Here is a 40,510-nt window from a genome sequence, read left to right on the forward strand (position 1 = left end):
ACCGCTGCGCAATGAAGGTGGGGACGATTCATCCTCGAGTCGAGCTCGGCACCAGCCAGATGGCAGCCGCATCCGTCTCGATGAGTTCCACGGGCCCGACTGCGACCACGCGCAGTCGGAAGTGGCCGGCCTCGGCCACCTCGACGACACTGTCGGGAACGATTCCGGCCTGCTGGAAGCGGATCAGACGCTGCGGGTCGGCGTCGGAGATGCGTAGGACCCGGTAGAACCCCGGCTCGGCTGCATCCAGGCGGACCGCGTGGGCCGGCCGCTCCCGCTGCCCTGCGGGAGTGGGGATGGGGTCGCCGTGGGGATCGTGCGTGGGGTGGCCCAGCATCTGATCGATCCGCTCGATCAGCTCGTCGGAGGCGGCGTGCTCGAGTCGTTCGGCTTCCGCGTGGACCTCGTCCCAGGAGTAGCCTAGGCTCGCGGCGAGGAAGCTTTCCAGCAGCCGGTGCCGGCGGACCATCGCGATCGCGTGCTCGCATCCCTTCCCGGTGAGGGTCACGGGCTTGTAGGGCTGGTACTCGACCAGGCCCTGGGCTGCCAGGCGCTTGACCGTCTCGGTGACGTTGGGCGCGGTGGTGCCCATGCGTGCGGCCAGGCTCTTCGTGCTCAGCGGCGCGTCTCCCCACTCCGTGGCGGACCAGATCGCCTTGAGGTAGTCCTGGGCCACCGGAGTGATCTCGTCGAGGCTCATGGCCTGCACGATAGCGGGACCTCCTTCACCCCTGCCCGGTCAACGTCAGCCACAGCAGCACGGCGTTCAGGGCCACGATCAGAGCCACGACCACCCATGCCACCGTCTGCAGGGGCGTGGAGTTCGCGTGTCGGCCCATCACGGCCCGGGCACCGGTCAGTCGGACCAGGGGGATCATGGCAAAGGGGATGCCGATACTGAGCAGCACCTGGGAGAGGACGAGCGCCCAGGTGGGGTCCACCCCGGAGGCGATGACCAGCAGCGCGGGGATCAGCGTGAGCACCCGCCGCAGCATCTGAGGGATGCGCCAGCGCAGCAGCCCGCCCATGATCTCCGACCCCGCATAGGAGCCCACCGCGGTGGAGGCCAGCCCGGAGGCCAACAGGCCGACGCCGAAGAGCACGCCCACCGCCGGCCCCAGTGCGGTCGTGATCGCCGCGTGGGCGCCTTCGATGCTGTCCGTCCCGGAGACCCCGGAGAGATTGGCCGCCGCCAGCAGCAGCATCGCGATGTTCACCGACCCTGCCACCAGAAGCGACAGCCCCACATCCCACCGGGTGGCCCGCAGCAGCCTGCCAAGGGTGCCCGGATGAGCGTGGGCCCCCTGATGGCGGTCACGCGCCAGAGCTGAGTGCACATAGATCGCGTGGGGCATCACCGTGGCCCCCAACATGCCGGCCGCCAGGAGCACCGTCTGGGTTCCCTCGAACCGGGGGACCATGCCCGCCACGGCCTCACCCCAGGAGATGGGCCCGTAGAACAGTCCCGAGACGAACCCGAGGGTGATCACGGCCAGCAGGCCCACGACGACGAACTCGAAGGGCTGCTGCCCGCGCCGGGACTGCACACCCAACAGGATCATCGAGACCACCCCGACGATCACCCCGCCGGCCAGCAGGGGGATACCGAAGAGGATGTGCAGGGCAATGGCCCCTCCGATCACCTCGGCCAGATCCGTGGCGGCGGCCACGATCTCCGCCTGCACCCAGTACGCCAAACGCCGCCCGCGCGGCAACCGGTGCCCCAGCAGCTCCGGAAGCGAGCGGCCGGTGACGAGCCCGAGCTTCGCCGAGAGGTACTGCACGAGCATGGCCATCAGGTTCGCTGCGACCAGCACCCAGACCAGCAGGTACCCGTACTGGGCCCCCGCCGTCAGGTTCGCAGCCACATTGCCGGGGTCCACATAGGCCACCGCCGCCACGAAGGCCGGCCCCAGCAGCCGCATTCCCCGACGACCGGGGCGATCCACCCTCTCCACGGCGACCTTGCCATCCGCCGGCCGATCCACACCGGCGGTCATCCGAGGCTCCAATGGCGATGCATGCATGAGATTTAACATACCTGAACTCTGAGGAGACAGGTGGTCTGACCACACCCCGGCACCCCGGCAGTCTCAGATGCACCGACGGCCGTAGCCGAACACTCCTGCTTTCACGAACCTAATCGTGTGCACCTGAATTCTTTTGTGTGCCCTAACTGGAGTACCCCTCATGGAAATCTCCCGCCGTTCAGTAGCCACCGGCCTCGCCTGGGCCGTGCCGGCCGTGGCCGCATCGACGGCCGCGCCCGCCATGGCCGCCTCCTCCTGCGCGGGGTACACCGCAGGCAAGCCCCTCCCAGCCTCGGCGTTCACCCTGACCTACCTGCGCATCACCAACGAGACGCTCGGCAGGCTGTCCAACAAGCAGGTGGCCCTCGATTTCGACTTCCGCCTCAGCGACGAGGCCGCGGCCTGCGGGGTGCGCACCGGATCCGTCTCCTCCACCAGCAACGGCGGCACCTCCCGGATCGCCTTGAACAACGGGAAGACCTACAACGCGACCAACGGCCTCGCCGTCCCGGCCAACGGATCCGTAGGACGCACCGACGGTACCTGCCGGCTCGGCCTGGACCGCACTGAGGCCTGCGGCACCACGGGGCAGTCCCCCTACAGCGTCGCCGGGTCCACGGGCGCCAGCTCGACCGCCGTCACGGCCATCTCCCTCTACCGGTCCATCACGGTCTCCGGCTACGGCACCACCGTCGTCTACCTCAACGCCACGGGTGTGGGCACCAACCTGTCCGTGAGCGCCGCACCGCTGATCTGACCCCCGCACGACGGACCGCCATGCCGCCTCTGAAGGATCAGGACCTCGCCCTCACACCAGGACAACGCCCCCACCATCCCCTGAGGGACAGGGGGTCGCTTCTGGCATACCCAGCTTGACAGCCGAACAGTTCATCACTGCCCTCATCCTTCACGAAATCCGAGACAGCCTCTCAGGGCGCCGGGTCGGCCTGTCCCGTAACCGGATGGGCCCGCTCCCGGGCCGCCGGAGGAGATTCGGAAGCGATGCACGCCACCGACTGCGACCCGCTACCAAGGCCTCAGCTCGCGTCCGAAGTTCACCCCCGCCACAGGTCAAGCGTGTGCCAGTCTTCCGGAACACCCATCGATTGGACTGAGAGGGCATGCGATGTGGGGAAGGTGCGGAACAGCTCGGCCAGGCGCGGCGCCCAGGACCGCTCCGCCTCGATGGGCCGCAGCATGTAGGCGATGATCGCCAAGGCGTTGTAGGTGCCGAAGTCCCCTTTGGGGGCGGCGGGTTCCCGCAGATGGTCGAGGAGGGGCACCATGCCTGCCGCCGGCCGGGACGGGGCGTTCTGGAGCTTGCGGTTGAAGAGCCGAGCATGATGCGCGGCCACGTTGCGCACGTAGTTCAAGCTGGCCAGCCAACTGCCCATCATCTTCTTCTGGGGGATCCCAAAGGCCGTGGCGACTTCCTCGGCATCCTTCTGAAGCATGCCCTGGTAGAGGTTCGACAGGTGTCCCAGCTCCAGCAGCTCGGTCAACGCCCAGACCGGCATGTGGTCGTCGTACTTCTGCCGGAAGTGGGCGACGAACTGTTCGTCCGAGCCGTCCCGGCGTTGCTTGACCCGCTCCAGCCACAACACCTGCTTGCTGGGGCGTGGGTCACGACTGTCAGTGTTCGCCCGCGTGAACGAGTCGTCGAAGCAGGTGGGGTTCTCGTGCGCGAACGGTGAGGTCCGCCCCAACACGTAGCCGATGCGCATACGCACTGCTACCTCGATGCGCTCCACACCCTCCATGACCAGCATGCGCAGTTGCCGATCGAAGTCGATGATCTCCTCGGCATGATGCAGGGCTGTGCCCGGTTGGTACCTATTCAGCACCCGGATCTTGGTGTGCCCTTGGTCATCGACCTGCTTCTCGGACTCCAGGAACGGGTACAGGTAGCCGGTTACTCGGTAGTAGCCCACGGACTCGAGCAGTCGGAGAGCCCGCGTCAGGTCATCGACCTCCAGACCGCGCTGGACTAGCTGTTGTGGGTCATGAGGTTCTTGCCACGGGGTACGGGCTGAGATGAGACGAGCGGGTCCCTGCCGCAGGATGGAAGTTCCTCAACAACCCACCTGCCAGAAGAGACCCGCTCATGACTCACGCTAACGCACCCCTGACCCCGACCGGCCGTCTCAGGATGGTCCACCGCCACCTGCACGACGGGATCCCGCAGGCACACGTGGCAGCCGAGTTCCGGGTGAGCCGGCCCACGGTGGCCACCTGGGTCGCCCGCTACCGCGCCGAGGGCGAGGCAGGACTGCAGGACCGCTCGAGCCGGCCCCACCACTGCCCCGCCCAGCTCGACATCGCGATCCTGGCCGAAATCGAGGCCCTGCGCCGGGACCAGAAGTGGTCCGCCCGCCGCATCCATCACCACCTCGTCTCCGAAGGCCACCAGCTGTGCCTCCGAACGGTGGGGAGGTGGCTGCACCGGCTGGGCATCTCCCGGTTGCCAGACCTCGCGCCCACGGGTGAGGACCTGCGCCAACGACCACAGAAGATCACCGCCCGCGGCCCGGGGCACATGGTGCACCTGGACGTGAAGAAAATCGGGCGCATCCCTGACGGGGGAGGCTGGCGTGCTCACGGCCGGGACTGCGAGAACGCGCGAGCGGCCAAGCGCGGGCCTGGCCGCCGGGTCGGCTACACCTACCTGCACTCGGCGGTGGACGGGTTCACCCGGCTGGCCTACACCGAAGCCTTGCCCGATGAGCGGGCAGCTACGACCGTGAGCTTCTTCTGCCGGGCGAGGGCGTTCTTCGCCGCGCACGGCATCACCGTGGACCGGGTGATCACGGACAACGGGGCCAATTATCGGGCCGCGGAGTTCACCATGAAGGTCGTCTCGCTTGGGGGCCGGCATCACAGGATCCGGCCCTACACCCCGCGCCACAACGGGAAGGTGGAGAGGTACAACCGGCTGATGGTCGATGAGGTCATCTACGCCCGCCCCTACACCTCAGAGCAAGCTCGGCGTGAGGCCCTGGCGGTGTGGGTGAACCACTACAACTACCATCGGCCTCATACCTCCTGCGGAGACGCTCCTCCGGCCTCACTGGCACCGACCCGAGTCAACAACGTCATGCCCTCCTACAACTAGCCGCTCTACCTGCGCCTCGAGAGGCAACCACTTCTTCGTGTACTCCACGCGTCTCTCCCACACAAAGAAAATCAGCCCGCGCCTTGCGGCAACGGGCTGATCATGATGCTTGAGACTCTAGCACGGGCAAGAGCCTAGGTCCTAGATGTGCTACCCGGGCACGTGTTGCGTTCGAGCGCACGCGAAGCCCTAGCGTCGCGGACATGAACCCAGAGCTGGAGCAAGCCCTGCGCCTGGCTACGGACCCTCCCGGTGGCGTCTCGCTGGAAGCATTGGAAGATCTCGTTCGGGATGATCCGACGACCTGGTGGGACATCTCGGAGGCCGCCACTCACCTCAACGTCACCGCCCACACGCTGCGCTACTACGGACGCATCGGCATGGTGAGCGTCCCCCGAGACGATGCCGGGCACCGCCGCTATGACTCGCCGGCCATCCGCCGCCTGGTCTTCATCACCCGCATGCGCACGGCAGGAATGCCCATCGCCGATCTCCAGCACTACCTGGCCCTAGGGCGTGTCTGATAATGCTTCGAGGGTTTGGCTAAGGCCCTGGATCCATTCTCAGACACGCCCTAGGTCGCGGGCGAGTACCGCCGGGTAGCTCGGGCCCTCGAGGAGTGTCATGAGGATGCGGGAGCGGGTCGGGTCGGCCATCGCCCGGCCCAGCCGGTTCATCACGTCCAGCCGCGAAGCAATAGTCAGCATGCGCTGAGCATACAGAACCTGCTGACCTCTCGTGTGTGGCTCCCGCTGCTGATATCTGCACATCTGCATAGGTGTATGGTCGTGGCATGAGTGTGACGCCGTTGGATTCGTGTCAGGTCACCGCCGTCCATCCGGAGAAGGTGGCGCTGACCCGGGAGAGGATCCCCGACGAGCGCGAGGCCGGCAGGTTGGCCGGGCTGTTCAAGCTCCTGGGGGACCCGCGCCGTGCCCGGGTGCTGTATGCGTTGCTGGAGGCCGGCGAGCTGTGCGTGTGTGACCTGGCGGCGTCGGTCGATGTCGCGGAGGCGTCGGTGTCCCAGGTGCTGCGGGTGCTGCGTTCCGCTGGGGTGGTCGAGAACCGCCGGGAGGGGCGGATGGTGTACTACCGCCTCGCTGACGGGCATGTGCGGATGCTGCTGGACGTCTCCCGTGAGCACGCCCGCCACGAGGGGCAGGGCTGATGGGGGCGGGACACAGCCATGCCCCGGCGACCGGGCATGCCGGTGGCCGCTACCGTCGGCGGCTGGCGGGGGCGTTCGCCCTGACGGCGGGCTTCTTCCTGATCGAGCTGGTCGCGGGGCTGGTGTCGGGGTCGTTGGCGCTGCTGTCGGATGCCGGGCACATGGCTGCCGATGTGGTGGTGCTGGGTGCGGCGCTGCTGGCGACGCGCATCGCGAGCCGGCCGGACTCCACGGGGCGACGCACCTATGGCTCCTACCGGGCCGAGGTGTTCGCCTCGGCGTTGGCGGTGCTGGCGATGCTCGCGGTCGGGGTGTACGTGGTGGTCGAGGCCATCAGCCGGCTGGGCGACGCGCCGGAGGTGGCCTCCGGCGCCATGCTCGCGGTCGGCTTCGCCGGCCTGGTGATCAACATCATCTCCATGCTGCTGCTGCGCAGCGGGGCCAAGGACAGCCTGAACGTCAAGGGCGCCTACTACGAGGTGATCGCCGACGCCGCCGGGTCGGTGGGTGTCATGGTCGCCGGCGTGCTGATCATTCTCACCGGCCAGCCGATCTGGGACGTCGTGGTCGCGGCGCTCATCGCGGTCTTCGTCATCATCCGGGCGGTGGTTCTGGGCAGGCAGGTGATCGCGGTGCTGGGCCAGCACGCCCCGGAGGGGGTGGACCCGGAGGACGTCGCCGGTGACCTGGACGCGGTCGAGGGGGTGGAGGAGGTCCACGACCTGCACCTGTGGACCCTGACGTCGGGGATGAACGTGGCCACGGCCCACCTGGTCGCTGACCAGGGCGCGGACCACGGCGCCGTGCTTGCCGGCGCGCGCCGGGTGCTGCGCGACCGTTACGGTATCGCCCATGCCACCTTGCAGGTGGAGGGCGCCGGCAGCGACGGCTGTCACGACCTGAGCTGGTAGCACTCGGCACGGAAGCCCGCTCGCGAGAGCCGCACATGCTTGAGCAACGTCTTAGGAGCGCGCGATGGCCGCGAAGCACGGCAAGGGCCCCGGGCCGGACGAGGGCCAGCGGCCGGCCCGGCGCGGGGTGGTGCTCACCCTGCTGGGGATCGGTCTGGTCGCCGCGGCTTACGTGGTGACGATCGTGGTCATGGTGGTGCGGTGACGCGGCCCAAACGGACCGCGGCCTCATGGCGGCGCCGCAAGGCGGTCATCGCGTCGTCCAGTGCTGTCCTCGTCGGGTCGAGCACGTAGAGGTCGTGAAGACGTCCAGATATAGGCCTGGGACGGGAGTTCTTGCATCGACTGAACTCCCCGGTGGTTGCAGGCCCGATACGCAGGGGTGCCAGTAAGTAGGGCTGATCGGCGCCCATTTTCTTGTCTCGCGCCCCGGGGCGAGGCGGTCCCCTATCGGTGTCCCTGTGTGCGGGGCAGGTTCACGCCGCGCAGCAGGAGAGCTTGGCGATGTCGGTGGTGAAGGCCTGCGCGGTGAGCTTGAGGCCTTCGGCCATGGTCAGGTAGGGGCTCCAGAGGTTGGCGACCTGGCTGGTGGTCATGCCGGCCTCGAGCATGTAGACCCCGGCGGCGGCGAGGTCGCCGGCGTCCTGGGCCAGGGCGGTAATGCCGATGATGCGGCCGGTGTCGGCGTCGGTGACCATCTTGATGAACCCGCGGGTGTCGCGGTTGACGATCGCGCGTGGGACGTGCGCGAGTGACAGGACACGGCTGTCGTAGCGGATCCCGGCAGCGGAGGCCTGCCGTTCGGTCATCCCGACGGCGGCCAGGGCGGGGCTGGTGAACACGACCCGGAGCAGGTGGCGGTAGTCGACCTCGAGGCCGGCGCCGGTGAGGGCGTTGTCGGCGACGAGGGCGCCGTGGGCCGCGGCGACGTACACGAACTGACGGTGGGCGGTGACGTCACCGGCAGCCCAGACGCGCGGGTTGGTGCTGCGCAGATGGCTGTCGACGACCACCTCGCCGTGGTCGCCGGTGCGCACGTCGACGGTGTCGAGACCGAGCGTGGCGGTGACCGGGCGGCGCCCGGTGGCGACGAGTACCTCGGCCGCCCGGAGTTCCTGTGAGCCGTCAGTGGTGGTGGCAGTGACCGTGACCTCGCCGGTGGCCGGGTCGCGGCGGACCGCGCTGGGCACCGCGCCGCGGATGATCTGGATGCCTTCGTCCGTGAAGATCTCATCCAGGGCGGTGGACGCCTCGGGTTCTTCCTGGGACGCCAGCCGTGAGCGGACCAGCATGGTGACCCGGACGCCGAGCCGAGCGAAGAGCTGGGCCTGCTCCATCGCGACGTAGCCGCCGCCGATGACCAGCAGCGACTCCGGGACGTGGTCCAGTTCCATCGCGGTGGTCGAGGTCAGGTAACCGGCCTCCTGCAGGCCGGGGACCGGCGGCGCCCAGGGCCTGGAGCCGGTGGCGATGAGGTAGTGCGCGGCCCGGACCGTCTCCACCGTGCCGTCAGGGCCGGTGACGCGCAGTGCCGGCTCGCTGGGTGTGCCGACGAACGTGGCGTCCCCGGGGTGGAGATCCCATCCGTACTCGGTGGCCAGGTCCAGGTACTTCTCGCCACGCAGTGACCCGACGAGCCGATCCTTGCCGGCGATCAAGGCGGGCATGTCGACCGGCCGGACTTCGGGGAGCGGCAGCCCGGGGAACCGGGAGGCGTCGAGTGTGACGTGGCGGGCCTCGGCGGTCGCGAGCAAGGCCTTGGAGGGCACGCACCCGGTGTTCACGCAGGTACCGCCGACGGTGCCACGCTCGATCATCACCACCCGTCTGCCGAGGTTGGTGGCGCGGATCGCGGCCGCGAACGCCGCCCCACCGGACCCGATCATTGCCAGGTCATACGACCTGCTGTTAGCCGTTGCCGTCATGAACTCCTCCTTCATCGCCCTCAGGATCGACCTTCCAGTGCACTGGAAGGTCAAGGGGGAGAATGAGTGGCATGCGGATCGGTGAGGTGGCTCGGGCGTCGGGCACGACGAGCAAGACCCTGCGGTACTACGAGGAGGTCGGGCTGCTACCCGCCGCGGACCGCACCCCGGCGGGCTACCGGGACTACGGCGCCGAGGTGCTCGACCGGCTGGACTTCATCCGCCGGGGGCAAGCGGCCGGGCTGACCCTGGCCCAGATCGGTCAGGTGCTGGACATCCGCGACCGGGGGCAGGCCCCCTGCCGGCACGTCACCGACCTGCTCGACACCCGCCTTGATGTGATCGACCGGCAACTCGCCGAGCTCGCGCAGCTACGCACCACGATCGCCGACCTGCGCGAGGACGCCGCCGCCGGCGACCCGGCCATGTGCTCCCCCGAGGATGTCTGCCGCTACCTGTGACACCGAAGTCACGGGCCCGTGGCAGCGCATGGCGGCCCACTCTGTTGCGTTGGGGTGTTAGACCTTTCGCAACGGTTCTGTTGCGCGGGGTGCACCCTATCGCGACGCCTATTCCTCCGGCCTGCCGTCGGCCGCTGTCCCGGTGAAGGATCGGCTTGCGGAACGTGAGCCTCACTCGCAGCGCCCTCTGGCCCGCGTGCTTGGAGGCCGCCACTGAGCTCCGACAGAACCCCGCCATATAGCGGCGCAAGCCACACCCGTCTGGACATGGACAGAGCATGCTGCCAAGTCGTTCGGCGGGCATGGGGTTGCTCTCTCTTCTCCGCTAGGGCGTGTCTGAGAATGGATCCGGGGTCTTAGCCCAACCCTCGAAGCATTATCAGACACGCCCTAGGCCGATCAGGACGAGCGGGAACAAGATGGGGACTGCCGCACGAATAGGTGACACCTGATCTGGCTTGCCCGCAGGGCGGCCTGGAAGGATGTTGCTGTGCCTGCTCCCTATCCCCAAGAGTTCCGTGACGACGTCGTGCGCGTGGCCCGCAGCCGCGAAGAGGGTGTGACGCTCGCGCAGATCGCCAAGGACTTTGGCACCCATGAGATGACCCTGTCGAAGTGGATGCGCCAGGCCGACGTCGAGGACGGCGCGAAGCCTGGGACAACCAAAGCCGAGTCGGCCGAGAACCGTGAGCTGAAGAAGCGGATCCGCCTGCTCGAGCAGGAGAACGAGGTCCTACGACGGGCGGCGGCCTACCTGTCCCAGGCGAACCTGCCGGGAAAAGGCTCCACCCGCTCGTGAAGGAGCTCGCCGCCGTCGGGATCCCCGTCGCGGTGACGTGCCGGGTGCTCAAGCTCTCCCGCCAACCCTACTACCGCTGGCTGGCGGACCCTGTCACCGACGCCGAGCTGGCCGAGGCGTACCGGGCGAACGCGTTGTTCGACGCCCATCAGGACGATCCGGAGTTCGGCTACCGCTTCCTGGTCGATGAGGCCAAGGAAGCCGGCGAGGTGATGTGTGAGCGCAGCGCGTGGCGGATCTGCCGGGACAACGGCTGGTGGTCGGTGTTCGGGAAGAAGCGCGGCAAGAACGGGAAGAAGCCGGGCCCGCCGGTGCACGATGACCTGGTGGAGCGGGACTTCACTGCTGGCGGTTCAAACCAGCTGTGGTTGACCGACGTCACCGAGCACAGGACCGCCGAGGGCAAGCTCTACATGTGCGCGATCAAAGACGTCTTCTCCGGGCGGATCGTCGGCTACTCCATCGACTCGCGAATGAAAGCCCGGCTGGCCGTCCAGGCACTGCAGAACGCCGTTGCTCGGCGCGGGGATGTGGCCGGTTGCATCGTTCATTCGGACCGCGGGTCGCAATTTCGATCCCGGAAATTCGTCCATGCCCTCAACCGGCACGGCTTGGTCGGCTCGATGGGCAAAGTGGGTGCGGCCGGGGACAACGCCGCCATGGAGAGCTTCTTCGCCCTGCTGCAGAAGAACGTCCTCGACAGGCGGTCCTGGACGACCCGGGATGAGCTACGGATCGCGATCGTCACCTGGACCGAGCGCACCTATCACCGGCGCCGTCGACAAGCCCGTCTCGGGCGGTTGACCCCCATCGAGTACGAGACCATGATGAAGCCCGCCGTGACCCTCCCGGCATAAGACCCCACCTGTCACCTATCGGTGCGGCAGTCCCGATCACGCAGGACTGGCTGCAGGTAGGTGTCGCGGTCTGAACCGAGAGGGGTGCGCCCGGTCGGGGCCGTTTGGATCGCTGCCGCTACGTCAGAGTCCGAAGGCTCCGCCGCTGACGAGGATCACGATGCCGAGGCCGATGAGAACGATGGGGAAGAGGACGTGCTCCCAGCGTTCGAGCACTTCGGCGATCGGGGGGCGGGTGGCGACGAACTTTGCCAGGGCCACCAGGACCGCGACGAGCGCGAGGAAGACGATGCAGTAGGCGACTACTGCGAGAGGTTTCACGCTGAGGAAGACAGGGGTGTAGACGCCGATGTTGTCGCCGCCGTTGGCAAGGGTGACGCCTGCGACTGTCCACACGCCGACCTTCTTGCCGGCAACCTTGGCCTCGTCGTCATCGTCGTCATCGTCTCCGCGCCAGGCCTGCCATGCGGCCCAGAGGCCGAGGCCCAGAGGGATGAGACCGAAGTACGGGATGGCTGCCGAGGGCAGGAATGCTCCGGCGCCGATGGTCACCAGGACCGCGGCACCGAGGATGCCGGCGAATCCGAGGTACTGGCCGGCCAGAATGCGGGCGGTAGTGCCGCGCTGGCCTGCCCCTCGCGCGAAGAAGAGGGAGAGCACGATGATGTCGTCGATGTTGGTCGCTGCGAACAGGCCCATCGCCTGCAAGACCGAGGTGAGGATCATGCGCCCTCCCCAGCTGCGTCGCATCCGGGAAGCGAGCAGGCGGGATCGATGCACGGGGCGTCTTCGTCCACTGCCAGGGTGGCATCGACCAGTGCCGTCAGCGCCTGCGCCAGGTGCGAATCGGCGATCTCATATCGTGTCCGACGACCCTCGGGCTCGGAGACGACGATCCCGCAATCGCGCAGGCATGCCAGGTGGTTGGACACGTTCGGGCGTGTCAGGTCCAGATCTCGGGCCAGTTCCGCCGGGTAAGCGGGATGGTCGAGCAGGGTCAAGATGATCCGGGATCGAGTGGGGTCGGCCAGTGCACGACCCAGGCGGTTCATCACGTCGAGACGCGAAGCAATAGTCATCATGGACTGAACTATACAGCGCGAACTGAACACTCGGTCACAGGCGTCAGCCCAGATCGCATGCCCGTAAGGGGATCCTTCACCGGGACAGCGGCCGACGGCAGGCCGGAGGAATAGGCGTCGCGATAGGGTGCACCCCGCGCAACAGAACCGTTGCGAAAGGTCTAACACCCCAACGCAACAGAGTGGGCCGCCATGCGCTGCCACGGGCCCGTGACTTCGGTGTCACAGGTAGCGGCAGACATCCTCGGGGAGCACATGGCCGGGTCGCCGGCGGCGGCGTCCTCGCGCAGGTCGGCGATCGTGGTGCGTAGCTGCGCGAGCTCGGCGAGTTGCCGGTCGATCACATCAAGGCGGGTGTCGAGCAGGTCGGTGACGTGCCGGCAGGGGGCCTGCCCCCGGTCGCGGATGTCCAGCACCTGACCGATCTGGGCCAGGGTCAGCCCGGCCGCTTGCCCCCGGCGGATGAAGTCCAGCCGGTCGAGCACCTCGGCGCCGTAGTCCCGGTAGCCCGCCGGGGTGCGGTCCGCGGCGGGTAGCAGCCCGACCTCCTCGTAGTACCGCAGGGTCTTGCTCGTCGTGCCCGACGCCCGAGCCACCTCACCGATCCGCATGCCACTCATTCTCCCCCTTGACCTTCCAGTGCACTGGAAGGTCGATCCTGAGGGCGATGAAGGAGGAGTTCATGACGGCAACGGCTAACAGCAGGTCGTATGACCTGGCAATGATCGGGTCCGGTGGGGCGGCGTTCGCGGCCGCGATCCGCGCCACCAACCTCGGCAGACGGGTGGTGATGATCGAGCGTGGCACCGTCGGCGGTACCTGCGTGAACACCGGGTGCGTGCCCTCCAAGGCCTTGCTCGCGACCGCCGAGGCCCGCCACGTCACACTCGACGCCTCCCGGTTCCCCGGGCTGCCGCTCCCCGAAGTCCGGCCGGTCGACATGCCCGCCTTGATCGCCGGCAAGGATCGGCTCGTCGGGTCACTGCGTGGCGAGAAGTACCTGGACCTGGCCACCGAGTACGGATGGGATCTCCACCCCGGGGACGCCACGTTCGTCGGCACACCCAGCGAGCCGGCACTGCGCGTCACCGGCCCTGACGGCACGGTGGAGACGGTCCGGGCCGCGCACTACCTCATCGCCACCGGCTCCAGGCCCTGGGCGCCGCCGGTCCCCGGCCTGCAGGAGGCCGGTTACCTGACCTCGACCACCGCGATGGAACTGGACCACGTCCCGGAGTCGCTGCTGGTCATCGGCGGCGGCTACGTCGCGATGGAGCAGGCCCAGCTCTTCGCTCGGCTCGGCGTCCGGGTCACCATGCTGGTCCGCTCACGGCTGGCGTCCCAGGAAGAACCCGAGGCGTCCACCGCCCTGGATGAGATCTTCACGGACGAAGGCATCCAGATCATCCGCGGCGCGGTGCCCAGCGCGGTCCGCCGCGACCCGGCCACCGGCGAGGTCACGGTCACTGCCACCACCACTGACGGCTCACAGGAACTCCGGGCGGCCGAGGTACTCGTCGCCACCGGGCGCCGCCCGGTCACCGCCACGCTCGGTCTCGACACCGTCGACGTGCGCACCGGCGACCACGGCGAGGTGGTCGTCGACAGCCATCTGCGCAGCACCAACCCGCGCGTCTGGGCTGCCGGTGACGTCACCGCCCACCGTCAGTTCGTGTACGTCGCCGCGGCCCACGGCGCCCTCGTCGCCGACAACGCCCTCACCGGCGCCGGCCTCGAGGTCGACTACCGCCACCTGCTCCGGGTCGTGTTCACCAGCCCCGCCCTGGCCGCCGTCGGGATGACCGAACGGCAGGCCTCCGCTGCCGGGATCCGCTACGACAGCCGTGTCCTGTCACTCGCGCACGTCCCACGCGCGATCGTCAACCGCGACACCCGCGGGTTCATCAAGATGGTCACCGACGCCGACACCGGCCGCATCATCGGCATTACCGCCCTGGCCCAGGACGCCGGCGACCTCGCCGCCGCCGGGGTCTACATGCTCGAGGCCGGCATGACCACCAGCCAGGTCGCCAACCTCTGGAGCCCCTACCTGACCATGGCCGAAGGCCTCAAGCTCACCGCGCAGGCCTTCACCACCGACATCGCCAAGCTCTCCTGCTGCGCGGCGTGAACCTGCCCCGCACACAGGGACACCGATAGGGGACCGCCTCGCCCCGGGGCGCGAGACAAGAAAATGGGCGCCGATCAGCCCTACTTACTGGCACCCCTGCGTATCGGGCCTGCAACCACCGGGGAGTTCAGTCGATGCAAGAACTCCCGTCCCAGGCCTATATCTGGACGTCTTCACGACCTCTACGTGCTCGACCCGACGAGGACAGCACTGGACGACGCGATGACCGCCTTGCGGCGCCGCCATGAGGCCGCGGTCCGTTTGGGCCGCGTCACCGCACCACCATGACCACGATCGTCACCACGTAAGCCGCGGCGACCAGACCGATCCCCAGCAGGGTGAGCACCACCCCGCGCCGGGCCGGCCGCTGGCCCTCGTCCGGCCCGGGGCCCTTGCCGTGCTTCGCGGCCATCGCGCGCTCCTAAGACGTTGCTCAAGCATGTGCGGCTCTCGCGAGCGGGCTTCCGTGCCGAGTGCTACCAGCTCAGGTCGTGACAGCCGTCGCTGCCGGCGCCCTCCACCTGCAAGGTGGCATGGGCGATACCGTAACGGTCGCGCAGCACCCGGCGCGCGCCGGCAAGCACGGCGCCGTGGTCCGCGCCCTGGTCAGCGACCAGGTGGGCCGTGGCCACGTTCATCCCCGACGTCAGGGTCCACAGGTGCAGGTCGTGGACCTCCTCCACCCCCTCGACCGCGTCCAGGTCACCGGCGACGTCCTCCGGGTCCACCCCCTCCGGGGCGTGCTGGCCCAGCACCGCGATCACCTGCCTGCCCAGAACCACCGCCCGGATGATGACGAAGACCGCGATGAGCGCCGCGACCACGACGTCCCAGATCGGCTGGCCGGTGAGAATGATCAGCACGCCGGCGACCATGACACCCACCGACCCGGCGGCGTCGGCGATCACCTCGTAGTAGGCGCCCTTGACGTTCAGGCTGTCCTTGGCCCCGCTGCGCAGCAGCAGCATGGAGATGATGTTGATCACCAGGCCGGCGAAGCCGACCGCGAGCATGGCGCCGGAGGCCACCTCCGGCGCGTCGCCCAGCCGGCTGATGGCCTCGACCACCACGTACACCCCGACCGCGAGCATCGCCAGCACCGCCAACGCCGAGGCGAACACCTCGGCCCGGTAGGAGCCATAGGTGCGTCGCCCCGTGGAGTCCGGCCGGCTCGCGATGCGCGTCGCCAGCAGCGCCGCACCCAGCACCACCACATCGGCAGCCATGTGCCCGGCATCCGACAGCAGCGCCAACGACCCCGACACCAGCCCCGCGACCAGCTCGATCAGGAAGAAGCCCGCCGTCAGGGCGAACGCCCCCGCCAGCCGCCGACGGTAGCGGCCACCGGCATGCCCGGTCGCCGGGGCATGGCTGTGTCCCGCCCCCATCAGCCCTGCCCCTCGTGGCGGGCGTGCTCACGGGAGACGTCCAGCAGCATCCGCACATGCCCGTCAGCGAGGCGGTAGTACACCATCCGCCCCTCCCGGCGGTTCTCGACCACCCCAGCGGAACGCAGCACCCGCAGTACCTGGGACACCGACGCCTCCGCGACATCGACCGACGCCGCCAGGTCACACACGCACAGCTCGCCGGCCTCCAGCAACGCATACAGCACCCGGGCACGGCGCGGGTCCCCCAGGAGCTTGAACAGCCCGGCCAACCTGCCGGCCTCGCGCTCGTCGGGGATCCTCTCCCGGGTCAGCGCCACCTTCTCCGGATGGACGGCGGTGACCTGACACGAATCCAACGGCGTCACACTCATGCCACGACCATACACCTATGCAGATATCAGCAGCGGGAGCCACCCACGAGAGGTCAGCAGGTTCTGTATGGTCAGCGCATGCTGACTATTGCTTCGCGGCTGGACGTGATGAACCGGCTGGGCCGGGCGATGGCCGACCCGACCCGCTCCCGCATCCTCATGACACTCCTCGAGGGCCCGAGCTACCCGGCGGTACTCGCCCGCGACCTAGGGCGTGTCTGAGAATGGATCCAGGGGGCCAGCTGACACCCTGGAAGGCATGTCCCGCTTCCAGATGCTCTCCGATGCCCAATGGGAGTTGATCGCCCCGATGCTCCCGACCCGGACCGGCAGGGCCGGCAGGCCGTTCTCGGACGCCCGCACGATGGTGGAGGCGATCATCTACCGATATCGGTGCGGGATTGCATGGAGGGATCTGCCCGAGGTCTACGGGCCTTGGCAGACCGTGTGGACCTGGCACCGGCGCTTAGCTGAAGAGGGCACCTGGGATGCGGTGCTGGCGAGGCTGACCGCCGCCGCGGACGCCGAAGGCCTGATCGATTGGTCGGTCTCGGTGGACTCCACGATCGCCCGCGCGCATCAGCACGCGACGAACATCACCCGCCTCACAGGGGGATGGGTCGAACTACAGGAATCTGCATGAGGAGCCGGCCGATCACGGCATCGGGCGCTCCCGGTGTAAGCGGCCATGAAAAGCTGCCCATAGGTGGCCAGGGAATGACCCGCTGACGGCCATGAGGACTGCCCAGTGATGGCCACGGGAACTGCCCGGTGCTGGCCATCTGGTTTGCCCGCGTTGCTCGTTGCCCGCCGCGTCGTGAGCCGGCGGGGGCCTCCTCCCCGGGTTGGATATCGGTGTCGAATCGAATCCAGCGAGGAAGAGGCCCTGAATGAAGGATGCCGCAGAAACCATGAAAATACTCAGTGCCTATGACCTGACCAAGTCATTGCGGGGCGCCGCCGAGCTGGCCGGTTGCTCCCATCACACCGTGGCCCGGCTGGTGCGGGCCCGCGACGCCGGCCAGACCCCTGGATCCGGAGCCAGCCGCCCGAAGGTCACCGATGTCTGGCTGCCCAAGATCGAGGAATGGGTCGAGGCCTCCACGGGCAGGATCCGCGCCGATGTCGTGCACGCCAAGCTCACCGCAATGGGCTACACCGGCTCTGAGCGCTCCACCCGGCGGGCGGTGGCCGAGGTGAAGGCCGCCTGGCGGGCCGGGAAGCGCCGGGTGCACCGGCCCTGGATCACCGAGCCGGGCGCATGGCTGCAGTACGACTTCGGCGATGGGCCGGCGATCGACGGGGCCAAGACGGTGCTGTTCGTGGCCTGGCTGGCCTGGTCCCGCTACCGGATCGTCATCGCCCTGCGTGATAGGACGGCTCCGAGTGTGTTCGCCGCCCTGGACCGGTGCTTCCGGCTGATCGGGGGCGCGCCGACCTATGTGCTGACGGATAACGAGAAGACAGTGACGGTCTCTCATGTGGCCGGGGTGCCGGTGCGTAACCAGGCCACCGTGGCGTTCGCTCGGCATTACGGCGTGGAGGTGCTGACCTGCCAGCCAGCGGATCCGGCCGCCAAGGGCGGGGTGGAGAACGCGGTGAAGCTGGCCAAGGCCGACCTGGTCCCGAAGGACACCAACCTGCGGGACCAGTACGCCTCGTTCGCTGAGCTCGAGGCCGCCTGCGCGGGGTTCATGGCCATGGTGAACTCCCGGGAGCACCGGGTGACCCGGCGCCGCCCGGACCACATGCTCGCCGAGGAGACCAGCGCGTTGCATCGGATCCCCGCCACGGCGCACACCGTGGCCTACGGGGTGGGACGGAAGGTGCCGGAGAACACGCCGATGGTCTCCTTCGAAAACGCCCAGTACTCGGTGCCCGCGCACCTGCTCGGGGCCGAGGTGTTCGTGCGCCATCACGGCACCGGACCGGACTCGATGGTGGTGATCATGCACGCCGGTGCGCAGGGGCCGGTGGAGGTCGCCCGGCACCGGGTGGCCCGGCCCGGGTCCCCGGCCATCGACGACGCGCACTTCCCCGGCCACGAGACGGACAAGGTGCCCGGGGACTACACCCCGGTGCCCCGTTCGGCGGCGGAGGCCGAGTTCCTGGCCATCGGGGCCGGAGCGAGGACCTGGCTGGTGGAGGCCGCCGCGGCCGGCACCAGCCGGATCGGTCAGAAGATGGCCGAGGCCGTCACCCTGGCCAAGCTCGCCGGCACCGACCAGGTCGACCGCGCCCTCGGGGTGGCCGCGGTGCACCAGCGCTTCGCCCACGGCGACCTGGCCTCCCTGCTCACCGCCGCCGGCCACCGCACCGGGATGCACACCGCCACCGAGGAACGGTCCCTGACCCAGGGCACCGCCGGCTGGGCCGGCCTCGGTACCTCCAACACCGAGGGGGCAGCCCGGTGAGCATCCACACCCCGAACACCGCCGCACCGGCGCTGCCGGCCGATTTGGAGGCGCTGTTGCGGCAGCTGAAGATGCCCCACGCCCGCGGTATCGCCGCCGAGGTACTGGCCACCGCCCGGGCCCAACGCTGGGAGCCGGCCGAGGTCCTCAAGGCCCTGCTGGTCGAGGAGACCACCGGTCGGGCCCGATCCATGCTCGCCGCCCGGCGCAAGGCCGCCGGGTTCCCCACCGGCAAGACCTTCACGACCTGGGATCCGGGCGCCTCCTCGATCCCGGCCCCGACCCAGCAGTCCCTGCGCACCCTGGAATGGCTCTCGCGCAGAGAGAACCTCGTGGTCTGCGGGCCCTCCGGCACCGGCAAGACCTTCTTCCTCGAGGCCCTGGGCCAGCAGGCCGTGGAGGAGGGCAAGCGGGTGGCCTGGTTCACCCTGGAGGACCTCGGGGCGATGATCCGGGCCCACCGGCCCGATGACACCATCACCAAAGCCGTCGCCCGAATCCTGCGCGCCGACCTGATCGTCATCGACGACATCGGCCTGCTGCCGGTCGCCGACGATGCCGCCGAGGGCCTCTACCGCATCGTGGACGCCGCCTACGAGAAACGCTCCGTAGCGATCAGCTCGAACCTGCACCCGGCCGGCTTCGACGAGCTGATGCCCAAGACCCTGGCCACCGCCACCGTGGACCGGCTCCTGCACCACGCCCACGTGTGCCAGACCACCGGAGACTCCGTACGGATGACCCAGGCAATGGCCGGGAAGGGAGTCATGCCACTGAACTGATCCCATCACGGTGGCCAGCACCACCACCCAAACGGGCAAACCAGCTGGCCACCAGTGGGCAGTTCTGATGGCCACCAGCGGGAAGAAACACTGGCCGCCTATGGGCAGAACTCAATGGCCCTTGACATCCCGGGGAGGGCTGAGCACGAAGATCCATCAGCTCGTCGATGGGACCGGGCTGCCGCTGGTCAGCCTGATCACCCCCGGCCAAGCCGGGGACTCCCCGATGCTGCTGCCGCTGCTGGGGCGGCTGCGCGTGGCACGGCCGGTAGGGCGGCCCCGGACCCGCCCCGAGGCGGTGCTGGGCGACAAGGCGTACTCCTCCCGGGCGATCCGCACCCACCTGCGTGCCCGCCGGATCAAAGCCGTGATCCCCGAGCCGGCGGATCAGCAGGGCCACCGCAGGCGCCGCGGCTCGGCCGGTGGCCGTCCCGTGGGCCTGGACTCGCAGGCTTACAAGGGCCGGAACGTGATCGAGCGCCAGTACGCGCACCTGAAGCAATGGCGGGGCCTGGCGACCCGGTACGACAAGTACGCGATCGTCTACCGGGCCGCCGTGGTGTTGAACGCTGTGCTCGCGTGGTCCAAACGATTGTCAGACATGCCCTAGCTCTCGTTCCGTCTTCGGGAGAGGCTGGCGAGGTACTCGTTGTAAGAGTCGAGTTCGGCGTCCTCGGCTTTCTGTCGCTGTCTCGAGGTGCGCACGTCGCGGGCTCGCCAGCGGGACAGGCAGACGATGAGCACTACGAACATCGGCAGCTCCGCGTAGGTCCATACCAGCGTGCCGGCGATCGCCTGGTCGATGACGGGGTCATGGCTGCCTGTGGGGGTGGCGTATGCGCTGAACAGCGGTGTGGCGGTACGGAGCAGGATCAGGCCGAAAATGGCGTGGATCTGGATCTCGACGGCGATATCGACGAATCGTGCGGCGAAGGAGGGTTGGCGCGGTAGCGGATCGGAGGACCATAGCGGTGTTGCCGAGACGATGCCGAGGACGAGGATGACGAAGAGCAAGGCGTCCTGGCCGAAGGGGATGCGCATGATGACGCTGATCGCGTCGGTCAGGTAGAGGACCGGGTACAGCAGTATCGCAATGACGATGGCGACCACAGGGTGCAGTGCGGCGCTCCAGAATCGTGAGCGCAGTCCCCCGTGCGCGGCACGGAGCACGAGACGCCCGAGGCCGGTGTGCGGTGTGCTGCGCAGGAGCAGCAGCCCGGGTGACCCTGCGATGAGGAGCGGCGGAACGACGGTCAGCAGGGTGATCTGCTGGAACACCAGCGCTGTGATGGATTCCGTCGCGAGACGGTTCACACCGAACATCGTGATAGCGAAGATCAGGGCGCACCCGATCAGGAACGATGCTGTGCGGGCGATCGCCCAACGGCGCCTGTTTCGCCACATCCAGATCGCTCCTCGCAGATACAGTGCCGCGAACAGCAGAGCGGCGATGCCGACGGGTGAGCCGGTGAGGGGTTCGAACGTGACCCACTGGTCGATCGGCGGCACAGCGAATTTCCCTTCATCGAGGCGATCAAACGTCGGCGACTTCGGCCGCGGTGGTGGTGCCGGAGCGGGGTCAGGTGAGGCCGGAGTAGGAGTGGGGCCTTGGCCCTTGATCGTGGACACGGTGTCGGTTCGGTTATGCCGCTTCCGCAAGCGGCACCGGCTCCCAGGGCAACCAGGTACAAGGGAATCTGCCACCGCTCCAGCCAGCCGATCATGTACTTCCTTTCCGGGCGAGGACCTTGCCTCCATCCTCACGGAGCTGCCCGGTTGTCGCGACGTGGCGGTAGAGGGCCTGTTGGACAAGGAACCTACTGCCTGCCCTTCTCGGTTTCCCAACCTGTGTCCGGCTTTGCCGACAGCTCGGCTCCTCACGCCTCAGGTAGTGCCCGAGCGCCAGCCCTGCTTGGCGGGCGCCGATCACTAGCACGTCGGTCTTGGCCATGGTGTGGTTTCTCCTCGTTGCGGGCGCGTGGGCGGGCCGTAGTGCGGCTGGTGTGTCAGTAACCGGTGAGGGCCGGGAAGAAGGTCCAGAACACCGAGGCGGCCACGGCCACATAGGCGATGGCCACCAGGGTTCCGGCCCAGCCGGCGGAGAACCGCACCACCGCGGCGTGCGCGGGGATCACGCCGTGGGCGAGGTTGCGCACGGTGAGCAGGATGAACAGCGGGATCATCGCCGCCCACACGATCATGCAGTACAGGCACAGGATGTGGATCTCGAACAACGCCTGGGACCACAGCCAGATGGTGAACACCGTGCCGGCGGTGACCCCGGCCTGCAGGCCGGCCCAGTACCAGCGCCCGGGGCTCGCCCCGGAGAGGGTCACCATGGCGGTGGTGATGACCACGGCGAACGCCACGATGCCGATCAACGGGTTGGGGAAGCCGAACAGCTCGGACTGCCAGGTCCCCATCACCTTCCCGCAAGACACCCAGGGGTTGATGTCACAGCTGGTGATGTACCCGGCATCCTCGTACAGCTCCAGGCGTTCGAGCACCAGGATCGCCGAGGCCACCCAGCCGACCACCCCGGTGATCAACAGCACCAGGCCGAACGGACGGTGCCGGGCGACAGTCGGTATCCCCGCTACGTCGGAGGCCTGCCCGGTACCGGCAGGGCGGTCGGTGGTGGTCGTGGGGATCGTCACGGGTGAATTGGTGTCGGTGTCGGGGACACTCATGGGCCCGGTCAGTCCGTCGTGGCGGCGGCGTCGACCTCGGCGCGGAACTGCTCGAGGGTGTTCAGAGTGAGCATCTGTCCGTCCAGGAAGAAGGTCGGGGTGCCCTGCACGCCCAGCGCGGTCCCGTCGGCCACGTCGGCCTCGATGCGGTCGCGGGTGGCCGGGTCAGCCACCGCGGCATCGTAGGCGGCCATGTCCAGGCCGAGATCCTCGGCGTAACCGCGGAACACCGGGCTCCGGTCCTCAGTGGTATAGCTCCACTGCTCCTGGGTGTCGAACATCTGCTGATACATCGCCTCGTACTGTCCCTGCTGGCCGGCGGCTTCCACGGCTACGGCGGCGGTCATCGAGTTGGGATGTCCGGGCAGCGGGAAGTAGCGGTGCACAAAGGTCACCGTGTCGGCGTACTCGGCGCGCAGTTCTTCCACGACCGGGTAGGCGGCCTTGCAGCCCTCGCACTCGAAGTCCAGGAACTCCACCAGCACGGCCTGCTCGTTCGGGGCCTTGGACAGTACCCGGCTGTCTGGGCGCATCACCGGCGTGGCCTCCGAGGGGGCGCTCTGCCCGGTCCCGGAGGAGGCAGTTTGCCCGGAGCCCTGGGGGGCGGCGTCGCGGGGGCCGCTGGCGGCCACCACTCCGACGATCAGCCCGGCCAGCACCACAGCGGCCAGTACGACCCAGACGATGGTCTTGGCCTTGCGGGATGTGGTGCCCGGTGTTGACGGATCAGAGGGGGTCGGATTGCGGGTCGGTGTGCTCACGAAGGGATCCGTTTCGGTCGGTGGCGACGGCACCCTGCCGTCGGGGTGGGAATGAGCTGGGGCTGGGATGCAGGGGTGGGTCAGGGGTGGAGGGTCTCAGTGTGGGGGTGGGTGGCCGGTTCGATTTGGAAGGTGGAGTGTTCGATGGGTACTTGGAAATCCTGGGCCACGCACCGTTGCAGGTCGGTCAGCACAGTGCCCAGGTGCGCGGCGGTCAGGCAGCCGTTGTGCACGGTGACGTGCGCGGAGAGCACGGGGGTGTCGGAGTCGATGCGTGAAGCGTGCAGGTCATGGACCTCCAGCACGTGCGGCAGCTCCGATAGCCGGATGCGGACCGCCTCCAGGTCCAAGCCCTTGGGGGTGGTCTCCATGAGTACGTCGATGGTGTCGCGAAGCAGGATCAGGGCTCTGGGCACGATCAGTGCGGCGATCAACAGGGACACCACCGCATCGGCGCGATTCCAGCCGGTGGTGGCGATCACGATCGCCGAAACGATCACTGCGACCGATCCCAGGGCGTCGTTGAGTACCTCCAGGAACGCGGCCTTCATGTTCAGGTTCTCACCTCGGGAAGAGGCCAGGATCGCCAGACCGATGAGGTTGCCAGCCAAACCGATCACCCCGAACCAGAGCATCGCGGTGGATTCGACCTCGGGGGGTTCGATGAGCCGGCGTACGCCCTCCACGGCTACGAAGCCGCCCACGGCCAGCAGCACCGCGGCCTGCGCGGCCGCGGCGATGATCTCGGCGCGCTTGTACCCCCAGGTGCGCTTGTCCGTGGCCGGGCGCAGCGCCAGGGTCGCGGCGGTCAGGGCGATCAGCAACCCGGCTGAGTCAGTAAACATGTGCCCGGCGTCGGCCAGCAGGGCCAGACTGCCCGAAGCCAGCGCGCCGATGACCTCGGCGACCATGATCGTCGCGGTGATGGAGAAGACCACGGCCAGCCGGCCCCGCCGGCCCGCCGCCGGAAGAGCATGGGAATGATCGTGTCCGCTCATACCGGGGTCTCTTCCACTCGATGAATCATCAGCTTAACGTCACCATCCTGTCCGGCGATACTGAAGGCACGCTCAATGCGCACAGCAGGCGCAATCCGCCCCGCAGCCATCGCCGTCCTTCTCGTTCTGGTCCCCGGCGATCAGCGCGGAGGCGGGGGTGCAGCAGGCATCCCCGCGCCAGGCCTCCACCCCTTCCTTGAGGGCGACGGCGGCGATCACCAGGGCCGCGACTGGGTCGGCCCAGGTCCAGCCCAGGGTGCTGTTGAGGACCAGGCCCACCAGCAGGACCGCCGAGAGGTAGGTGCAGATCAGGGTCTGTTTGGAGTCGGCCACCGCGGAGGCGGACCCGAGTTCGCGGCCAGTGCGCCGCTCGAACCAGGACAGGAACGGCATGATGGCCAAGCTCACGGCGGCCAGCACGATCCCCACCGTGGAATGCTCCGGTTGCCCGGCCCCGAACAGGGTGCGCACGGCGTCGACGGTGATGAAGGCGGCCAAGCCGAAGAAGGAGAAGGCGATCAGGCGCAGCGCCACCTTCTCCCGGCGGTGCGGGTCCGGGGTGGCGAACTGCCAGGCCACCGCGGCGGCGGAGAGGACCTCCACGATGGAGTCCAAGCCGAAGCCGATCAACGCGGAGGACGAGGCCACGGTGCCGGCGGCCAGGGCGATGGCCGCCTCGATCACGTTGTAGGTGATGGTTCCGGCCACGATCCAGCGGATCCGGCGGTGCAGGACCGCACGGCGGTCGTCCGTGAGGGGCTTGGAGCTCAGCGTGAGGGTGCTCATGCGCAGGTGCATCCCGCAGCGGAGCAGCAATCCGGGTCGATGGTCAGCGTCAACTCCAGCAGCTCCCCAAGGGTCTGGCCCAGCCGGGGGTCGGCCAGGGCGTACCAGACGTTGCGGCCCTCGGCGGTAGTGGTCACCAGCCCGCAGCCGCGCAGGCAGGCCAACTGGTTGGACATCACCTGCTTGGACACCCCCAGCTCCCCGGCCAGCGCCGACGGGCGGGCCGGCCCATCACGCAGGGCCAGCAGGATCCGGGTCCGGGTGTCATCAGAGAGGGCATGGCCCAGTCGGGACAACGCCGAGACATGAGTGAGGGTCGTGGTGCTCATGCCTAGAACGGTACAGCATAACGTGTACCCTTGTCGGGGTGCCGCCCGGCAAGCGGCCGGCACCATGGCCCGATCCCAGGAGGTCCGCGCAACTAGGGCGTGTCTGAGAATAGATGCACGAGTCAGCTGAGACCCTGGGGACATGTCCCGGTTCCAGATGCTCTCTGACACCCAATGGGAGTTGATCGCCCCGATGCTCCCGACCCGGACCGGCCGCGCCGGCAGGCCGTTCGCCGACGCCCGCACCATGGTGGAGGCGATCATCTACCGGTACCGGTGCGGAATCGCTTGGAGGGATCTGCCCGAGGTCTACGGGCCCTGGCAGACCGTGTGGACCTGGCATCGGCGCTTGGCCGAAAAAGGCACCTGGGACACGGTGCTGGCCACGCTGACCGCCGCCGCTGACGCCGAAGGCCTGATCGATTGGTCGGTCTCGGTGGACTCCACGATCGCCCGCGCCCACCAGCACGCGACGAACATCACCCGCCACACAGGGGGATGGATCGAACTACAAGAATCCGCGTGAGGAGCCGGCCGATCACGGCATCGGGCGCTCCCGTGGCGGGCTGAGCACGAAGATCCATCAGCTCGTCGATGGGACCGGGCTGCCGCTGGTCAGCCTGATCACCCCCGGCCAGGCAGGGGACTCCCCGATGCTGCTTCCTCTTTTGGAGCAGCTGCGCGTGACCCGGCCAGTAGGGCAGCCCCGGACCCGCCCCGAGGCCGTGCTGGGCGACAAGGCGTACTCCTCCCGGGCGATCCGCACCCACCTACGCGCCCGTGGGATCAAAGCGGTCATCCCCGAACCAGCCGACCAGCAGGGCCACCGCAGACGGCGCGGTGCCCGCGGCGGGCGCCCCATTGGCCTCGACGCGGCCGCCTACAAGGGCCGCAATGTCATCGAGCGCCAGTACGCGCACCTGAAGCAGTGGCGGGGTCTGGCGACCCGGTATGACAAGTACGCGATCGTCTACAGGGCCGCTGTGGTCCTGAATGCTGTGCTCGCGTGGTCGAAGGCATTGTCAGACACGCCCTAGCAGCAGCGCTCGGCGTCTCACAGAGCGGCATCTCACACCGGCTTCGCGCGCGGGTGGCCTTTACGTTGGAGGAGCTGGCCACCATCGCGGAGGTCTTCGACATCACGCTCGCGGAGCTGCTCGGCCCGGTCATCCTCCAGGCACGAAGAAGCCCCCACACCGACATGGTCGGTGCAGGGGCCTCTGCTCGGCTCCCCCGGTTGGATTCGAACCAACAACCCTTCGATTATTCGTCCCCAATACTGCTTAATGAGACTGTGAAGGCCACGCTGGGCCTTGTGTTCTCCCTAACGCGTCCGCGCCGTCCCGCACGCTGATCCCATCACTCACCAGGAAGGCACCCGCCATGTGGCTCTTCATCGGCATCGCAGTCATGGCCGTCATCGGCTTTATCCTCCGACCCCTCAGCTCGCTGCTGGCGATGGCCAAGTTCCTCGCATTCGCCGTCGCCGCGGTCGCAGGCTTCGTCTGGTACATGGGTGGCCCCGCAGACCTCTACGCTGCCCCCACCATCCTCGGCGCACTGGCTTGGATCGGTCTCATGTTCGTTCCTCAACCACGCTTCGGCTAAAAACGCGCCTCCAGGGTTCACGTTGCTCTCACGCCGAAGTTGCCGAACGATTTTCCTGATGGCGCTACCCCGCCTCGGAGATTAGGGTTTACAACATGAGCGACAGCATCGATGTTCACACTGTAAAAAACGGCATCTTGGAATATGAGGTATCCACCTTCGGGCTTGGGGAACCCCCAACCAAGTTCGTACACGTTTCCACTCCGTCCGACGGCTGGTCGCTCGGCGCACTCGAAGATCTCACCGAGGAACTACGTCGCGAGCTGGGGTGGACATCCGGCGCTTTCGAGGAGTACTCAAAAAACGCTGGCGGAGTAGGGGCCGACGGCCTCACCACAATCATGGTCGCATTGCAAGTAGTGCAAACCCTCCCCACAGTCCAGTTCTTGCTTGACAAACTGCAGCGGAGCCAGCCCGGACGCGATGACCGCGACTCTGCTCGCCGCCGCGCAGAGAGTGCGATTCTCTCGAAGTACCCCTCGGAGTCTCGCTCTAGCCTCAAGCTCAGGAAGGAAAGCGAATCAACGACTCACTGGTCCTTCGACTTTGACTCAATGGCCGGGGACACCTACACGGTGCAGGTCTATGGCACTAGCGGGGGAACTGCAGCCGAGTTCGTCACATGGGAGTCAGCTCCCCGCGCGTAGAGATCGTCAACCTTTCCGACTATCAAAGTCCTGCCTCCCTTACGCAGGCTTGCAGTGCAGGAGCACCAGCGTGCTCCTGCACACCCACCCACACCGGAGGGGCTGCCCACATGTGGGCAGCCCCTCCGTTTTTGCCCACGCAGCTTCTGTCACCATCACTGGACCCAACCCGATGGCAGGAGGCTCCCATGTCGCACCCGAGGCACATCTCCCCAGACGTCACGGCTTTCGAGTCCTGGCTCAGCGTCTTTCGACGTCCCCGCACCGTTGCCAACCGCCTCCACTACGCCACCCGCCTCACCACCTGGGCCGCGGCCGCCGGCCAGACCCCGTGGACCCTCGACGCTCCGATGATCACCGCCTGGCTGGGTACCGTCGGCAAGTCCCCCCGCAACCCGCAAGAACGCCCTCGACGCAATCCGCAGCTACTACCGCTGGGCACAGCAAGCCGGCCGCACCACGATGGACCCCACCCTCGATCTGCCCCACATCCAGGTCCCCCGCGGCCTGCCCCGGCCGACCCCTGACCACGTCCTGCGTGCCGCCGTCGCCCGCTGCACCCGCCCCACCGATATCCTCATGCTCCTTCTCGGCTCCCTCAGCGGACTCCGCGTGGGAGAGATGGCAACCCTACGCGCCGAGGACATCAACGACGACCTGATCCGCGTGACCGGCAAGGGCGGGCACATCCGCCACGTCCCCGTCCACCCGCTCCTGGCCGAAGCCCTCCAGCTCGTGCCCTCTACCGGCTGGCTCTTCCCCTCCGACCGCAACCCCACCGGCCACTACCTGCCCGCCTCCATCGCCCAACGCATCAACGACCTGCTCGAGCCCGGATGGTCCGCCCACACCTTGCGCCACCGCTTCGCCACCCACGTCTACTCCGCCTCGCTGGACATCCTTGCCCTGCGCGATCTCCTGGGCCACGCCGACGTCTCAACGACGATGGTCTACACCCGGGTCGCCGCCGCCAAGCTCGCCCGCGACGTCGCCGCGATCAGCACGCTTCCCGCCGTGGCCGACCGCATCCACGCGCTCGCCTCCTAGCCGACGGACACACCACCGCCGCCGACCCGCGCGAATCTCGTCCGACCACACCGTCCGACGAAGGATCATCATGGCGATCAAGACCAAGCTCCCCATCGAGTTCAGCTGCGGCCACACCGAGAACGTGGACCTCGCCCGCGTCCCCGCTGGCCGGCGCAAGGCTTACGCCTTCGGTCTGGGCAAGAACCGCGTCTGTACCTCGTGCTTCCGCAAGAAGAGTGCTGAAGACCTCGAGCTGCAGAACCGGCAGACACTCCTGGACGCCGACCAGTTCGCGCAAGAACACGACCTGCCCGACCTCACCGGCTCGGACAAGCAGGTCAACTGGGCCACCCGCGTGCGCTACCAGGCGCTCTCCGACGTCCTGGACTCCGATGAGACCCCGGACCAGCACCAGCAGACCACCGACGTCCTGGCGGCCGCCCAGACCCTGACCCGCGCCGGATGGTGGCTGGACAACGCCACGGACAAGGACCTCACCGTCGAGGACATCTGCGAGCTGATCCTCACCGCCGACGAGTCCAGCAACGACGTCGAGCGCATCGAGACCGAGAACCCGTTCTGATGCAGGAGGACACCATGACCACCGCCATCACCCTCTACGGCCAGCCGCGCTGCGATCCCTGCCGCCTGGCCCGGAAGGTGCTCGACCGCGCGCAGGTCCCGTACACCTACGTCGACCTCACCGAGCGCCCTGACCTCGTGGACGCTTTCCGCCAGTCCGGCCACCTCCAGACCCCGATCCTGCAAACCCCGACCACGACCACCAGCGGATTCAACCCCGACGCCTACACCCGAGCCGTGGCCGAGGCCCGCGCCCTGGAGTCCGGGACCGCCCCGACCCCAGCCGTCGCTGGACCCATCCTCTAGGCACCGCCCGACGAGCGACACGCAGACAAGGCCCCCACCCGCCCAGGTGGGGGCCTTGCTCATGCTCAGCCCTGCCACACATCCCCACCCCCTGCACGCGAATCCAGGACGACCCCAGACAAGACGCGGCCACCCCGGCCACCGTTCCAGGAGGACATGACCATGAGCACCACCCTGCATCTGACCGGACAGGTCATCCTGACCGACTCGACCGGCACCCGCCTGCCGGCCACCGACCTGGCCACCGCCCTCGACACCGTGACCACCAGCCGGAGCGGCCACACCCCCACCATCGCGGTCACGGACACCTACAACGCCCTGCCGGTGGACCCGGCCACCTTCACTGTCCACGAGGACGGGCAGCTCACGCCCGCCCCGGACACCACGGTCCGGCCCGCCTACACGTTCTCCTACACCGCCTTCACCCTGACCGACCCCACTGGCGTCGCCTCACCCGTGCAGCCCTCGGCCCTGGCCACCATCGGTCAGTCCGCCGCCGACCGTCTCGGCCACGAGGTCACGATCACCTCCGACCTGCCCGGCATCACCGACCAGCACTTCACCCCCACCGCGCCCACACCCCCGCGGCCCCGGTCTCGACCGCCGAGACGTTCGCCACCCGCACCCGCCCCGAGCGCCGCCGCAAGGCCCCGGCCCGCGAAGGCTGGCGCGGCGCACTCAACGAGGCTTTCGGTTGGCACCTGGCCCCGTCCGCCGACGAGCTGCACGCCCGCGAGCTGATCACCACCATCCAGCGCGGACTGCCCGGGCACCGCACCGCCGTCGTCGTGAACATCAAGGGCGGCGCGTCCAAGACCACCGCGACCTACCTGCTCTCGGCCACCCTCGGCCGCGTCCGTGGTGGCACCGTCCTGGCCTGGGACAACAACGAGAACGCAGGCAATCTGGCCGACCGGGCCATGCCGGCCTCCCACCACCACACCGCCCTGGACCTGCTGGCCAACATCGACCAGTTCCGCACCCCCGAGCACGTCGACAAGCTCACCGGCTACGTCCGCGCCCAGGGCGACAACCGCTTCCATGTCCTGGCCTCCCAGGACCACGCGGGCGACCGCGAGGTCATCGACGCCGACGCCTTCCGTCAGATGCACGCCGTCCTGCGTCAGCACTACAACCTGGCCATCGTGGACACCGGCAACGCCTCCACCGCCGCCACCTGGCAGGCAGCCGTGGACGTGGCCGACACCGTCGTCGTGGCCATCACGAACAAGGAGGACGCCGCCCGCCGTGCCTTCGTGACCATCGACGCCCTGCGCAAGGCCGGCCACGCCGACAAGCTCTCCCGCTCCATCGCGCTGATCACCCAGCCCGCCGAAGCCTCCACCGAACGCTTGGACAAGGTCCGCGAGCTGCTGGCCCAGCACGTCGCCGCCGTCATCGTCATCCCCTTCGATCCCGCTCTGGACGAGGGCGACGAGATCGACTGGGACCGCCTGGACAAGAAGACCCGCCGCGCCTACCTCGAGGCCACCGCCGCCCTCATCGAGGGGCTGGCGTGAAGCGCGCAGGACTGGCCCTCGTTGTCCTGTTCCTGCTGATCCTGGGCGCGGCCCTCGTCATGCTCCCGTTTGTGGCCGCGGCGAGCTTCCAAGCCTCCAAGACCACACAGACCGGCGGCGGTATCGCGGAAATCTGCGCCGCTGGTGAGGCCGGCCAAGCCCAGATCCCCGAGGAGTACCGCGAGGACGTGGCCAAGGCCGCCCAGGTCTCCGGCTTCAGCCAGGAGGTGATCGCCTCCCAGATCTTCCAGGAGTCCCGCTGGGACCCCACCGTCACATCCCCCTCCGGGGCGCGTGGACTCGGCCAGTTCAAGGACGACACCTGGCCGACCTTCGGCGAGGGAGGCGACCCCTACAACGGCCACGACTCCATCGCCGCGCAGGGCCGGTTCCTGAAGTGGCTCAAGGACCAGTACCGGCACCTGGCCAAGGGCGACGACGAGCTGCTCGTGCGCATGGTCCTCTCCGGCTACCGGCTGGGCCACAACACCGTCCTGGAGGTCGGCGGTCTGCCCGACGCCCCCGAGGCCACGGCCTACCACACCGAAATCCTGGCCCGCACCGCGATCTACACCACCGAGTGCAAGCCCGTCATGGGCGGCGATGATGTCGTCGTCGCCGGTGACTGGACCCACCCGCTTCCCGGCTCGTACTTCACCAGCCCCTACGGCTGGCGTGACTGCGTGTCCGGCGTCGGCTGCTCCGACGTGATCCGCAACCACAACGGCATCGACTTCGCCAACCCGGACGGTTCCCCCGGCACCGTCGTGGCCGCTACGGCCATGACCGTCACCCAGATCAACCTCGACGCGGACTCGGGCGTCTTCGTACGCGGCAAGCAGCAGGACGACCCCGGCTACATCCTCACGTACCTGCACTGCGCCGAGGGAAGCGTCCGCGTGGCCGTGGGAGATTCCGTCCCGGCAGGCAAGGCCCTGTGCACCGAAGGCGCCACCGGCCTGGCCGAGAAGCACCACCTGCACTTCATGATCAACATGCCCGACTCCCCCGGCGGCATGTTCGAGCAGTCCCGCACCGTAGACCCCCGCCCCATCCTCGAAGCCAACGGGCGTGGCTGCCTGCCCGCCTGGCCGTGACGTCACCGACGCCTGCGCGTCCTAACCCGAAAGGCACCCGATGAACCGCCAAGGTCTCATGGCCCTGATCAGCCTGACCCTGCTGTGCGCGGCTGCCCTGTCCGGCGCTCTGCTGCTCTGGGCCTTCACCCGCCCTGCGGCGACACCCGAGGGCCAAGCCGCCGCAGCTACCACCCCAGCCCCGGCCTCGGCCTCGATGAGCACGAGCACCCCCACGCCCACGCCCACGGCTGGACCCCTGAGCTACGCGCCCGCCAGCACGGCCGAAGAAGTCGCCGTCGAGGCGGCGCGCATCATGACCACCTGGAAGCCGGCCGAGGACCTGGACGAGTCCGCGTCGGCCCCGCGCGCGGCGCACCTGATGACCCCAGCACGGGCCAAGAAGATCATCGTCTCCGATCGCGGGACCTCCACCCCGGAGTGGGTCGCCGCAGCCGAAGGGAACTGGACCAGCGAACCGGACGTGACCATCGTCCCCGACAGCGACCCGGACGCGATCTACGTCAACGTCACCTGGACCTGGCGCGAACCGGGGGGCAAGACCCACGACGGCAACACCCGCCGTCTGTTCGTCTTCCAGATGAGCGACGACAAGGAGAATCCACAGATCAGCGACTACACCTGGCAGAACCTGTTCTGACCGATACGCTGAACCCGCGCGGTCGCAGGCCCATCCCCCCTCCGGGCCTCCCGCGAAGGCCCCTCCAGCCCATCCCGTTTCAGGCTGGAGGGGCCGCTCTTTGTCCAGACGTGCCTCATGGACCCATCGCCTGTGGGGGCCTGCGCGGCCCCCACACCCCCGCGGCAGGGCGGGCGCCCTGCACGGCCACGGGTGAGCACCGGCTCCGCTGGCGCTCCGCCGGTGCTCACCCCAGGGGACCGTGGCCCGGTCCGCCTGGGCGAACGGAGAAGTTGGCACCATGCGTGCCCCGCTCACCTTCGGAGGTGGTCACCAGACCCCCGGTTCCGTTCTCGCGCGAGAGCAGGTAGCCCATGCACGAGACCCGCCCCTTGCGCTGTCCACCGCACACCCCAAGATCAAGACCACGACGACGCGCCCGCGCCCCCCGTCGAGCTGGAGCCAGCATGAGCCGCCCCCACTCCGTCCCTCCGCTTCCCTTCCTGCCCGGGGCCACGGCCCCAGTGTCTGCATGGGACGGCGTCCGCGTCCTCCTGTGGACCCTGCGCGGCTACCGCTACACGGTCCGGAAGAACCCCGACCCGGCAGCGCGCCGGTATGCACGCGCCGTCCTGCCCGTCATCACGGTCCCCCTGCTCGTGCTCCCCGTCGCTGTCGCAGCCGTCCTGCACCCGCCCGGCACCCCCTGTTCTTCCTCGCCACCCTCGCGCAGTACGCGCTCCTTGCCCCGGTCCTGCTGGCCTCGCTCCACCGCCGCTCGTACCGCGCCTACATCAGCACCGACCGTCGCGCCGCCCTGACCGTCCGGACGACCCTTGCCGGCTGGCACGTCGAGTCCTTCTTCACGGCCACCCCCGGTACAGGTGCCGCAGCCCCCCTGTGGCACCACGTCATCCCTGCCCTGCTCGACGCCGCCGACGCCCAGCAGGTCACAGTCACCGCCACCGCCATGAACGCCACCGTGGCCGCGCACTACGTCTCCCGAGTTCCCGACCTCCACCCGAGGCCCACGCAGCGTCCCGGCCCCCGCGTCCACCTGATCCGCCACCCCCAGCCGACCCGCCGCTGAACCTCCACGGCGCAGGCCCCGCGCAGGCCAGCACTCCAAGTGCAGGGGAGACCTGCACCCCAGGGGAGCACCGCGCCTAGCGCGGAGCACCGCGCCTAGCGCGGAGCACCCCTGCAAAAGATCGTTCACACGTCTGGCACCAAGGTGCACTGCCGTCACGCTTCGCGTGACACACCCGCCTCCAGATGGGAGGCGAACATCCTGCATGAACGCTTCACGTTCCTGCACACACTGCGCGCGGCCGCTCCCAGATGGGTCGCCGGCCTCGCGCCGGTACTGCTCGGCCGCGTGCCGCACAGCGGCCTACCGGGCGCGCACGACCAGCACCCCGCCCCACCCGGCCGTGGCCCGGGTGGCCGAGCTGGAGGCCCAGCTCGTGGCCGCCGAGACGCGCATCGGTCAGCTGACCGCCGCCACTCGCCGCAAGACCGACCAGGTGAAGTACCTGGCCAGGCTGCTGGCCGACGAGCGGCGCAGCGCGGACACGGCCATCACGGACCAGGCCGAGCGGACGAAGGCTGTCCGGTCGGCCAACGCCCGGCTGGCCGGCCAGGTGGCCGACCTGCGCCGGTCATGGTCCGTGGCCACCGCGGACACTGACCTGACCCCTGACCAGGTGGCCGCCCTGCGTGGCCAGCTGGCCGCTGTCCGTGGCCAGCTCGAGCAGCTGTCCGGACGGCACCGCCGCCTGTCCGCAGCAGCCGAGGTGGCCGCGACCGAACGTGGCCAGCTCCAGGGCATCGTCCGGCAGTGGGACACGCTCTGCCGCCGCCTGGCCAAGGCCGTGGCCGGTCAGCCGGTCAGCCCGGCGGACAAGCGCATCCTGGCCACGCACGCCCGGTTCCGGTCAGCCCTGGCCGGACCTGACCGGACACGCGGGGGCGGACAGCACCGGACACCCCCGGCCACTGACCGGGGAGGTGTCCGGCCATGACCGTGTCCATCTCGAAGATGTCCATCGACTACTACCTGAAATCCGTGGCCACCGGTGACCGGTCCCTGTCCGCCGACGCCGTGGCCACTTCCCGCCGTGACCTGACCGCCTACTACACGGAAGCCGAGGCACCGCCCGGGCTCTGGCTTGGCCGTGGCCTGGCCGGCACCTCGCTGACCGCTGGCCAGCAGGTGGCCAAACTCGATGCCGTGTCCGTCTACGAACTGGCCAAGGACCCGGACACCGGACAGCGGCTCGGCCGTCCGCCGATCAAGGAGATGGACGCGCCCCAGGGGGCCACCACCCCGTCTGGCCGGAAAGCGAAGGCCACCCGCAAGCCCGTGGCCGGGTTCGATCTGACCTTCTCCGTCCCGAAGTCCGTGTCCACGCTCTGGGCCATGTCCGGCCCAGCCCTTCAGGGCCAGATCCAGGACGCCCACCGACAGGCCATGCACGAGGCCCTGGCCTGGGTGGAGGACAACGTCCTTCAGTCCCGGGCCGGCCACGGCGGCATCGCCCACGTGCCCGTGACCGGACTGGTGGCCAGCGCCTTCGACCACTGGGACTCCCGCGCCGGAGACCCCCAGCTGCACACGCACGTGGTCGTGTCCAACCGGGTCCAGCGGATCATGGACGGCCAGTGGGCCACCCTGGACTCCTACACGCTGCACCGCCACGTGGTGGCGATCTCGGAGAAGTACAACGCGCTGCTGTTCGACCGGCTCCACGGCCAGATCGGCGCGCTGGCCGAGTCCCGCGACCCGGCCCTGTCCGACGCCCTGGACCGCGTGCTGTCCGGCCAGGAGCTGGAGACGGAAACGGTCAAGGACTCCCCCGGCCACAGGATCGAGCTGGCCGGCGTCCCGGACAGCCTCATCGAGGAGTTCTCCACTCGATCCCGACTCATCGAGGCCCGCAAGGACGAGCTGATCCGCCAGTGGACGGACAACCACGGGCGTACCCCGCCGGCGGCCGTCGTGCTCCAGCTGCGCCAGCAGGCCACCTTGGAGACCCGGACACCGAAGCGGACATCGAACGAGACCCTGGCCGAGAAGATGGTCAGCTGGCGTGACCGCGCCCTGGCCGATGGCCACGACCCCGCGGCCATCGTGGCCGCCGCCGTCGGCCACGACCGGCGCACCGTGACCGCTGACCAACTCACCCCGGACGCCCGCGAGGCGATGGCCGTCTGGGTCCTCACGGACGCCTCTGTCCGGCGGGCCACCTTCACCCGCGCCAACGTGCTGGCCTCCGCCGAGCGCGTGCTGGCCCTGGTCCGGTTCGACACCGCCGAGGACCGGCACGCGGCCGCAGACGAGCTGGTGGACAAGGCCCTGGACAAGGCCGTGTCCCTGACCCCGGACCGGATGAGCGCCCCGCCCGAGTTCGACCCCGTGCTGTCCGCCCCCGGTGGCCGGTCAGGACTAGACCACAAGCGCGTGTCCGGCCTCTGGACGACCGGACAGATCATGTCCGACGAGGCATTCCTGATGGACCGTGTCCGGTCAGCCGACGCCCCGGTCATCGCCCCGGACACGTTGGCCGCACAGGTGGCCGAGGTGACCACCAAGGACGGCCACGCCCTCTCGGCCGACCAGGCCCGTGCCACCGAACATGTGCTCTCATCCCCCGCAGGGATCGACGCGATCATCGGCCCGGCCGGCACCGGCAAGACCACCACGATGGCCGCCGTCGCCCGGCTGTGGGAGCGCCAGCACGGGGAGAACTCCGTGGTCGGTCTGGCCCCGTCCGCCGTGGCCGCTGGAGTCCTGGCCGATGAGCTCGGCGTGGACACCGAGAACACGGCCAAGTGGCTGTACGAGTCCGTAGGCGACGGCGCGGCCCGCCGCGCCGAGCGCGTGGCCGGGCTCGAAGCACGCCTGGCCCAGCTCTGGGACGCCGCCCCCACGGACAACCGCACCCGGCAGATCGAGACGATCACCGCCCGCCTGGCCGAGCAGCACGCCGCCCAGGCCCGCTTCACCCTCCACCCTGGCCAGCTGCTCATCGTGGACGAGGCATCGATGGTGGCCACCGCGCAGATGGCCGAACTGGCCCGCCAGGCCGAACAGGCCGGAGCCAAGGTCCTGCTCGTGGGCGACCCCGCCCAGCTCGAAGCCGTCGAGGCCGGCGGCTTCCTGGGCTGGATGGACCGCGCCGAGGACGTGAACGTGGCCCGCCTGGACCAGGTCTGGCGATTCCGCAACCAGTGGGAGCGCAAAGCCTCCCTGCTGCTGCGCGAGGGCAACCACAGCGCCCTGGACATCTACGAGCACAACGGCAGACTCCACGGCCACCCCAACGTGGACGCCGCAGACACCGCCTACACCGCCTGGCTCAATGACAAGCACCAGGGCTTGTCCACGATCCTGATTGCCTCGGACAACGCCACCGTGGCCGACCTCAACGCCCGCGCCCAGGCCGACCTCGTGGCCGAAGGACTCGTGGACATCGAGACCACCGTGCGACTGCGCGCCGACATCACCGCCGGTGTGGGCGACGAGGTCCTGGCCCGCCGCAACGACCGGTCCCTGCGCGACTCGACCGGAGCGTTCATCGCCAACGGCACCCGGCTCACCCTGACCGGCATCAACCCGGACGGGTCCGCCCACGCCGTCGTGGACGGCACCGGTGGAACGGTCACCCTCGACCCGGACTACCTGGCTTCCTCAACCGAGCTGGGCTACGCCACGACCGCGCACCGTGCACAGGGTGTCACCGTGGACACCGGCCACACCGTGGTCGAGATCGGCCAGTCCCGCGAGCTGTTCTACGTGGCCATGACCCGGGGCAAGCAGGCCAACAACGCCTACGTCGACCTCGCCCCTGATGACCACGCGTCCCCCGATGAGTGGGGCCTGTTCCAGCGCACCCCCGGAGCCGACACCCCCGTGGGCGCGCTGAAGGCGGTGCTGGACCACACCACCGCGGAACGCTCGGCCCACGAGGTCCAGGGCGCAGAACGCGCGTGGGCGAACGACCTGGGCCGCATGGTCCACGAGCACGAGTTCCTCGATTGGGCCGCCCGAGCAGAACGCACCAGCACCTGGATCGACCAGCACATCCACGACCCGGCCACCAACGCCACTTTCCGCGACCTTGAGACCTGGAATCGTCTCGTCAAGGCCGACCCTGCCCGCACCCTGCCCGAGGACATCGAGACCCCCGACTCCGTCACGGCAGTCCTCACGCAGTGCGAGGTCCGGACACCGCCCTCGATCCTGGACGCCCCCTCGCCGGCCAACGAGCAGCGTGCCGAAGCCGCCGCGCAGGTGCGCGAACGGGCTCTCGCGGAGCTGGAGCACCGATGCTCCGTCATCCGTGAAGAACAGCCCCCCTGGTTCCAGCTCATGCAGGACGAGGGAGCCAGTGACGACGCGCTGCGGCACGTCGTCATCTGGCGGGCCGTGTCCAACCAGGACGACGAGCTGGACACACCTCTCGGCCGTGAGCCGGATCCCGAGGACGCTCTCGCACACCACTATCAGCGAGCAGTGCACGCCCTCACCGCGTCCACCGATGAACAGACCATCGCCCAGCTCACGGACCACCAGATCGACATGTCCTGGGTCGCGGAGATGGCGGATGACCGGGGCAATCGAGGGCAAAGGCCCTGGGTTTCGTTCCGATCCAACTGAAGGAGAATCGGAACATGCCCAAGAAGTACACCCCCGAGCTGCGTGAGCGCGCTGTGCGGATGGTCCTGGAACGCCAAGCCGCTCAAGGAGGGCCTCGCTCGCACTCCATCCGAGCCATCGCCCCGCAAGTCGGAGTCGGTGAAGAGACGCTGCGCATCTGGTGCAACCGCCACGGCCACGAGATAGCACCCAGGCGCCGGCCGGCGAAGATCTGCAGGAGGAAAACAAGCGCCTCAAACGTGAGCTCGCTGAAGCCAGGCGCGCGAACGAGATCCTCAAAGCCGCCTCGGCTTTTTTCGCCAGCGGAACTCGACCGCCCCACGACGAGATGATCCGGTTCATCGACGAACACCGCGATCAATTCGGGGTCGAGGCCATCTGTCGCACCCTGCGTGCGACGGAATGTGGGTTCATCACCTCCCGACGTAGCTACCGGGCCGCGAAGACACGACCCAGGTCTTCGAGAACGCTGCGGGACGGGATCCTCGTGGAGGAACTCCGCCGGATCCACGCGGAGAACTACGGCGTCTACGGGGTCCGGAAGATGCACCACGCGATGCGCCGCGCCGGGTGGGAGATCGGCCGTGACCAGGTCGCCCGCCTGATGAAGCTCGCCGGCGTGGAAGGGGTTCGGCGCGGCCGCACGCCGATCACCACGAGGCCGGCAGGCGAGCCGGATGCTCGTCCTGACCTCGTGGAGCGCTGCTTCACCGCCGAGCGGCCGAACCAGCTGTGGGTCGCTGACATCACCTACGTCAGGATCCTGGGCGGGTTCTGCTATGTCGCTTTCATCACCGACGTCTACTCCCGGCGCATCGTGGGATGGGCGGTCTCGGACAACCTTCACACCGCGGGGCTGCCGTTGCTCGCCCTTGAGCACGCACTGGTCTCCACCGGCGCCAGCCGCGACCGGCATGGCCTGGTGCACCACAGTGACAGGGGCAGCCAGGGTGGATTCAATCGGTCGTCGCAACACCCCCAGAATCATTGGAGGTATGGGCGATGGCCAGCAAGGACTGGGCGAGGAAGATCAGTGACGTGCCCGAGGGGACACGTCGACAGTGGAGAGCGGATCGGGCCTTGCGGGCCCCGATGCGTTCTCCTGGCAGGCCGCAGCCCTCACGAGAGGTCCAACGCCAGTTCTGGCGTGTGATCGCCACCGGCGTCACCACGGTCGAGGCATCCCTGAGTGTGGGCGTGTCCTGGCCCGTCGGGGCGCGCTGGTTCCGTCACGCTGGCGGGATGACCCCACTACCCCTGGTCGAGCCCACCGGCCGGTACCTGTCCTTCGCTGAGCGTGAAGAGATCGCGATCCTCCACGCCCAGGGCCACGGGGTGCGCCAGATCGGGCGTGCCCTGGGACGTGACCCGGGCACGATCAGTCGTGAGCTGCGCCGCAACTGCGCCACACGTTCCGGGGGAAGGAGTACCGGGCCACGGTGGCGCAGTGGAAGGCCCAGCAGGCGGCCAGGCGCCCCAAGCCGGCGAAACTGGCCACGAACCATCGACTGCATGACTACGTCCAGGCACGCCTGAACGGGATGGTCCTGGGCCCCGATGGCGTGGCCGTGCCAGGACCAGTCGGGCCCGGTTTCAAGGGGCGGAAGATGAAACCGCGCCGGGCGGACCGGCGGTGGTCCACGGCGTGGAGCCCTGAGCAGATCAGCCGCCGGCTGCGCCTGGAGTTCCCTGATGATGAGTCCATGCGGATCTCTCACGAAGCGATCTACCAGTCGCTGTTCATCCAGGGGCGTGGGGCGCTCAAGCATGAGCTCGTCGCGTGCCTGCGTACCGGGCGGGCTCTGCGCGAGCCGCGGGCACGTACCCGGAACAAGCCCCAGGGCCACGTCACCGAGGACGTGGTGTTCAGCAAGCGCCCACCCGAGGCCGCTGATCGTGCTGTGCCCGGGCACTGGGAAGGGGACCTGATCATCGGGACCGAGCGTTCAGCGATCGGGACTCTGGCCGAGCGCAAGAGCCGGGCCACGATCCTGGTCCACTTGCCCCGCCTGCAGGGATGGGGTGAGCAGCCGCCGGTGAAGAACGGGCCCTCGCTGGGCGGGTACGGGGCCGAGGCGATGACCGCGGCCCTGATCAAGGCGATGGCGACGGTGCCGGAGCAGCTGCGTCAGAGCCTGACGTGGGACCGGGGCAAGGAGCTGGCCGGGCATGCTCAGTTCACGATGGCTACGGGCACGAAGGTGTTCTTCGCGGACCCGCACTCTCCGTGGCAGCGGCCGACGAACGAGAACATGAACGGGCTGCTGCGGCAGTACTTTCCCAAGGGAACTGACTTGTCGCGCTGGTCTGCGGACGACCTCGCCGCGGTCGCGTACACGCTGAACAATCGGCCCCGCAAAGTCCTGGGGTGGAAGACCCCTGCAGAAGTCTTCGCGGAGCAACTAAGCTCCCTGGAGACAAGCGGTGTTGCAACGACCGGTT

The 40,510-nt window shown here is 68.6% G+C and carries 40 protein-coding genes, 7 pseudogenes and 1 other annotated feature; of the genes and pseudogenes, 29 read left to right on the forward strand and 18 right to left on the reverse strand.

Annotated elements, in window-relative coordinates; genetic code table 11:
* Positions 1–28 precede the first annotated feature (28 nt).
* Together POD19_RS12545 and POD19_RS12550 are read right to left on the reverse strand one after the other, a co-directional pair.
* The gene (locus POD19_RS12545; RefSeq protein ID WP_043282515.1) at positions 29–700 is read right to left on the reverse strand and encodes a metal-dependent transcriptional regulator; all 672 of its coding nucleotides are present in this window, start codon (positions 698–700) and stop codon (positions 29–31) included.
* A 25-nt stretch (positions 701–725) separates the two neighbouring features.
* A complete protein-coding gene (locus POD19_RS12550; protein ID WP_080694935.1) occupies positions 726–2,000 on the reverse strand; it encodes an Nramp family divalent metal transporter in 1,275 nt (424 codons plus the stop codon).
* Positions 2,001–2,190: 190 nt separating this feature from the next.
* On the opposite strand from POD19_RS12550, the gene POD19_RS12555 reads away from it, so the two are divergent.
* Positions 2,191–2,787: a hypothetical protein gene (locus POD19_RS12555; RefSeq protein WP_036317467.1), complete on the forward strand. Its 597-nt coding sequence runs from the start codon at positions 2,191–2,193 to the stop codon at positions 2,785–2,787.
* A gap of 298 nt (positions 2,788–3,085) precedes the next feature.
* Here POD19_RS12555 and POD19_RS12560 read toward each other — a convergent pair whose 3' ends face one another.
* Positions 3,086–3,961 carry an Abi family protein gene (locus POD19_RS12560; RefSeq protein ID WP_223247520.1) on the reverse strand — a complete coding sequence of 292 codons (876 nt, stop codon included), beginning with the start codon at positions 3,959–3,961 and terminating at the stop codon, positions 3,086–3,088.
* A gap of 173 nt (positions 3,962–4,134) precedes the next feature.
* Between POD19_RS12560 and POD19_RS12565 the strand changes: the two genes are divergently transcribed.
* Complete coding sequence (locus POD19_RS12565; RefSeq protein WP_101966231.1) at positions 4,135–5,142, forward strand: IS481 family transposase; 1,008 nt, start codon at positions 4,135–4,137, stop codon at positions 5,140–5,142.
* A 203-nt stretch (positions 5,143–5,345) separates the two neighbouring features.
* A complete protein-coding gene (locus POD19_RS12570) occupies positions 5,346–5,666 on the forward strand; it encodes a MerR family transcriptional regulator (protein WP_081339293.1) in 321 nt (106 codons plus the stop codon).
* A gap of 51 nt (positions 5,667–5,717) precedes the next feature.
* Here the strand turns inward: POD19_RS12570 and POD19_RS12575 are convergent.
* Positions 5,718–5,849: pseudogene (locus POD19_RS12575) on the reverse strand (ArsR family transcriptional regulator); the annotation flags it as partial.
* Positions 5,850–5,935: 86 nt separating this feature from the next.
* Here POD19_RS12575 and POD19_RS12580 point away from each other — a divergent pair.
* The 3 genes from POD19_RS12580 to POD19_RS12590 all read left to right on the forward strand — a co-directional run bounded on the left by POD19_RS12580 (position 5,936) and on the right by POD19_RS12590 (position 7,426).
* On the forward strand, positions 5,936–6,310 hold the full coding sequence (locus POD19_RS12580; RefSeq protein ID WP_041103922.1) for an ArsR/SmtB family transcription factor: 375 nt from the start codon (positions 5,936–5,938) through the stop codon (positions 6,308–6,310).
* Complete coding sequence (locus POD19_RS12585) at positions 6,310–7,221, forward strand: cation diffusion facilitator family transporter (protein WP_002854089.1); 912 nt, start codon at positions 6,310–6,312, stop codon at positions 7,219–7,221. The genes POD19_RS12580 and POD19_RS12585 overlap by 1 nt, the downstream gene beginning before the upstream one ends.
* A 64-nt stretch (positions 7,222–7,285) precedes the next feature.
* Positions 7,286–7,426, forward strand: coding sequence for a hypothetical protein (locus tag POD19_RS12590; protein ID WP_165381393.1), 141 nt, complete (start codon positions 7,286–7,288; stop codon positions 7,424–7,426).
* Between the two features lie 271 nt (positions 7,427–7,697).
* Here POD19_RS12590 and merA (POD19_RS12595) read toward each other — a convergent pair whose 3' ends face one another.
* The gene (merA, locus tag POD19_RS12595; protein ID WP_102708831.1) at positions 7,698–9,161 is read right to left on the reverse strand and encodes a mercury(II) reductase; all 1,464 of its coding nucleotides are present in this window, start codon (positions 9,159–9,161) and stop codon (positions 7,698–7,700) included.
* A gap of 56 nt (positions 9,162–9,217) precedes the next feature.
* On the opposite strand from merA (POD19_RS12595), the gene POD19_RS12600 reads away from it, so the two are divergent.
* Positions 9,218–9,607: a heavy metal-responsive transcriptional regulator gene (locus POD19_RS12600; RefSeq protein ID WP_101966230.1), complete on the forward strand. Its 390-nt coding sequence runs from the start codon at positions 9,218–9,220 to the stop codon at positions 9,605–9,607.
* A 490-nt stretch (positions 9,608–10,097) separates the two neighbouring features.
* Positions 10,098–11,263 (forward strand): IS3 family transposase gene (locus POD19_RS12605; RefSeq protein ID WP_101966229.1). Its coding sequence is split into 2 segments (ribosomal slippage): positions 10,098–10,382 and positions 10,385–11,263, totalling 1,164 coding nucleotides; the frame shifts between segments, so codons are not numbered across the junction.
* Positions 11,264–11,386: 123 nt separating this feature from the next.
* On the opposite strand, the gene POD19_RS12610 is transcribed toward POD19_RS12605, so the two are convergent.
* The 3 genes and pseudogenes from POD19_RS12610 to POD19_RS12620 form a co-directional block, all read right to left on the reverse strand.
* The gene (locus POD19_RS12610) at positions 11,387–11,989 is read right to left on the reverse strand and encodes a cadmium resistance transporter (protein WP_017488125.1); all 603 of its coding nucleotides are present in this window, start codon (positions 11,987–11,989) and stop codon (positions 11,387–11,389) included.
* Positions 11,986–12,345, reverse strand: a complete 360-nt coding sequence (gene cmtR, locus POD19_RS12615; protein WP_017488126.1) for a Cd(II)/Pb(II)-sensing metalloregulatory transcriptional regulator CmtR — start codon at positions 12,343–12,345, stop codon at positions 11,986–11,988. Before cmtR ends, POD19_RS12610 begins: the two co-directional genes overlap by 4 nt.
* A gap of 222 nt (positions 12,346–12,567) precedes the next feature.
* Positions 12,568–12,956 (reverse strand): annotated as a pseudogene (locus tag POD19_RS12620) (heavy metal-responsive transcriptional regulator).
* A gap of 56 nt (positions 12,957–13,012) precedes the next feature.
* Here POD19_RS12620 and merA (POD19_RS12625) point away from each other — a divergent pair.
* Entirely contained in the window at positions 13,013–14,476 is a 1,464-nt protein-coding gene (merA, locus tag POD19_RS12625; protein ID WP_102708831.1) for a mercury(II) reductase, read from the forward strand.
* 271 nt (positions 14,477–14,747) lie between these two features.
* On the opposite strand, the gene POD19_RS12630 is transcribed toward merA (POD19_RS12625), so the two are convergent.
* From POD19_RS12630 to POD19_RS12640, 3 genes are all read right to left on the reverse strand, one after another.
* A complete protein-coding gene (locus POD19_RS12630) occupies positions 14,748–14,888 on the reverse strand; it encodes a hypothetical protein (protein WP_165381393.1) in 141 nt (46 codons plus the stop codon).
* A gap of 64 nt (positions 14,889–14,952) precedes the next feature.
* Complete coding sequence (locus POD19_RS12635) at positions 14,953–15,864, reverse strand: cation diffusion facilitator family transporter (protein ID WP_002854089.1); 912 nt, start codon at positions 15,862–15,864, stop codon at positions 14,953–14,955.
* Positions 15,864–16,238, reverse strand: a complete 375-nt coding sequence (locus tag POD19_RS12640) for an ArsR/SmtB family transcription factor (protein WP_041103922.1) — start codon at positions 16,236–16,238, stop codon at positions 15,864–15,866. The genes POD19_RS12635 and POD19_RS12640 overlap by 1 nt, the downstream gene beginning before the upstream one ends.
* Before the next feature lie 78 nt (positions 16,239–16,316).
* On the opposite strand from POD19_RS12640, the pseudogene POD19_RS12645 reads away from it, so the two are divergent.
* The 5 genes and pseudogenes from POD19_RS12645 to POD19_RS12665 all read left to right on the forward strand — a co-directional run.
* Positions 16,317–16,448 (forward strand): annotated as a pseudogene (locus POD19_RS12645) (ArsR family transcriptional regulator); the annotation flags it as partial.
* A gap of 49 nt (positions 16,449–16,497) precedes the next feature.
* A pseudogene (locus POD19_RS12650) lies at positions 16,498–16,915 on the forward strand (IS5 family transposase); the annotation flags it as partial.
* A gap of 213 nt (positions 16,916–17,128) precedes the next feature.
* On the forward strand, positions 17,129–18,652 hold the full coding sequence (locus POD19_RS12655) for an IS21-like element ISMlu14 family transposase (protein ID WP_031943827.1): 1,524 nt from the start codon (positions 17,129–17,131) through the stop codon (positions 18,650–18,652).
* A complete protein-coding gene (gene istB / locus POD19_RS12660; RefSeq protein ID WP_010078636.1) occupies positions 18,649–19,434 on the forward strand; it encodes an IS21-like element helper ATPase IstB in 786 nt (261 codons plus the stop codon). Before POD19_RS12655 ends, istB begins: the two co-directional genes overlap by 4 nt.
* 127 nt (positions 19,435–19,561) lie before the next feature.
* Positions 19,562–20,044 (forward strand): annotated as a pseudogene (locus POD19_RS12665) (IS5 family transposase); the annotation flags it as partial.
* Here POD19_RS12665 and POD19_RS12670 read toward each other — a convergent pair.
* From POD19_RS12670 to POD19_RS12700, 7 genes are all read right to left on the reverse strand, one after another.
* Positions 20,041–20,943, reverse strand: coding sequence for a cytochrome c oxidase assembly protein (locus tag POD19_RS12670; protein WP_036317477.1), 903 nt, complete (start codon positions 20,941–20,943; stop codon positions 20,041–20,043). The pseudogene POD19_RS12665 and the gene POD19_RS12670 overlap by 4 nt on opposite strands.
* 211 nt (positions 20,944–21,154) lie before the next feature.
* A complete protein-coding gene (locus POD19_RS12675; RefSeq protein ID WP_168167992.1) occupies positions 21,155–21,385 on the reverse strand; it encodes a hypothetical protein in 231 nt (76 codons plus the stop codon).
* Between the two features lie 55 nt (positions 21,386–21,440).
* Positions 21,441–22,124: a vitamin K epoxide reductase family protein gene (locus POD19_RS12680; protein ID WP_080695921.1), complete on the reverse strand. Its 684-nt coding sequence runs from the start codon at positions 22,122–22,124 to the stop codon at positions 21,441–21,443.
* An 8-nt stretch (positions 22,125–22,132) separates the two neighbouring features.
* Positions 22,133–22,885 (reverse strand): DsbA family protein, encoded by a 753-nt coding sequence (locus tag POD19_RS12685; RefSeq protein WP_144819300.1) that lies wholly within the window; start codon positions 22,883–22,885, stop codon positions 22,133–22,135.
* Positions 22,886–22,965: 80 nt separating this feature from the next.
* Entirely contained in the window at positions 22,966–23,883 is a 918-nt protein-coding gene (locus POD19_RS12690) for a cation diffusion facilitator family transporter (RefSeq protein ID WP_041102741.1), read from the reverse strand.
* Between the two features lie 72 nt (positions 23,884–23,955).
* Positions 23,956–24,669: a cation diffusion facilitator family transporter gene (locus POD19_RS12695; protein WP_036317504.1), complete on the reverse strand. Its 714-nt coding sequence runs from the start codon at positions 24,667–24,669 to the stop codon at positions 23,956–23,958.
* Complete coding sequence (locus tag POD19_RS12700) at positions 24,666–24,998, reverse strand: ArsR/SmtB family transcription factor (RefSeq protein ID WP_020628509.1); 333 nt, start codon at positions 24,996–24,998, stop codon at positions 24,666–24,668. Before POD19_RS12700 ends, POD19_RS12695 begins: the two co-directional genes overlap by 4 nt.
* Before the next feature lie 142 nt (positions 24,999–25,140).
* On the opposite strand from POD19_RS12700, the gene POD19_RS12705 reads away from it, so the two are divergent.
* The 15 genes and pseudogenes from POD19_RS12705 to POD19_RS12775 form a co-directional block, all read left to right on the forward strand.
* Positions 25,141–26,035, forward strand: a protein-coding gene (locus POD19_RS12705; protein ID WP_102708157.1) for an IS5 family transposase whose coding sequence is annotated in 2 segments (ribosomal slippage) — positions 25,141–25,497 and positions 25,499–26,035 — 894 coding nt in all. Because the reading frame shifts where the segments join, the coding sequence is not laid out codon by codon here.
* Positions 26,036–26,088: 53 nt separating this feature from the next.
* Complete coding sequence (locus POD19_RS12710; protein WP_445299768.1) at positions 26,089–26,352, forward strand: hypothetical protein; 264 nt, start codon at positions 26,089–26,091, stop codon at positions 26,350–26,352.
* A 29-nt stretch (positions 26,353–26,381) separates the two neighbouring features.
* The gene (locus POD19_RS12715; protein ID WP_230297574.1) at positions 26,382–26,606 is read left to right on the forward strand and encodes a hypothetical protein; all 225 of its coding nucleotides are present in this window, start codon (positions 26,382–26,384) and stop codon (positions 26,604–26,606) included.
* Positions 26,607–26,701: 95 nt separating this feature from the next.
* Complete coding sequence (locus POD19_RS12720; RefSeq protein WP_230297573.1) at positions 26,702–27,253, forward strand: hypothetical protein; 552 nt, start codon at positions 26,702–26,704, stop codon at positions 27,251–27,253.
* A 462-nt stretch (positions 27,254–27,715) separates the two neighbouring features.
* Positions 27,716–28,300 carry a tyrosine-type recombinase/integrase gene (locus POD19_RS12725; RefSeq protein ID WP_340309545.1) on the forward strand — a complete coding sequence of 195 codons (585 nt, stop codon included), beginning with the start codon at positions 27,716–27,718 and terminating at the stop codon, positions 28,298–28,300.
* Between the two features lie 70 nt (positions 28,301–28,370).
* Positions 28,371–28,865 carry a hypothetical protein gene (locus tag POD19_RS12730; RefSeq protein WP_230297571.1) on the forward strand — a complete coding sequence of 165 codons (495 nt, stop codon included), beginning with the start codon at positions 28,371–28,373 and terminating at the stop codon, positions 28,863–28,865.
* 14 nt (positions 28,866–28,879) lie between these two features.
* Positions 28,880–29,170, forward strand: coding sequence for a glutaredoxin family protein (locus tag POD19_RS12735; protein ID WP_230297570.1), 291 nt, complete (start codon positions 28,880–28,882; stop codon positions 29,168–29,170).
* 162 nt (positions 29,171–29,332) lie between these two features.
* Positions 29,333–29,911, forward strand: coding sequence for a hypothetical protein (locus POD19_RS12740; RefSeq protein WP_340309546.1), 579 nt, complete (start codon positions 29,333–29,335; stop codon positions 29,909–29,911).
* Positions 29,912–29,958: 47 nt separating this feature from the next.
* The gene (locus POD19_RS12745; RefSeq protein ID WP_340309547.1) at positions 29,959–30,690 is read left to right on the forward strand and encodes a MinD/ParA family ATP-binding protein; all 732 of its coding nucleotides are present in this window, start codon (positions 29,959–29,961) and stop codon (positions 30,688–30,690) included.
* Entirely contained in the window at positions 30,687–31,787 is a 1,101-nt protein-coding gene (locus POD19_RS12750; RefSeq protein WP_340309548.1) for a M23 family metallopeptidase, read from the forward strand. The genes POD19_RS12745 and POD19_RS12750 overlap by 4 nt, the downstream gene beginning before the upstream one ends.
* A gap of 58 nt (positions 31,788–31,845) precedes the next feature.
* On the forward strand, positions 31,846–32,427 hold the full coding sequence (locus POD19_RS12755; RefSeq protein WP_340309549.1) for a hypothetical protein: 582 nt from the start codon (positions 31,846–31,848) through the stop codon (positions 32,425–32,427).
* 1,421 nt (positions 32,428–33,848) lie between these two features.
* Complete coding sequence (locus POD19_RS12760; RefSeq protein ID WP_230297565.1) at positions 33,849–34,430, forward strand: hypothetical protein; 582 nt, start codon at positions 33,849–33,851, stop codon at positions 34,428–34,430.
* On the forward strand, positions 34,427–38,068 hold the full coding sequence (gene mobF, locus POD19_RS12765) for a MobF family relaxase (RefSeq protein ID WP_340309550.1): 3,642 nt from the start codon (positions 34,427–34,429) through the stop codon (positions 38,066–38,068). Before POD19_RS12760 ends, mobF begins: the two co-directional genes overlap by 4 nt.
* 181 nt (positions 38,069–38,249) lie before the next feature.
* Positions 38,250–39,017: pseudogene (locus tag POD19_RS12770) on the forward strand (IS3 family transposase); the annotation flags it as partial.
* Positions 38,357–38,459: a sequence feature (AL1L pseudoknot), on the forward strand. It overlaps the preceding pseudogene by 103 nt.
* A 53-nt stretch (positions 39,018–39,070) precedes the next feature.
* Positions 39,071–40,510: pseudogene (locus POD19_RS12775) on the forward strand (IS30 family transposase); the annotation flags it as partial.

Origin of the sequence: Micrococcus sp. GPGPB33, from assembly GCF_037853785.1 — a bacterium.
Lineage (GTDB): Bacteria > Actinomycetota > Actinomycetes > Actinomycetales > Micrococcaceae > Micrococcus > Micrococcus luteus.

Coding starts and splice junctions, on each gene's coding strand:
- POD19_RS12545 (WP_043282515.1), bottom strand. CDS start 700: ATGAGCCTCGACGAGATCACTCCGGTGGCCCAGGACTACCTCAAGGCG.
- POD19_RS12550 (WP_080694935.1), bottom strand. CDS start 2,000: ATGACCGCCGGTGTGGATCGGCCGGCGGATGGCAAGGTCGCCGTGGAG.
- POD19_RS12555 (WP_036317467.1), top strand. CDS start 2,191: ATGGAAATCTCCCGCCGTTCAGTAGCCACCGGCCTCGCCTGGGCCGTG.
- POD19_RS12565 (WP_101966231.1), top strand. CDS start 4,135: ATGACTCACGCTAACGCACCCCTGACCCCGACCGGCCGTCTCAGGATG.
- POD19_RS12570 (WP_081339293.1), top strand. CDS start 5,346: ATGAACCCAGAGCTGGAGCAAGCCCTGCGCCTGGCTACGGACCCTCCC.
- POD19_RS12580 (WP_041103922.1), top strand. CDS start 5,936: ATGAGTGTGACGCCGTTGGATTCGTGTCAGGTCACCGCCGTCCATCCG.
- POD19_RS12585 (WP_002854089.1), top strand. CDS start 6,310: ATGGGGGCGGGACACAGCCATGCCCCGGCGACCGGGCATGCCGGTGGC.
- POD19_RS12590 (WP_165381393.1), top strand. CDS start 7,286: ATGGCCGCGAAGCACGGCAAGGGCCCCGGGCCGGACGAGGGCCAGCGG.
- merA (WP_102708831.1), bottom strand. CDS start 9,161: ATGAAGGAGGAGTTCATGACGGCAACGGCTAACAGCAGGTCGTATGAC.
- POD19_RS12600 (WP_101966230.1), top strand. CDS start 9,218: ATGCGGATCGGTGAGGTGGCTCGGGCGTCGGGCACGACGAGCAAGACC.
- POD19_RS12610 (WP_017488125.1), bottom strand. CDS start 11,989: ATGATCCTCACCTCGGTCTTGCAGGCGATGGGCCTGTTCGCAGCGACC.
- cmtR (WP_017488126.1), bottom strand. CDS start 12,345: ATGATGACTATTGCTTCGCGTCTCGACGTGATGAACCGCCTGGGTCGT.
- merA (WP_102708831.1), top strand. CDS start 13,013: ATGAAGGAGGAGTTCATGACGGCAACGGCTAACAGCAGGTCGTATGAC.
- POD19_RS12630 (WP_165381393.1), bottom strand. CDS start 14,888: ATGGCCGCGAAGCACGGCAAGGGCCCCGGGCCGGACGAGGGCCAGCGG.
- POD19_RS12635 (WP_002854089.1), bottom strand. CDS start 15,864: ATGGGGGCGGGACACAGCCATGCCCCGGCGACCGGGCATGCCGGTGGC.
- POD19_RS12640 (WP_041103922.1), bottom strand. CDS start 16,238: ATGAGTGTGACGCCGTTGGATTCGTGTCAGGTCACCGCCGTCCATCCG.
- POD19_RS12655 (WP_031943827.1), top strand. CDS start 17,129: ATGAAGGATGCCGCAGAAACCATGAAAATACTCAGTGCCTATGACCTG.
- POD19_RS12675 (WP_168167992.1), bottom strand. CDS start 21,385: ATGGCCAAGACCGACGTGCTAGTGATCGGCGCCCGCCAAGCAGGGCTG.
- POD19_RS12680 (WP_080695921.1), bottom strand. CDS start 22,124: ATGAGTGTCCCCGACACCGACACCAATTCACCCGTGACGATCCCCACG.
- POD19_RS12690 (WP_041102741.1), bottom strand. CDS start 23,883: ATGAGCGGACACGATCATTCCCATGCTCTTCCGGCGGCGGGCCGGCGG.
- POD19_RS12695 (WP_036317504.1), bottom strand. CDS start 24,669: ATGAGCACCCTCACGCTGAGCTCCAAGCCCCTCACGGACGACCGCCGT.
- POD19_RS12700 (WP_020628509.1), bottom strand. CDS start 24,998: ATGAGCACCACGACCCTCACTCATGTCTCGGCGTTGTCCCGACTGGGC.
- POD19_RS12715 (WP_230297574.1), top strand. CDS start 26,382: ATGTGGCTCTTCATCGGCATCGCAGTCATGGCCGTCATCGGCTTTATC.
- POD19_RS12720 (WP_230297573.1), top strand. CDS start 26,702: ATGAGCGACAGCATCGATGTTCACACTGTAAAAAACGGCATCTTGGAA.
- POD19_RS12725 (WP_340309545.1), top strand. CDS start 27,716: ATGGACCCCACCCTCGATCTGCCCCACATCCAGGTCCCCCGCGGCCTG.
- POD19_RS12730 (WP_230297571.1), top strand. CDS start 28,371: ATGGCGATCAAGACCAAGCTCCCCATCGAGTTCAGCTGCGGCCACACC.
- POD19_RS12735 (WP_230297570.1), top strand. CDS start 28,880: ATGACCACCGCCATCACCCTCTACGGCCAGCCGCGCTGCGATCCCTGC.
- POD19_RS12740 (WP_340309546.1), top strand. CDS start 29,333: ATGAGCACCACCCTGCATCTGACCGGACAGGTCATCCTGACCGACTCG.
- POD19_RS12755 (WP_340309549.1), top strand. CDS start 31,846: ATGGCCCTGATCAGCCTGACCCTGCTGTGCGCGGCTGCCCTGTCCGGC.
- mobF (WP_340309550.1), top strand. CDS start 34,427: ATGACCGTGTCCATCTCGAAGATGTCCATCGACTACTACCTGAAATCC.